This is a genomic window from Streptomyces achromogenes, assembly GCF_030816715.1.
GTDB classification, from domain to species: Bacteria; Actinomycetota; Actinomycetes; order Streptomycetales; family Streptomycetaceae; genus Streptomyces; species Streptomyces achromogenes_A.
The window spans coordinates 6,179,833-6,237,503 of sequence record NZ_JAUSYH010000001.1 but is presented as its reverse complement, the minus strand read 5'-3'; the positions used below and the strand labels follow the sequence as shown (position 1 = coordinate 6,237,503).

Sequence of the window (57,671 nt, the reverse complement as noted above, 5' to 3'; positions counted from 1 at the left end):
GAGCGCCTTCTTGTTGTAGGCGACGACCGTCGAGATGCCCTGCCAGGGGTAGGAGTAGGCGCGGCCCGGGTCCCAGTCGGGGCTGCGGAACTGGTCCGACAGGTTGGCGAAGGCGTGCGGCAGGTTCGACGCGTCGAGCTTCTGGACGTAGCCGAGCCTGATCATGCGGGCGGCCAGCCAGTCGGTGAGGACGATGAGGTCGCGGCCGGTGTCCTGGCCTGCGGCGAGCTGCGGCTGGATCTTGCCGAAGAACTCGTCGTTGTCGTTGATGTCCTCGGTGTACTTGACCGTGATGCCGGTCCGCTTGCGGAACGCGTCCAGCGTGGGATGGTGCTTCCCGCTGTCGTCCACGTCGATGTACTCCGGCCAGTTGGAGAAGTTGACGACCTTCTCCTTCGCCGAGTGGTCGTCGGCGGAGACGCCGCCCTGCGACTTGCCGGCGGCGGGGATCCCGCAGCCGGCCAGCGCTCCGAGGCCGCCCAGGGTGAGCGTGCCGCCGGCGGAGGCGCGCAACAGCGACCGGCGGGTCATGGCCGCCCTGCCGTTGGGGAAACTGCGCCGTACGGCGGCCAGTTCGGCCGGGCTCAGGCGGTCGGGCTCGTACTGCTCCATGCGCGTGGTGCCCTTTCGGGAGGTCCGGCCGTGGTCTGCGGCCGTTCGTCGTCGCTTATGAGTCCCCGAAGACCGTGCGGTGCCAGGGCTTGCGGGCCACCGCCGTGTTATCGAACATAACGTGCTTTACCTGCGTGTACTCCTCGAACGAGTACGCTGACATGTCCTTGCCGAAGCCGGAGGCCTTGTAACCGCCGTGCGGCATCTCGCTGATGATCGGGATGTGGTCGTTGATCCACACGCACCCGGCCTTGATCTCCCGTGTCGCACGGTTCGCCCGGAAGACGTCCCGGGTCCACGCCGAGGCCGCGAGCCCGTAGGGGGTGTCGTTGGCCAGCCGGACGCCCTCGTCGTCGGTGTCGAAGGGCAGGACGACCAGCACCGGCCCGAAGATCTCCGACTGGACGGCCTCGCTGTCCTGGGCCGCGTCCGCGATCAGGGTGGGCAGATAGTAGGCGCCGTTCTTGAGCTCGCCCTGGGGCGCCTCACCGCCCGTCACCACGCGCGCGTAGCCGCGCGCCCGGTCGACGAAGGCGGCGACCCGGTCGCGCTGCGCGTGCGACACGAGTGGGCCGAGGTCGGTGCCCGCGGCGAACGGGTCCCCGACCCGCACGGTCTCCATCAGGGCGGCCGTCCGCTCGACGAAGGCCTCGTAGAGCGGCCGTTGCACGTACGCGCGCGTGGCGGCCGTGCAGTCCTGCCCGGTGTTGATGAGCGAGCCGGCGACCGCGCCGTGGACGGCGGCCTCCAGATCGGCGTCCTCGAAGACGACGAAGGGCGCCTTGCCGCCGAGCTCCAGGTGGAGCCGCTTGACGGTCGCGGTGGCGATCTCGGCGACCCGCCTGCCGACGGCGGTGGAGCCGGTGAAGGAGGTCATGACGACGTCGGGGTGGCCGACGAGGTGCTCGCCCGCCTCCCGTCCGGTCCCGGTGACGATGTTGATCACACCGTCGGGGATCCCGGCCTCCGACGCCGCCCGGGCGAACAGCAGCGAGGTGAGCGGGGTGAGCTCGGCGGGCTTGAGCACGATCGTGTTGCCCGCGGCGATCGCCGGGAGGATCTTCCAGGCCGCCATCTGAAGGGGGTAGTTCCAGGGGGCGACGGAGCCGACGACACCGATGGGTTCCCGGCGGACGTACGAGGTGTGGTCGCCGGAGTACTCGCCGGCGGACTGGCCCGCGAGATGCCGGGCGGCGCCCGCGAAGAAGGCGGTGTTGTCGATCGTCCCCGGGACGTCGAACTCCCGGGTCAGCTTCAGCGGCTTGCCGCACTGCAGGGACTCGGCACGGGAGAAGTCCTCGGCGCGGTCGGCGAGGACCGCGGCGAAACGGTGCAGGGCGTCGGAACGCTCGCCCGGCGTGAGGCCCGCCCAGTCGGGAAAAGCGGCCCGGGCCGCGGCCACGGCCGCGTCGACGGTGTCCGTGCCCGCCAGGTCGTAGGTGTAGACCTCCTCACCGGTGGCGGGGTCGATCACGGCGTGGGCGCGCCCCGAGTCGCCACGGGCGAGGCGGCCGTCGATGTACTGGGCGCCTTCCGCGAACAACCGCTGCGCGGGAAACCGGTCCTGCATGTCGCTCTCCTCCGCCTTCGCCCCGCTGTGCGCGGGGGCGGGTGGCGTAGCTCCAGCCTGATTTGATTGCCGATCCTGACAGAGCAAGGGCACTCCAACAAGGGATTCCGTTGTTGCCTTTTGGTTACGCGACGGAATCTGTCGGCGAGGGGTCGACCAGGTGTCGAGTCCCGACGGATAAGGCAGGACGCTCTGTCAGTGGCGCGTGCCATCCTCTGGTGCATGGAGACGATTGACAGCCGGGAATCCCTGGTCAGGGCGGTCCGGTCGGGGGCGCGCGTCAAGTACCTGCACTTCTGGGGCCACCGTCCGCGGCCGGACGGGCGGATCGGCGTGAGCTGCCTCAGCCAGTGGTGGCCGTCACCGTTCGTGGTCGACGGCGTCGCCTATGCGACCGCGGAGCACTGGATGATGGCCGCGAAAGCGCGGCTCTTCGAGGACCCGGAGGCGGAGAAGCGGGCGCTGGCCGCCAGGTCGCCCGCCCAGGCGAAGAAGGAGGGGCGGCTGGTCCGCGGCTTCGACGACACGACCTGGGAGCGGGAGCGGTTCCGGATCGTCGTCGAGGGCAGCGTCCACAAGTTCGCCTCGGACCCCGCGCTGAGCTCGTTCCTGCTGGGCACCCACTCGAGGGTGCTGGTCGAGGCGAGCCCGATGGACCGCGTGTGGGGCATCGGCCTGGCAGCGGACGACGAGGCGGCGATGAACCCCGAGCGCTGGCGCGGCCTGAACCTGCTGGGCTTCGCCCTGATGCAGGCCCGAGAGCGGCTGCTGACACAGGCCTGAGGCAGGGGGCGGAGGCGCAGGGCAGGAGGCCCGGGGGCAGGGAGCGCGGGGCGGGCGATAGGGGCAGGGGCGGTGCTAGGGGGCCACGATCGTCAGGACGCCCACGCCGATCGCCAGCACCATGCCCACCGCGCCGCAGATGATCCCGGCCAGCGCCTGACCGGGGTTCGACGCCTCACCGCGGCGGGCCTTTCCACGCCCGATCGCGCCGAACACGACACCCAGGATGCCGAAGACGATGGCCAGCGGCCACAGACAGAAGACGACGGAGGCGAGGATCCCGAGCACCAGCCCGGCCACGCCCAGTCCGTTGTTGTCCCCGACCCCGCCGCCCCAGCCGTAGAGACCGGGCGCGCCGCCGTAGTGCGGGTGCGACGGATAGCCGTAGCCGCCGGGGTAGCCGTACGGGACCTGCCCGGGGCCGTCGGGAGCGATGGGCGGCGGAGGCACCGGCCCGCCGTGCGCCGGAGGGGCGAAGTGGCCGGGCGGCGGACCGCCCGCGGCCGTGGCGGGACCCGGCGGCGGGAAGCCGCCGAGCGTGCCGTTCGGCTGCGGTCCGCCGAACGGGTCGGCCCAAGGCTGCGGCGTCACGCCGGGCAACGAGGTCATCGTCCGCTGGTCGTGGACGGAGGGCGGCGCCTGGTCCTGCGCTGTGGGCCCGCCGGTGCCGGGCGCGAGCGGTTCGTTCGCGGCGACGGTGTGGCCGGGGCCGCTCCGCGCCTCGCCACCGGGCGCCGCCCATGGGTTCGGCGGGGGCGGGGAGGCCGCGTCCGGAGCACTGCCGGCCGGGGCGGCCTTGTCCAACGGCACCCGGGGCCTCCCGGGCTCCGCGTCCCGCGGTCCGTCCGTCGCGTCGGAGGCGGGTGCGGGCCACGGGTCGTGGGCGGCGTCACCGGCCGGAGTCGGCGCGTCGTCGGACATGCGTGGATCCCCTCTGTCGCCCCTCGACCGGACGGTCGCTCTGCGTTCCGTCATCCGTACACCGTCCCGCCCTGCGTACGTTCCGTCATGCTACGGCCCGTGGCCGCCGAGGCCGTCAGCGGGCCGCACCCCGCGCAAGGCCCACACGCACCCCTCCACCGCACTTCCGGGCCTCCAGACCTCCGGCGTCCGGGCGTCCGGGCGTCCGCGTCACCCGGGCGTCCGCCTACGATGATCGGGACTCATCGATCAGCCGATCACCCGCGTCCCGTCCGGCCCGCACGGCCCGGGGCGCCGTCCCGGGGAGGACCCCATGACCGACCGCCTCGACGCATCCTCGGCAGCCGCCGCCTCCGGCTCCCCCGTCTCCGGCGTGCCCGCAGGACCCACCGCCGCGGCGGCGGCCGGAGCCCGCGGTCTGCACGCCTTCGTCGCCGGGCTGCCCAAGGCCGAGCTGCACGTCCACCACGTCGGCTCCGCGTCCCCCCGCATCGTCTCCGAGCTGGCCGCCCGGCACCCCGACTCCAAGGTGCCCACCGACCCCGAGGCTCTCGCCGACTACTTCACGTTCACGGACTTCGCCCACTTCATCGAGGTCTACCTGTCCGTCGTCGATCTCATCCGCACCCCCGAGGACGTCCGGCTGCTCACCTACGAGGTCGCCCGGGACCTGGCCCGTCAGCAGGTGCGGTACGCCGAGCTGACCGTCACCCCCTTCTCCTCCACCCGGCGCGGCATCGACGAACGCGCCTTCATGGACGCCATCGAGGACGCCCGCAAGGCGGCCGAGGCGGAGTTCGGGACCGTGCTGCGCTGGTGCTTCGACATCCCCGGCGAGGCCGGTCTCGAGGCCGCCGAGGAGACGACCCGGCTCGCCACCGACGACCGGATCCGCCCGGAGGGACTGGTCTCCTTCGGGCTCGGCGGGCCCGAGGTCGGCGTGGAACGCCCACAGTTCAAGCCGTACTTCGACCGGGCGATCGCCGCCGGGCTGCGCTCGGCGCCGCACGCCGGCGAGACCACCGGCCCGCAGACGGTGTGGGACGCGCTCACGCATCTGCGCGCCGAGCGCATCGGACACGGCACCAGCTCCGCGCAGGACGAGAAGCTGCTCGCACACCTCGCCGAACACCGCATCGCCCTGGAGGTGTGCCCGACCTCGAACATCGCCACGCGTGCGGTCCGCACCCTCGACGAACACCCGATCAGGGAGTTCGTGAAGGCCGGCGTCCTGGTCACGGTCAACTCCGACGACCCGCCCATGTTCGGCACCGACCTGAACAACGAGTACGCGGTCGCCGCCCGGCTCCTCGACCTCGACGAGCGGGGCGTCGCCGGTCTCGCGAAGAACGCGGTCGAGGCGGCCTTCCTGGACGAGGCCGGCAAGGCCCGGCTGCGGACCGAGATCGACGCGTACGCCACCGGGTGGCTCGCCCCCTGACCGGAACCCCCGCTCCCGTGCCCACGCCGGGTCGGGTCGGGTCCGGGTCCGGGTCCGGCACCATGGGCTCATGCAGAACGTGACCGCCGTGGCCCATCGCGGCGACCCCTACCGCCTCCGTGAGAACACGATCGCCTCGCTGCGTTCCGCGCTCGACCTGGGCGCGGACGCCGTGGAGTGTGACGTACGGCTCACCAGGGACGGCGTGCCCGTGCTGCTGCACGACGCGACGTTGAAGCGGCTGTGGGGGCAGGACCGTCCGCTGGCCTCGTTGTCCGCGGCCGAGGTGCGCGGACTGACGGCCGGCGCGGTGCCGACGCTCGCGGAGGCGCTCGCGGCGACCGAGGGCAGCCGGCTGATGCTCGACCTGCCCGGCACCCGGGAGGCGGGCACGGCACGGCGGATCGTCGACGCCGTGCGCGAGGCAGGGGCGGCGGACCGGGTGTACTACTGCGCGGGCGCCGTCGCGATGCTCGCCGTGCGCGCCGCCGACCCGTCCGCCGAGATCGCGCTCACCTGCACGAGTCTGGCGCCCCCGCGCCCGGCGCTGCTCGCGGCGGTGAAGCCGCGCTGGCTCAACTACCGCTTCTCCCTGGTGGACCGGGATCTCGCCGCGCGCGTCCACCGGGACGGCCACCTGCTCTCCGTCTGGACCCCCGACACCCGGCGTTCCCTGCGGCGGCTCGTCGGCCTGGGCGTCGACTCGATCACCACGAACCGCATCGACCTCCTGACCGCGCTGCGCAAGGAGGGCTGAGCCCCGCCGTCACACGCGGGAGCGCTGCGGCACGGTCGCGGGGTCGGCCGGGGTCTCCCGGGTCGCGTACTGCGGGACCGGTGTGTCGTCCCCGCCGGTGTCGCGGACCAGCCCGTAGCGCCGCACGCCCCGGCCGGGGCCGCTCGTGACGTCCTTCTCCACGGCGTCCCAGGTCGTCGGGAAGACGTTGAGGCCGTAGTCGGCGCCCCGCTCGTTCACGGTGAGCGTGACGGTGCCGGTGAGATAGAAGTACTCGTTCTGCCACATCTGCTGGGCGCCCGGCGGCAGGACGGTGTAGCCGGTGACCCGGTCGCCCATGCCGGTGGCCGTGCCGTCCGTGCCGACGGGGTCGTCCATCCGGCGTCCGCCGCCGGAGGCCACATGGAAGAGCCTGCCCCTGAGGCCGGTCCAGCTCGGCATGACCAGGGCCCCGGACCGGTGCTGGGGCGATATCTGCCAGCGCACGAGGACATAGCCCTGTCCGCTGAGCGTCACGCTGTCCCCGCGGTGGTTCATGGTGGCGTGGGCGCCACCGCTGCTGGTGACGCCGGAGGCGGGCCGCTCCGGCAGGGCGGCCGGCGGGGTCTTCGGGTCGGGCGCGCGGTCGACGGCGTCGACGACGCTGCCGTACCGGGCCGCCCTCCGCACGCTCTTCGACGGCGAGGGCGACGGCGACGGCGAGGCCTCGGGGACGGCCCCGCCCGACGCGGAGGCGGCGGGCGCGGCGGGCGCCGTCGGCGCGACGGCCGCGCGTCCGGGCGGGTCGTCGGGGGGCTGCACGACGACGTACGCGCCGCCCGCGGCGAGCGTCGCGCCGGCCGTGACCACGACGGCCGGCTTGGTCAGCGCGGTCAGCACCTTCGCGGACCAGCCGACGGAGGCGGCGCCCGTGGCCGCGGCCGCCGTCTTGCCGCCGAGGACGAGCGAGATCGCGACTCCGGCCGGGACGGGCACCAGGGCGATCCCCACGAGCAGCCGTTCCGCCGGTACGACGGTCTCGCAGGCGCCGTCGCAGTAGCCGCAGCCGCGGATGTGCCGGGCCAGCCGCTTGCGCCAGACGGAGTCGGGGCGGCCGGTCCAGCGGGCGGTCAGTTCGCGCAGACCGGGGCAGGCGCCGGCGAGGGCGCGCACGATGCCCCGGGAGACCTCCAGACGTTCCTTGACCCGCTGCACGCGCACCGCCGCGTGCTGCCGGCTGATGCCGACGGCCGCGGCCAGCTCGCGCCGGGTGAGCTCGCCCGCGACCTCCAGCCACCACAGGGACAGCAGCTGCCGGTCCTCGTCGTCCAGCCAGCGCACCGCTTCCGCGACCTCCCGCCGCTGCCCCTCCAACTGCAGCCGCAGCACGGTGAGTTCGGCGAAGTCGGCGGTCCCGTCCGGGGTCGCGCTCTCGTCGAGGGGGGCGGCGGTCCTGCGGCGGGCCCGGTCACGTACCTGACGCATGGCGATGGCCACCAGCCAGGAGCGGAAGCTGTCGGGGTCGCGCAGCGAGCCGAGGTTGCCGACGGCCCGCAGCATGGTCTCCTGGACGACGTCGTCCACGTCCGCGTGGCCGTTGAGGGCCCGGCCGACGACGTTGTAGACGAGCGGCAGCCAGCCCGCCACCAGTTCGTCCAGCGCCTCCCGGTCACCTGCCTGCGCCGCCGTGATCGTGGCGCGCCAGCGCCGCCCGGTCTCGGCGTCGACGTGCGTCCTCATGCCCGCACCCTCTCAGCCGGGCCCCCGTGGTTGGCAATGTCGGAGATCACATCTGAGGGGACGGGCCGCGACGGCCGGGGATAACACTTTTCCCTCCCCTGCCCCTCGCGCCCCTCCCCCTCGCGTCCCTCCCCCTCACGCCCCTCCCCCTCGCCTCCCAGCCGCGGCGCTCACACCGCGGGCGCCGTCCAGGGGTTCGGGCCGCTCTGCGCCAGCCGCTGGATCTTCCCGCGCACGACGTACAACGGGACGATCCCGAACACGCCGAAGGAGATGTCGATCACGCTCCACCAGAGGGGAATGCCCCGGATCGGTCCGCAGATCAGCGCGAGCGGGACGATCCCGGCGCAGGCGATCATCGCGAACTCCACGACCCAGACGTTGCGGACCGGGTCACGGTAGGGGCCGTAGAACGCGACGGCGATCACGAGGTGGGCGAAGGCCAGCCAGTCCGTGCCGTAGAGCAGGAACGGGTGGTCGGCGTCGGCGGCGTCGAGGCCGCGCCGGACGCGCTCGATCCACTCCATCGCGCCGGGCAGCCGCTCCGGCACGGACAGCGCGCGCAGCAACTCCTCCGTCCAGCGCAGTTCATGGACGAGCGGGAAGGCCGTGACGCCGCTGAGCACCAGACAGACGACGAAGAGGGCCAGCCAGACACGAATGCCCTTCACCAGGGCGGCTCTGTCGCTCATGACGGCAGCGTACGCCGAAATTGAACACGTTCAAAACCTGTTTCGCGGGCAGCTCCGCGGAGCGCCGTCCACGACGGGCGTCAACGGCGCGTGGCCGCGGCGGACGGCATGACGGACCCCTCGCTCGTCTCCGCCGGAGCCGGACGGGTCCCGGTCTGCCTCGGCGGTGACGGCGACGGCGACGGGTCACGGCTGGGGCCACCGGTGGAGGCAGCGGTGTCGGTGGGAGCAGTCGAGGCCCGGGCGTCCGGCGGGGTCGCGGTCGCCCCCTCGGTAGGGTCCTCGGCGACCGGGGTCGGCGAGGCCGCCGGGGCGGGCACGGTCGCCGGGGCGGGCACGGTCGCCGGGCCGCTCGCCGGGGGCGGGGCGAGCGGGATCGCGGGCGGCGGCGTCCCTGAGGTGCTCGGGCGCAGCGGCAGCAGGACGGCGAGCGCGGCGACGGCGCAGGTGGCGCCGGCCGCGGCCGCGGCGCGCAGGGTCCGGCGGCGGCGCGCACCGCGGCGGACCCTCTCGTAGCTGCCGGGCGGCGGCGCGAGACGACCGGACGCGGGCCGCAGGACGACGGCGAGGGGGTCGTCCGGGGCGAGGTCCCGGCGGCCGTCGTCGAAGTCGTCAACGGGCGTGATCAAGGCTTCTCCTCAGGTGGGCGCGGAGCAGTTCACGGGCCGCGTGCAGATCGGCCTTGACGGTCCCTTCCTTGCGCCCGGTCAGCGCGGACACCTCCCGGATCGGCATGTCAGCGTAGTAGTGCAGCAGGATCGGGACGCGCAGCCGGTCGGGCAGGGACTGCACGAGCATCCGCACCGAGGGGTCGGCCGGTTCGGCGGGCGGGGCGATCGCGGCCTCGACGGTGGCGCGGCGCACGGCCCGGCGTTCCCGCTCGAGCTTGCGCCAGTGATCGCGGACGAGGTTGGCGGCGGTGACGAAGAGGAAGCCCTGGGGTTCCGCCACCGACGTCCAGCGGGCCCACAGCCGGGTGAACGCCTCCGACGCGATCTCGTGCGCCGTCTCGTCGTCGTCGACGAGACGGCGGCACCAGCCGGCCAGGCGTGGATAGAGGGCGGCGAACAGCTCGGACGCCGCCCTGTCGCGCGAGCGTGACCGTTTCAACGTTCTCCCGCAGAACTGCTCGAGCCGCTCGGCGCGACGCCCGGCCCGGTGTTCGATCCCGTGCTCGACCCGGCGCTCAGCACGGCGAAGACGATCACGTTGTCACGGTATCCGTCGCCGGTGCGGGGGCCGCCGCACGTGATGAGACGCAGTTCGGGGCGGTCCACGTTCCCGTAGACGTCCTGTGTGGGAAAGCGCGCCTTGTCGACGGTGCGCACCTCGGTGACGGCGAACTCGGCCGTCGTGCCGTTCTCCAGACGCGCCGCGATCCGGTCGCCGGCACGCAGCCGGCCCAGGCGGCGGAAGACTCCGTCGCCGTAGCGGCCGACCGTGACGTGACCGAGGATCACCGACGGCCCGGTCTGCCCGGGCGTCGGCGAGTGCTCGTACCACCCCGCCCGGTCGTGCTTCTCGACCGGAGGCACCTGGACGCTGCCGTCGGCGGCCAGCCCCAGCCGCATGACCGGGGTGTCGACCCCGATGGCCGCGATCCGCAGCCCGACCGGCGCCGACCGCGCGAGCGGACGCACCGGCCGCCCCGCGGTCACGGAGGGAGCCGAGGAGGCCGAGGAGGAGGCGGGGCCCGAGGCGGACGCGCCGGCGTCCGGTACGGCCGCCGGCGTCTCGCCGCCGCCACAGCTCGTGAGCAGCAGCACCGCCAGGGCCGTCAGGGCCGCGGCGCGCCTGGAGAGCGGGCTCATGCGCCGGACGCCCTCCGGCGGCGTACGACGTGGAAGACCACGCCGGCCGCAGCGGACGCCGCGGCCGCGCCGCCGATCAGTGCGCCGTGCCCCTCGGACGAAGGCTCGCCGACACCGGTCCCGGCCCCTCCCCTGGGCACCACGCCGACCTGGCTCGGCACCGTCGACGGCGTCCTGCCGGACTCGGCGGGAGCGGTGGTCGGCATGGCGGAGGCGTCGGAGGGGGCCTCGGAGGGGGCCGGGGTGGCGGCCCGCCCGGCGGTGGTGGGCACCGGGGCCGGCGTCCCCGAGTCGGCGAGTGCGGGCGTTGCGCCCGCCAGCAGGGCGGCGCCCACAACTGCCAGGCCGGCAAAGCCGGTTCGGGACATGAGTCGCATGAATCGCTCTCTTTCATCGGTCCGTTGACGGATCGGACGAAGAGACGAGACAGCCCGCACCCAGGTTGTAAAGAGATGGCAAAGCCGAAACCCGGGAGAGGAGAGGGCCGGGAGACGGGTGGGGCGGGAGAGCTGGGGAGGGGCGGGAGAGCGGGGAGGGGCGGGAGAGCGGGGAGGGGCGGGAGAGCCGGGGGGCGGGAAAGCCGGGGGGGGCGGGAGAGCCGGGGGGGGCGGGGGGCCTGGCGTCAGGGATCAGTGGCGAGCGTGCCCGCCACAACCCGACACCCTGCCGACCATCGACCCGTCAAGGGCACAGCGGACGGCCCCCGGTTCAGGCAACCGAGGGCCGAACTCCCCAAGGCGCGCGGGGAACTGCGCGACCACCACGACAACTCACCCGCACCCCACCACGAACGGCCGCCCGCGAGATCCCGGCCGGCCCGCGGAGCGCTACGCGTCCAGGGACGTCATGACGTGCTTGATGCGGGTGTAGTCGTCGAAGCCGTAGCCCGAGAGGTCCTTGCCGTAGCCGGACTTCTTGAAGCCGCCGTGCGGCATCTCGGCGACCAGCGGGATGTGGGTGTTGATCCACACGCAGCCGAAGTCGAGCTTCTTGGACATCCGCATGGCGCGGCCGTGGTCCTTGGTCCACACCGAGGAGGCGAGGGCGTAGTCGACGCCGTTGGCCCACTCCACCGCCTGCTCCTCGTCGGTGAAGGACTGGACGGTGATGACCGGTCCGAAGACCTCGTTCTGGATGATCTCGTCGTCCTGCTTCAGCCCGGACACCACGGTCGCGGCGTAGAAGTAGCCCTTGTCGCCGACCTGCTTGCCGCCCGCTTCGACCTTCGCGTGCGCGGGCAGCCGTTCGATGAAGCCGGACACCTGCTTGAGCTGGTTGGGGTTGTTCAGCGGGCCGTACAGCACGTCCTCGTCGTCCGGCTGCCCGGTCTTCGTCTCGGACGCGGCCTTCGCGAGCGCGGCCACGAACTCGTCGTGGATGGACTCCTGGACGAGGACGCGCGTGGCGGCCGTGCAGTCCTGGCCGGCGTTGAAGTAACCCGCCACGGAGATGTCCTCGACGGCCTTGGCGATGTCGGTGTCCTCGAAGACGACGACGGGCGCCTTGCCGCCCAGCTCCAGGTGGACCCGCTTGAGGTCCCTGGACGCCGACTCGGCGACCGACATGCCCGCGCGGACCGAGCCGGTGATGGAGGCCATCGCCGGGGTGGGGTGCTCCACCATCAGCCGGCCGGTGTCCCGGTCGCCGGTGACGACGTTGAAGACGCCCTTGGGCAGGATCGAGCCGACGATGTCGGCGATCAGGACGGTGGACGCCGGGGTGGTGTCCGAGGGCTTGAGGACGACCGTGTTGCCCGCCGCGATCGCCGGGGCGAACTTCCACACGGCCATCATCATCGGGTAGTTCCACGGCGCGACCTGCGCGCAGACGCCGACCGGCTCCCGGCGCACGATCGAGGTCATCCCGTCCATGTACTCGCCGGCCGAGCGCCCCTCGAGCATCCGGGCCGCGCCCGCGAAGAAGCGGATCTGGTCGACCATGGGCGGGATCTCCTCGGAGCGGGTGAGCCCGACGGGCTTGCCCGTGTTCTCCACCTCGGCCGCGATGAGCTCCTCGGCGCGCTCCTCGAAGGCGTCCGCGATCTTCAGCAGGGCCTTCTGACGCTCGGCGGGCGTGGTGTCGCGCCAGCCCGGGAACGCCTCGGCGGCGGCGGCCATCGCGGCGTCGACGTCCGCCCGGCCGGACAGCGGCGCCGTCGCGTACGCCTCGCCCGTCGCCGGGTTGACCACCTCGGTGGTCCGTCCGTCGGCGGCGTCCCGGAACTCACCGGCGATGTAATTCCGTAGTTTGCGCATCGGACGCAGCTCGGTGCTCACTGCCGGGCCTCCTGATCGGTTTCTGACTGCTGGGGGTGTCCATGTACTGAGACACCCACCCTAATCCGCCCGCCCGCGTTTTCAACACCCCCGATCACGCCGGGGCTGCGGAATCCGTAGATCTCACTCACGTAAACAACGAATTTCATCGCCTCGACCTTGCGGAACTGTCGAGCTGTCGTGCACAGTGACGTCGTGGCCAGTCGAAGCGCAGAGCACAGGGACTCCCGCGAGTCCAGGAGCGGCAGCACCCCTCACCTGGATGCCGTCAGCCTCGCCATCATCGAGCAGCTCCAGGAGGACGGCCGCCGGCCGTACGCCGCGATCGGCAAGGCCGTCGGCCTGTCGGAGGCGGCCGTACGCCAGCGCGTCCAGAAGCTGCTCGACCAGGGCGTGATGCAGATCGTCGCCGTCACCGACCCGCTCACCGTGGGCTTCCGGCGGCAGGCGATGGTCGGGATCAACGTCGAGGGCGACGTGGAGTCCGTGGCGGAAGCGCTCACCGACATGTCCGAGGTCGAGTACGTGGTGATGACCGCGGGCTCGTTCGACGTCCTCGCCGAGATCGTCTGCGAGGACGACGACCACCTGCTGGACGTCATCAACAAACGCATCCGGGCCCTGCCGGGCGTGCGCTCCACCGAGAGCTTCGTCTATCTGAAGCTGAAGAAGCAGACCTACATGTGGGGAACCCGATAACCGTGAGGACCCGATAACCGTGAGCACCAAGGACCTCAGCCGCACCGCGTACGACCACCTGTGGATGCACTTCACCCGCATGTCCTCGTACGAGAACTCGCCGGTCCCGACGATCGTCCGGGGCGAGGGCACCTACATCTACGACGACAAGGGCAAGCGCTACCTCGACGGCCTCGCCGGCCTGTTCGTGGTGCAGGCGGGCCACGGGCGCGTGGAACTCGCCGAGGCGGCCTTCAAGCAGGCCCAGGAGCTGGCGTTCTTCCCGGTGTGGTCCTACGCCCACCCGAAGGCCGTGGAACTCGCGGAGCGTCTGGCCGACCACGCGCCGGGCGACCTCAACAAGGTCTTCTTCACCACCGGCGGCGGTGAGGCCGTGGAGACCGCCTGGAAGCTCGCCAAGCAGTACTTCAAGCTGACCGGCAAGCCGACCAAGTACAAGGTCATCTCGCGGGCGGTCGCCTACCACGGCACCCCGCAGGGCGCCCTGTCCATCACCGGCCTGCCGGCCCTCAAGGCCCCCTTCGAGCCGCTCGTCCCGGGCGCGCACAAGGTGCCGAACACCAACATCTACCGCGCCCCGATCCACGGCGACGACCCCGAGGCCTTCGGCCGCTGGGCCGCCGACCAGATCGAGCAGCAGATCCTCTTCGAGGGCCCGGACACGGTCGCCGCGGTCTTCCTCGAGCCGGTCCAGAACGCCGGCGGCTGCTTCCCGCCGCCGCCCGGCTACTTCCGGCGGGTGCGGGAGATCTGCGACCAGTACGACGTGCTGCTCGTCTCGGACGAGGTCATCTGCGCCTTCGGCCGCCTCGGCACGATGTTCGCCTGCGACAAGTTCGGCTACGTCCCGGACATGATCACCTGCGCCAAGGGCATGACGTCGGGCTACTCCCCGATCGGCGCCTGCATCGTCAGCGACCGGCTGGCCGAGCCGTTCTACAAGGGCGACAACACCTTCCTGCACGGCTACACCTTCGGCGGCCACCCGGTCTCGGCCGCGGTGGGCCTGGCCAATCTGGACCTGTTCGAGCGCGAGGGCCTGAACCAGCACGTCCTCGACAACGAGGGCGCGTTCCTGTCCACGCTCCAGAAGCTGCACGACCTGCCGATCGTCGGCGACGTCCGCGGCAACGGCTTCTTCTACGGCATCGAACTCGTGAAGGACAAGGTCACGAAGGAATCGTTCAACGAGGAGGAGACCGAGCGCGTCCTCTACGGCTACCTCTCGAAGGCCCTCTTCGAGAACGGCCTGTACTGCCGTGCGGACGACCGCGGCGACCCGGTCGTCCAGCTGGCCCCGCCGCTGATCTCCAACCAGGAGACGTTCGACGAGATCGAGCAGATCCTGCGCGCCACGCTGACTCAGGCGTGGACGAAGCTGTGACGTCCGCGATGTCGACGATGCCCGTACTGTCGCCGATGTCCGTGACGTCAGCCTGATCAGCTGATCAACACCGGCCCCGGAGTCTGCCGTTCGAGTGAGAAACGGCGGCCCGGGGCCGTGTGCTGTCCGGCCTCCCGCCGTCGCCTGCCTAGCGTGCCAGTGACCGATCGGCCCTGCCTTCGTTCCCCCGCTCGGGGGATCGGCACGGGAACCACAGATCTGAACCGAGGTGTACGCCTATGGAGGCCCCGCCGGACGACGACGTGCTCTGGGCACGCTCCCTGCACTTCACGCACCCCGACGGCTCCCCCGGGCTGGCCGGCGTCTCGATGGGTGTGCGGGAGGGCGAGATCCTCGCCGTCAGCGGGCCCCGCGGCAGCGGCAAGACGACGCTGCTGCGCTGTCTGTCCGGCCTGGTCTCCGCCCACCGCGGCGAGGTCTGGTTCAACAGCGTCCCCGTGCACAAAATGGGCCCCTCGGCCCGCGAACGGCTGCGCCGGGACCGCTTCGGCTGGATCGACCCGGTCCCCCTCCTCGTCCCCGAGCTGAACGTCTGGGAGAACGCCGCCCTGCCCCTCATGCTCCGCGGCACCAGCCGCCGGCGGGCCAAGGTCGCCGCACTGGAATGGCTGGAACGCCTGGACATCGGCGACCGGTCCGGGCTGCGCCCGCACGAACTCACCCAGGCCGAGCGGCAACGGGTGTGCATCACCCGGGCCCTGGCCCCGGCCCCCTCGGTCCTCTTCGCGGACGAGCCCACCGCGCCGCTGCACCGGGCGGACCGCGGCCACGTCCTGCGCACGCTGACCTCGGCGGCCCGCTCGCACGGCATCACCGTGGTGCTCGCCACCCACGACACGCAGACCGCGGCCCTCGCCGACCGTACGGTCGCCCTGCTGGACGGGCGCCGGGTGAACACGGTCCATCTGCCGCCGGTCACGGAGCCGGAAGGCCGGGAAGCCGCGTGCTCGCTCTCCGTCTGACCCGCAGCGCCCACCCCGCCGTCCAGCTCCGCCGGCTCCTGGTGGCGGCGGCCTCGGCGGGCACCGGCTTCCTCCTGCTGAGCACCCTCGGCCACGCGCTCACCCACCCCGAGGCGCCGGCGTCCGCCGCGCTCCGGCTCGCCTGGTGTGCCGCGCCCCTGGCCGCCACGGTCTACCTCGCCCGGGCGGTCGCCCGCACCGACCCCGGGACCCGCCCGCGCCCCGGCCTCGCGGCGATCGGCCTGGGGCCGACCCGCCTCATGGTCGTCTCGGCGACGACGACGGCCCTGTCGACGCTGCTCGGGTCGATGCTGGCCCTGCTCCTCTTCCTCCACCTCCGCGGCGACCTCACGGGCATGCCGTTCGACGGGGCGGCGAGCGACTTCCTGGCGGCGAGCCGGCCGCTGCCCCTGCCGGCCGCGCTGACCCTTCTCTCGCTGGTCCCCGCCGCCTCGTCCGTGACGGTGGCGCTGATGCTGCGCCCGAGGGACGCGCGCGTGGCGGCCCGGGCGACGCCGAGACTGCTCGGCCGCTTCGGCGCATCCGGCACGAAGGGCCCGGGCGAGACGTTCGGCGCGTACGGCAGATACGGCGCCCACCGCACCACGACGTCCCGCGCATCCCGTCCGTCCCCCGACGGAGAACCCCAGGCCGACGACGCTCGCAACGCCGACGGCCGACGCCAGGACGACCGCGCCGACCGCTCACCCGTCGACCTGACCGCGGACGGTCCCGAGGGCCCCGACGACCCGGGTGCGCGCGAGCGGGCCGCTCGGAGCGCCGCCGGCCGCGAGCACGGGACGGCGGCCGCCGGGGACCGGACCGGCCGGGCAGAAGACGGCCGGACGCACCGCACGCCCGACGACCGCACCGAACCCGACGGCCGTACCGCTTCGGGCGCGGGCGACGAGGCCACGGCCGCCCGGGCCGCCCGATCGGCGGGCGGCGACGACTCCCGGGCCGCGGACCCGCGAGGCTCCCGGCGGCCGGCCGGCGGCGGTGACCGGGACGCGCTCCGCCGCACGGTTCCGGCCGCCGTCGGCCGCACCGCCCGGACCGCCCGGACCGTGACCGAACACCTCACCCGTCCCGACGGCCCGGACGCCCGCCCCGCGAACGGCACGGACGCACGGCCCGCCGCCGACCGAGGCGAGCAACACGAGCAGCCCACGGATGGTCGGCCCGCCAACGGAGGGCCCGGCCCGGCGGCCGAGGACCGCCCGGCGGCCGAGGGCCGCCCCACGGCTCCGCGCGCCGCTGCGGACGTCGCGCCGCAGGGATCGACCGGCGACGCTCTTCCCCCGGCGGACGGCGACCACGCGGGGGACCCGGCCGACTCCGTGTTCCACGCCTCGCAGAACCCCCCGGCCCCCGACCCCACCGCCCTCCCCTGGGGCGCCGCGCTCCTCGCCGCCGGGCTGGCGGTGGAGGGATACGCGAGCCGGACCGCCGACGGCGGCGGGCTCCCCCTGCCCGGCGGTCTGCCCGAGGGCCCCGCCGCCGTGTTCTTCGGCTGGTTCCTCACGGTCCTGGGCCTCGCCCTCGCCGGCCCGGGTCTCACCCACCTCTGCGGCCGCCTGCTGCAAGCGGCCCGTCCCGGCGCCCTGCGCCTCCTCGCGGGCCGCGGACTGATGCAGGAGGCGTCCAGGATCGGCCGTCCGCTCGGGGTGGTCTGCGCGGTGGCCTCGGGCGGGTACACGATGGCCGCGCTGTACGACCCCGCCGACCCGTCCTTCGGCCCGCTGTCCACACTGGGCGCCCTGGTCGTGGCGGGCTGCACCGTGGCGACGCTCCTGACGTCGGCCGTGGAGGCGCGGCAGGCCCGCGCCGACACCACCGCCGCCCTGCTGCGCCTCGGCGCCCCGACCAAGACGCTGCGCAGCGCCGCCGCCCTGCGCGCCGGCGCCCTGCTGGCGCTCTTCGTCCCGCTCACCCTGGTCGTGGCCGAACTGGCGGCCCTCCCGCTGGCCCGCTGAGACACCGTCCGAAAAAACTCCCGCACCCCCGATGAGTTCTCCGCGCCCCCCCGGTCTACCCCACCGAACAGCACATCTGAACGACACGAACCCCTTGGGAGAGCGCGATGACCACCCCGGCCTACCAGCAGATGATCTTCGTGAACCTGCCCGTCGAGAACCTCGACGCGTCGAAGAAGTTCTTCACTGAGCTCGGTTACGCCATCAACCCGCAGTTCAGCGACGACAACGCGGCCTCCGTGGTGATCAGCGACACGATCGTCGCGATGCTGCTCACCAAGCCGTTCTACTCGACCTTCACCAAGAAGGAGATCGCGGACGCCTCGAAGACCAGCGAGGTCCTGATCGCGCTGAGCGCGGAGAGCCGCGCGAAGGTCGACGAGCTGGTGGACCGCGCGCTCGCCCTCGGCGGCTCCCCCAGCGGCCAGACCCAGGACATGGGCTTCATGTACGGCCGTTCCTTCGACGACCTCGACGGCCACACCTGGGAGGTCGTGTGGATGGACCCGTCGGCCGTCCAGGGCTGACCACCCCCGCGGGGCGGTTGCCCGACGAAGCCCCGTATGACCCCCGTTGACCGGATCGAGGCCCGGTCGACCGGATCGAGGAGGTCTCAGAAGCGCTGAAACGTCTCAGCGGTTAATAAGAGGGCAAAGTCAACCGTGCGGAGGACTCCCCGGATTGACACTTCTTATGAAACGCTTATAGACCTGTGGGTCTGCTGGGGATGGTGACGCACTCGGCTCACCGGGGGCGCCATCTCCCCCTCCACCCCCCGCAGTTGCGCTTCCCGTAAAGGACAAACGTGTCCCTTTCCCGCCGTATCGCCGCCCGTTCGGTGCGCATGCTCGGTGTCACCGCCGCTTCCGCCGCCCTCGCGTTCAGCGCCTCGGGCACCGCGTTGGCCTGCGAGATAGGCGACTTCTCCGCCACCGCCGCCTGTGACGGCGCCAAGGGCGTCATCACCGTCACCGACAAGGACCCGTCGCACACCGCGGCCGAGATCAGCGTCTTCCTCGAGAACAACGGCGCCGACCTGCGGCAGGTCGGCGAGGCCGTGACGGTCAAGGGCTCCAAGAAGGGCGTCACCGTGTCCTTCGCCGAGGAGTGGGAGCCGGGCGCGATCTACAGGGTCCATGTGCGGGCCCTCGAGGGCAAGAAGCCGCTCAACACGGACATCAGCCCGAACCTGACCACCCCGGCCAAGGCGTGCGCGGCCGACACCTCCAAGCCGACCGGCACCCCGTCCTCGACGCCTTCCTCCACGCCGTCGGGCACCACCGCGCCGCCGGCCGAGACGGCCACCGCCCTGCCGTCGCCGTCCGACTCGGCCAGCGACGACGCCGCGCCCGGCGCGCCCTCCGCGAGCAACGCGCCCTCGGCCGCGGTCCAGGAGTCCAACCTCGCCGAGACCGGCGCCAGTTCCAACACCGGCCTGATCGTCGGCGTCGCGGCCGCGCTGGTCGTCGTCGGCGGGGGAGCGGTGTTCTTCGGCATGCGTCGCCGAGGGGCCAGCCACCGCTGACCCCACGACGCACACACGTGTGCGCGGCCCGTCCCTCACCGGGGCGGGCCGCCCGCATGTCCCGCCCGCGAACCGCGCCCCCGGCTCTCTCAGCCGAACGTGGTGTTCACCAGCCAGAACTCCGGCACCTCGCGCTCGCCGAGCGCTTCCAGCCCGGGGCTGCCCGGCGGCGGACGGCGGTACCGCCGCCCGGCCTCCCGCAGCGCGCCGACGACCGGCCGCCCGGTCTCGGCCGGCCACACGTCCAGGCGGTCGGATCGCCCTCGGCCGCCGGTCCGTTCGGTCCGCCGGTCAACGGGACGTCCTCCCGGGCGATCTCCTCCTGGGCCCCGCGCGCACCAGCGCGACCAGTTCACGGCCCAGGGGCATGGGGGGTTCACCGTAGGCGGCGGACGGTCAGTCGAGCACCACGGTTTCGGCCGAGTCGAAGAAAACTCCCACGGTGTCGCCGACCTCGGGCGCGTCCCGCAGCGCGCACGCCGCCTCGAGCGCCGGCGCGTCCTCCGGCTGCAGGCGGACGGCGACATGGGTGCCGCGGAAGGTGCGCGCGGCGACCGTGCAGCGCAGCCCCTCGTCCGCGCCGGCCAGGCGGACGCCGGCGGGCCGCACGAGCAGCGTGCGCGCCCCCTGACCGGACCCGGCCGGCACCGGCACCTTCCCCCAGGGCGTGACCGCCGCCTCGCCCGTGACGGTCGCCGCCACCACGTTGTCGAAGCCGAGGAAGCGGGCCACGAAAGCGTCCGCCGGCCGCTGCCACACCTCGAGGGGCGTGCCCGACTGGGCGATCCGGCCGTCCCGCATCACCACGACCCGGTCGGCGAGCGCGAACGCCTCGCCCTGGTCGTGCGTGACCGCGAGCACGGTCGTGCCCAACCGGCCGAACAGCTCCCGCAGTTCCACGACGAGACGCTCGCGCAGCGACCGGTCCAGCTGCCCCAGCGGCTCGTCCAGCATCAGCAGCCGGGGCCGTGGGGCCAGCGCCCGGGCCAGCGCCACCCGCTGCTGCTCACCGCCGGAGAGCGCGGCCACGGCGCGGTTCGCCGCCCCCGGCAGCCCGACCAGCTCGAGCAACTCCCGCACCCGGTCGCCCCGCCCGTCCTTCGGCATACCGCGCATCCGCAGCCCGAAGGCCACGTTGCCGCCGACGTCCCGCTGCGGGAACAGCTGGTGGTCCTGGAACATCAGCCCGAGCTCGCGCCGGTGCGCGGGCACCCCGGCCTGGTCGCGTCCGTCCAGCGACACCCGTCCGGAATCGAGCGGCTGGAGCCCGGCGACCGCCCGCAGCAGCGTCGACTTGCCGCTGCCGCTGGGCCCGAGCACACACACCACCTCGTGCTCGGCGACCGCGAGACCGACCTCGTCGAGGACGGCGCGCCCGCCGAACCGCACGGTCGCGCGTTCCAGCTCCAACAGCATCAGAACTCCCCCGTCCGGTCGGTCCGCAGTCGCTCCAGCACCAGCAAAGCCACCGCGCACACCACCATCAGAATCGTCGAAAGGGCCATCGCCTGGCCATAGTTGATCTCTCCGGCCCGGCCGAGCAGCCGCGCCACGGCGACCGGCAGGGTCGGGTTGTCGGGCCGCGCGATGAACACGGTCGCCCCGAACTCCCCCAGCGACACCGCGAAGGCGAACCCGGCTGCGACGAGCAGCGCCCGCCGCACCAGCGGCAGGTCCACCTCCCGCCAGACCCGCCACGGGGACGCGCCCAGTACGGCGGCCGCCTCGCGCAGCCGCTGGTCCACCGCCCTCAGCACCGGCAGCATGGTCCGCACCACGAAGGGGACGCCGACCAGCGCCTGCGCGAGCGGAACGAGGATCCAGCTGGTCCGCAGGTCCAGCGGAGGCTCGTCCAGGGCGATCAGGAAGCCGAATCCGACGGTCACCGCGGAGACGCCCAGCGGCAGCATCAGCAACGCGTCGAATCCGCGTACCAGCCGTCCGGCGTCCCGTCGGGTGAGCGCGGCCGCGGCGAGCCCGCCGACGAACACGGCGATGACGGTCGCGACGACGGCGTACTCCAGCGAGTTGCCGATCGCGTCGATCGGCGGGACGAGGAAGACATTGCCCTCGTCGCTGGTCAGCGCACGGTAATAGGCGAAGTCGGGCGCGTCGAAGGAACGTTGCACCAGCACCGTGAGCGGCAGCACCAGCAGCACGCCGATCGTGCCGAGCACCCCGGCCAGCAGCGCCCATTGCCCCGCCCCGCGCGGCCGGCGCGCCGTGCCTGCCGCGTCGACCAGCCGCAGCGCGGACTCCCGCCGGCGCACCGTCCAGGCGTGCACGGCGAGGATCGCGCCGACGGCCGCGAACTGGACGATCGTGAGGACGGCGGCCGTCGACAGGTCGAAGACCTCGGAGGTCTGCCGGTAGATCTCCACCTCGAGGGTGGAGAAGGTGGGGCCGCCGAGGATCTGCACCACGCCGAACGAGGTGAAGGTGAAGAGGAACACCATCAGCGCGGCAGCGGCGACGGCGGGGCCGAGCGCGGGCAGGGTGACCGTGCGCCAGGCCCGCAGGCGGGACGCGCCCAGCATCCGCGCCGCCTCTTCCTGCCGGGGGTCCAGCTGCGCCCACAGCCCGCCCACGGTCCGTACGACGACCGCATAGTTGAAGAACACGTGCGCCAGCAGGATCGCCCACACCGTGGTGTCCAGCCGTACGCCCCACAGCTCGTCGAGCAGCCCGCCCCGGCCGACCAGCGCCAGGAACGCCGTGCCGACGACGACCGTCGGCAGCACGAACGGCACGGTCACGACGGCCCGCAGCACCTGCTTGCCGGGGAAGTCGAACCGCGCGAAGACATACGCGGCGGGCAGGGCGACCAGCAGGGTGAGCGCGGTGGAGGCCAGCGCCTGCCAGAGGGTGAACCACAGGACCTGCCGGATGTCGGACTGCGCGAGCACGTCCCCCATCCGCCCGAACCGCCAGGAGCCGTCGACGTCCAGTCCCCGGGCGACGATCGCGGCGACCGGGTAGGCGAAGAAGAGCGCGAAGAACGCGACGGGCACGGCCATGAGACCGAGCCGCACCGCCGCGCTCCCCCGGGCGCCGCGGGGACCCTTGGCCCTCCCGGCTCCCCCGCCTTCCGGGGCTCCCTTGGTTCCCCCGGCTCCCCCCGTTCCCTCGGCCGGGGTTACTTCAGTACGAGCGAGGTCCATGACTTGACCCACTGGTCGCGACGGTCGGCGATCTTCGCCGGGTCCATGGTCTCGGGGTGCTCGGCCGCGGGCCCGTACTGCGTGAACTCGGCGGGCACGGCCGCGCCCTTCACCACCGGATAGACGAACATGTTGAGCGGCATGTCCTGCTGGAACGTCTTGCTGATCAGGAAGTCGATCAGCGCCTTGCCGCCCTTGGCGTCTGCCGCGTTGTCCAGCAGCCCGGCGAACTCGACCTGCCGGAAGCAGGTGCCGGTCGCCACGCCGGTGGGTGCGGTGGCCGGCTTGGGGTCGCCGAAGACCACCTCGGCGGGCGGCGAGGAGGCGTAGGAGACGACGAGCGGACGGTCGGCCTTCGCCTTCTTGCCGCCCGCCGACCCGGAGAACTCCTCGTTGTAGGCCTGGTCCCAGCCGTCGACCACCTTGACCCCGTTCGCCCTGAGCTTCTTCCAGTAGCCCTCCCAGCCGGCGTCGCCGTACTGCGCGGCGGTGCCGAGGACGAAGCCGAGGCCGGGCGAGGAGGTGGCGGCGTTCTCGGTGACGAGGAGATCCTTGTACGCGGGCTTCACCAGGTCGTCGAAGGTGGCCGGCGGGGCCAGCTTGTGCTCGGTGAAGTACGCCTTGTCGTAGTTGACGCAGATGTCGCCGAAGTCGACGGGCGTGACCCGGTGCTTGGCGGCGTCCAGCTGGTACCGGGCGTCGACCTGGTCCAGCCCCTTCGCCTCGTACGGCTGGAACAGCCCGTTGTCGAGGGCGCGGGAGAGGAGGGTGTTGTCGACGCCGAAGAAGACGTCGCCCTGCGGGTGGTCCTTGGTGAGGATCGCCTTGTTGACGGCCTGGCCGGCGTCGCCGTCCTTGAGGACCTTCACCCGGTAGCCGGACTGCTTCTCGAAGTCCGCGAGCACGCTCTTGGAGACGGCCCACGAGTCGTGGCTGACGAGGGTGACGGTCTTGGATTCCGCCGTCGTGCCCTTCTCGTCCGCCGACGACCCGCACGCGGAGAGCGCGACCAGGCCGAGCCCGACGGCCGCGGCGACGAAGGTCTTGTTCTGCACTGGTTTTCCTCCTGGGGTGGACCAGGAAGAGACGCGGCCCTGCCCGGTGTCCGCGCGGGACACCGGGCAGGGCGCAACAGCTCGAGTGATGACCGAACTTCCTACCCAGAATGACCTGGGCGAGGTTCAGAGGGTCTGCGGCCCGGTTGCCGCACTCTCAGCGCTGTGGCGCTCCCCTGTCGGAATATGAAGATGTCCGAATCTGATGATGTGATGTGGCCAGATTACCTCTCCGTGGCGGCGAGCTGACCACAGGCGCCGTCGATCTCCTGACCACGGGTGTCCCGGACGGTGACCGGCACCCCGTGCGCGGCGATCGCCTCGACGAACGCCTTCTCGTCCTCGGGCCGGGACGCCGTCCACTTCGAGCCCGGGGTCGGGTTCAGCGGGATCAGGTTGACGTGCACGGGCTTGCCGCGCAGCAGCCGGCCGAGCCGGTCACCACGCCAGGCCTGGTCGTTGATGTCCCGGATCAGCGCGTACTCGATGGACAGCCGGCGGCCGGAGCGCTCGGTGTACTCGAACCCGGCGTCCAGCACCTCGCGCACCTTCCACCGCGTGTTCACGGGGACGAGCGTGTCGCGCAGCTCGTCGTCGGGGGCGTGCAGGGAGATCGCGAGCCGGCACTTGAAGCCCTCGTCGGCGAACCGGTGGATGGCCGGCACCAGCCCGACCGTGGACACGGTGATGCCCCGCTGGGACAGCCCGAGGCCGTCGGGCGCGGGGTCGGTGAGAGCGCGCACGGCTCCCACGACCCGCTTGTAGTTGGCGAGCGGCTCGCCCATCCCCATGAACACGATGTTCGACAGCCGCGCGGGCCCGCCGGGGACCTCCCCGTCCCGCAGCGCCCGCATTCCGTCGACGATCTGGTGCACGATCTCGGCGGTGGACAGGTTCCGGTCGAGCCCGGCCTGCCCGGTCGCGCAGAACGGGCAGTTCATCCCGCACCCCGCCTGCGAGCTGATGCACATGGTCACCCGGTCCGGGTACCGCATCAGCACCGACTCCACGAGCGTGCCGTCGAACAGCCGCCACAGCGTCTTGCGGGTGGTCCCCTGGTCCGTCGACAGGTGCCGCACGACCGACATCAGGTCCGGCAGCAGCGCCTCGCGCAGCTTCTCGCGGGAACCGGCCGGGATGTCGGTCCACTCCGCCGGGTCGTGCGCGTAGCGCGCGAAGTAGTGCTGCGACAGCTGCTTGGCGCGAAACGGCTTCTCTCCGACCTCCGCCACGACCTCCTTCCGCTCGGCGGGCGAGAGATCGGCAAGATGCCGCGGCGGCTTCTGGGCTCCGCGGGGGGCGACGAATGTAAGTTCTCCGGGCTTCGGCATAACACGACCAGTGTCGCAGATCATCTCCGGGGCCCCAGGCCAGAGCGGGGTGGGGGTGGTCACCCACGGGCAGCGTCTGTCGGCGTCGGACGGCCCAGGATCTCGAAGACCACTCGGTCCAGCGTCACCACCGCGAGCATTCGGCACTGCGGATTCGGGTCGTCAGACGACTCACGCGGCTCAGAGCGCTCTCGGCAACACACCAGCCATATCTTCACAACTCCACTGTTCTCTACCCGCGATCGACTGCCACCGCTATCCTTCACGGGAAGTTCCTCTTGACTGGAGGTACGGGTGGACAGCCGTCTGACGGTGGGGATCGACGTGGGCGGCACAAAGACTGCCGCCGTTCTCATGTCCGGCTGTCGCACAGTTCTAGCCGATACCGTCGAGCCCACGGATCGCTCAGCCCCTCCGGAGCAATCCGCGAGCCAATGCCGGCGGCTGATCGATTCCTTATTGGAGATGACGCACTCCGCCCGCGATGCTCTGCATGCTGTCGGAGTGGGGCTGCCCGGACTCATTACGCCGGACAGAACTTTCCGGGATTCCATCATTCTGCCTGCCTGGCGTGACGTCGACTTCGAGTCTCTGCTGGGCTCGCGTCTCGGCGTCCCCGTCACCGTCGACAATGACACCACGATGGCCGCGTTAGGACATTTTGCGAGTTTGCGGCCGCACGGGCGTCCGCGTTGCCTTGTCTGCCTCACGCTGGGCACGGGAGTCGGCGGCGCAGTTCTCCTGGACGGGAAACCGCTGCGGGGAAGCGACGGCACCGCTGGGCAGATCGGCCACCTCGTCGTGGAGCCTTCCGGCAGACGGTGCGACTGCGGCAGCAAAGGTTGCCTCAATGCGTACGCCTCAGGAACTGCCATCAGTGCGCGTTATGCCGAGTTGAAAGCCGAGGAATCAAGACCGCATGACGCATCCGCAGTCGCCTCGAACATTGATTTACGGACTGCATTGCGCAACGGGGACGACGCCGCAGACAGAGCGCTGCGAGAAGCGGTGAATGCGCTCACCACAGCCGTATCGGGCATGGTGAACGTGCTGAATCCCGAGCTGGTCGTCCTCGGTGGCGGCGTAGCCGGCCTCGGGCGACGACTGACCGATCCCGTGCAAGCCGGCGTCTCCCGGCACTCATTCCCGGCCCCGGCCCGGCGAGTTCGCGTATGCGTGGCGGCGCACGGCCCGCTGACGGGTGCCGTCGGCGCGGCCGTCACCGCCGGCATGCTGAGCGGCACGGAACCCTCGGACTCCTTCCGCCTGTGCCACACCGTCGAAAGAGACACCCGATGAGACCGGAAGAAATCCCGGGATGGATCAGTCGCGCCCTCCCTGTGCCCGATCGAACCGTCGTATGGCTCCTCGACGTCGACGACACCCTCACCGACACTCAGTCGATGCATCACGACGCGGCCGAGTCTGTGGCCTCGGAACTGTCGGGGCGCATGACGACCTCCCTGGCCGCCTCGGTGGCCCGTCGCTTTCGTGAGGTGTTCGACGAACTCCTGGTGCTCCATCAACAGGTGTCAACCGCTGACAGGGCGGCGCTGAACTCCGTGAAGGAACTCGAGTCGCGGGTCCGCGGCCATCAGGTCGAAATCCAGGAGAAGTGGGGAATCACTCGCCTGTTCAGCCGTGAGATCCTCCTGCGTATCGCCGTCGAGGATTGCGGCGCAAGCCTCCCACCGAAAGAGCTGAACCGCTGCGTCGATCGTTACTGGGATCACATGCGCGAGCACCCGTTCGTGTTCCCCGACGCTGCCCGCTTCTCTCGAAGACTGGCGTCGCACAGTATGCCCGTTTACCTCATGACATCCAGCGACGCCCGATACCGTGAGTGCGATGATGGACAGTTCGCCTACGACCCTCGAGCGTCACGCAAAGACAAACGCAAACGGATGGTCAATCTTCGCAATCACGGCATCAACTATGCATCATCCTTCATCGGGGACCCGATCGACAAGCCCAGTAGAGAATTCTACGAGTTCGTCTTCTCAGGCATTTCCCGTGACCTGGACGCACCTCTGCAGTCGCTTTCCATCGTCGTCGCGGGCGATTCTTATCGATCCGATATCCAAACCCCTCTCGAAATCTGCGATTCCACCATCGGCGTCCTGTGCCGCCGAGAGCAGTCCGCCGTCCGGGTCGAAGCGGACCGCGTACTGTCCGTCGGAGACTTCGACATGCTCACAAGGATGCTCGACGTCATCGAAGGCGAGGACCGAGGATGAGGGTGGCCGTGATTGTGGACGACCTGGATCCCGCACGACGAAGAAAGTGTTTCTGGGATGAACAACTGACCTCCATCCCCGATCTCCAGGTCGAACTTGTCAGCCTTCAGGCGAACATGGAAGCACGCCTGTTCTTCAACATCTACGCCTACGACGTCGTCATATTCAACTGGTGCGTACTGGACGGGGCGGTCATGTACGCGGCGGACCGCGCCCAGGACATCCTCGCCTTCTACGACGATCACTTCATTCAATTCGTACGGCGGGGCGGTGTTGTGATCATGGAAAACCAGCCCAAGCGATGGCGCCCGGCTCAGCGAGCCTATGACATTCTCTTCCCGGGCCAGATGGCCGTCCTGTCGCGCGAAACCTACCCGTTCGGTTCGACCGTCCAAGTCAACGCTCGCCTCAGGGAGCACCCGATTGTTCAGGGGGTCGCCGCCCCCATTCACTCCGCCTACTCCCAGCCTCCCGGAACGTCATGGTTCCCCCCGGGATCGACGAGTGTGCGGTCGATCGAAGAGCTCAACCCGACCAAGATGTACACAGGGGCCTTTCAGAGTTGGTCGAAGGAATGGCTCCCACTCCTGTACACCGAAGACCGCCAGAACCCGGTGATGTTGGTGAAGTCCGAGGGTCTGGGCCTCTGGGTCGTGACGACGATGTACATAGCCTCGTCCAACGTTCACGACCTCGTCGAGTCGTTGGTGGTCGGGGCCCGCAATCACAGGACCGCTATTCGGAATTTCCATATGGCCGAGAAAAGCAAGCGGCGCGTTCGAGTGCTGACGAGCTCGGCCGTCATTTTCGTCGTGGCCGTCGGACTCTTCCTGCTCCTCCAGTCAGGACTTCTGAAATCCAAAGTTCCGTACGGCGACACCTGGGCCGGGAACATCTCCGTCAGCGTCCTCTTCGCAGCTCTCGCAAGTGGAGCCACCTTCCTTCGGGGATTCTTGATCCTGACCTGGCGAGCGGCACGCAACCGCTGACGCCGACCGGTCATGACGGTCCCAGCGACACGACCAGCTTGCGGTAGGGCGCGGTGTTCGGATCCCTGCGTTGCAGCACGATGTCCGAGACTGCTCGAGGAGCGTCTTCCACGGACACCACGTCAGTGATGACCCGACGGAAGACGTCAGGATGACGTAGCAGCATGTCCATGGCACAGCTCATGTGCTCCGGCGAGGTCCCGCGGTGTCCGGTGAGATGAATGATCTTCCCCTCGCGGGTCCGTGCTTCGACCCTCCGTCCGGACCGCGGGCTGCCGCACACGTTCCGGCGACGAATCAGATTCAGTTCGACATCCGGAATCTCACTGATCTTCTCTCCCGGCCTGAACCCCGTCGTCAGATCGATGCAAGCGCCGGCAGCTGCGACAGCGATGGCCTGACCGAGTGCTTCACGTCGTTGCCCTCTACCCACACACAGCGCCACTGCATCCGGACCGGACCCTCCGTACAGGGCGGCAGCGGCGGGGAAGCGACGTGACGACGGGCACGATGCGAGACCCTCTTCCACGAATCCGTTGTCCACCGCACTCTGCACTCTGCGCTCGGATCCGTCCACGAGTGTGACTTCCGGAACCCCCAGCAGGCGCGCCGCCACAGCGGTGACCACGCCCATCGGCCCCGCCCCCACCACCAGCAACCGCGTGACCGTTCCGGGAGCGCCGAGAAGTCCCAGACTGTAGACCGCGACAGCGAGAGGCTCCGAGACGACGGCGAGCAGCGGGGCCAGGCCGGCGCGCACCGGGATCAACCGCGCGGCCCACGACGTCGCCTCTGAGAGGCATACCGCCTCCTGGAGCATCCCCTCCTCGCTGTGCCCGACGATGCGGTCCTGATCGTGTGGATCCACCGGGTTGACCAGGTAGAGCCCTCCGTGCGCCTCTTCGCCGGCTGCGTTCCTCTGCCGACGCTCAGGAACGTGCACCACCGCCTCATGCCCCAGAATCCGAGCGGTGTCGTCCCGGCCGCCCGCGAGGATGTCGAGGTCCGTGCCACAGATGCCCACGAACAGGGGCCGCACGACGCGATGCGCGTCAACGTGTGGAGGGAGGTCGAACGCTTCGCAGGTGAGCGCGCCACGCCCGGGGGGCATGACGAGCCGTCTTGCACGTCGCCGCATCACGCCCGGCCCTTCACTCGCCATGACCAGAGAGCCTTGACCAGGCTTCTCCGACTTCGTTGCGCTCCACATCACTGACGAAAACGGGTGGGTGTCCGACCTGTTGGATCAGGGGGAATCGTTGACTCCCCCCACGATGAGCGGCTGTCTCACCGAGGCTCTCGAAGAGCTGATCGGCTGTCACAGAAGCGCTGTAGACAGGGAGTCCGACCGCTTTGATCAAGCATATGACTCGGTCCACGACATCGGGAGGGGTGATGCCGCGTTCTCGGCCGACCTCAAGGGTGAGTGCCATGTCGATGGCGACCGCTTCGCCGTGGGTCACCGAAAGACCGCTCATCTCGATCAGGGAACTCACACTGTGTCCGAAATCGACCGCACGATCGAGTCCCCTTTCCCATAGGTTGCCGGACAGCGACGACATCATGGCGTCGGCTGCTCGGCCTACCGCTTCGAGCCCCTTTTCCGTCTGATAGAAGGCTGGGTCAGAAAGTCGATGTGAATCGAATTCCAGCAGGCCGAAGAGCGTCTCGTCAGCGACGACGGATATCTTGATCGCCTCGGCTATGCCACTCACCATGAATCGGTGCGGCAGGGTCCTGAGGAACCTCACGTCCAGAATCGTGTTCACGGGTGGATAGAACAGCCCCAGACGGTTCTTGTGACCGAACTCGTTGACAGCGACCTTCGCCCCTACCCCTGCGTCGATGAGCCCGACCAGAGAAGTGGGCACGCGCACGTAGGGAACGCCTCTCCGGTACAACCCTGCCGCCAACCCCACTGCATCGAGAACCGCCCCGCCGCCCAGTGCGACTACGGGATGCAGCCGACGGGAGACCTCAGCGGACTCGAGCGTCTGAAGAATCAGTTCAAGCGCCTTCCAGTTCTTCGCCGACTCACCCGAGGGCACGGCGCGAAGAAGCGGACGCAACCCAGCCGCGTCGAGTTCGGCAACCAAATCGGGGCCGTATATCTCGGAAACTGCCGCATCAGCCAGGATGACCGGTCGGACAGCCCCCAGCGAAGCGAGGCTGCGGACGAGCGCCCTTGCCGCTCCACCCCTGGTCAGGACGGCGTCGTACGTCACCGACTGTTGCTCGTCCATGCGACGCGTCCGGTGAGACAGGAGATGTCCGACCGAGGGCCGCGCCAACGGCTTCGCCGCGAGCGCGGCGCCCAGCAGTCCGGCCGAGTCGTCCACGCCCGCGAACTCCACAGTGGTCCGGAAGTACCGCGGATCCGAGTCGATAATCATATACATGCCAAGTTTTTCCAAAGTGCGATGCACCGCGTCTTGGTATGCATGGCCGAGGGACTGCGGCACGCCCCCGGTGACGACGATCCGCGTCACTTCCGGGTCGACGGTCAGCAGCGAGACGATCGACTGGGCGACAGGCTTCACGACTGAGTGCAGAAGTTCGGTCGCAGCCGGATCCGATGTCGCGAGGCCCTCCAGGAGCAGGGCAGCCCAGAGCGACGGATCTTGCAGCAGGGCGGGGTCGAGCCACTGTGGTCGTTCCAACGCGGACGCCAGCCTGGCCATCACACGGGGTATGCCACGACCTGAGCAGTAGGCATTGAGGTGGGAAGGACCGCCGCAGTCACAGGGGAGGTCCAGCACACGTCCGGCGGCGTGGAAGTCGATCGGCATGTGCCCGATCTCCCCCTGCACCCCGAACAGCGGGTGCAGGGGCACTCTCCGGTTCGCCACTTCGATCGTCCGGCAGGCGATTCCCGTGCTGATCGTCAAGACACTGATCTTCTTTGCGTGGCGGTACGCAGACCTGCTCGCGAAGTAGGCGGCCAACGCGGTCACATCGTTGATCACGGACCACCGGACGTCAGCCCTCGCCGCGGAGAGTGCCTTTGCGAGATCGAACGATTCGGAGCCCGGGCCCCAGAGGGGCCCGGAGCCGAGTATGACGCCCGTGTGCCCATTGACTGCCGCACCGACAGAGATGCTGACCGGCAGGGGCGCGTTCGCGCTCCCACCCCCCAGCCTGTGGGACTCACCGAGAACGTAATCGACGAGTCGCTGGCGCAACTGTGCCTGTGACAGCCCTGGATGATTCAGATAATTGACCGCCGGCACACGCATCACGCCGGACAGGGAACCGTCCGCGTTCCGCACAGCACTGCGGAACCACGTTCCCCCGATGTCCAAGACCACCTGACGAGGGTGCTCCGTGAATCCGGCCGGGCTCGCTAAGGCAGCTGGTCCGTCCACTAGAACTCCGCCAGGGAGTCGAACGAGCCGATGGCGACCCCGGTCGCGGCGACGACCGACCTGATGTCTGCGTCGATGGCCTTGAGCAGAGCGCCGTCCTCATCGAACGTCTCTGCGATGATCACCAGGTTAGGAGAATTGGATGATGCCCGCACAAGCAACCAGCTTCCGTCCTCCAATTCCACCCGAATACCGTTGAGCCGGTTGATCCGCGCGATGGGTTGCCCCGCCAGCCGGTGGTTCTCCTCGAAGTATGCGGCGATCTCGTCGACCACGGCATACTTCGTCTCGTCCGAGACATAGGGTTGCCGATTGGGAGAGGCAAAGGACTTCGGCAGGAGCGAGAGCTTCGCCGAGAGATTCCAGTCCTTTTCAGTGGCCTTGGCACTGCAAAGTGCCCAGAGCAGCGCCAGGGCGGCGACACAGGCATCGTCGTACCCTCGACCGAGTGGCTCACCGAAGAAAAAGTGACCACTTCGCTCAAATCCCGCAACGGCACCGGATTCGGCAACGGCGGCCTTGACGTAGGAATGCCCTGTCTTCGCCCACACGATATCGCTGGCCAGCTCCGACTCGTACAGCGAAGTGGACTTGACGTCGATGACGAAGGGTCCGGCTACCTTGACCTGCTCCTCGAGGAACTTTGCGACCACCAGTCCGACACGGTCGGCGAAGACGAGGCGGCCCAGGTCGTCGACCACGCCGAGACGGTCACCGTCTCCATCGAAGCAGAGCCCCACATCGGCTCCGCTACCGGCCACCAGAGACTCCACCGCGCGGAGGAAGGGGACACTTTCCGGATTCGGGTTGAAGTTCGGAAAGGTCCAGTCGGGTTCCACATTGCCCGGAACGACCTCGAAGCCGAGCCGCTCCAGAAGCATCGGCGCGTAGAGGCCGGCTGTGCCGTTGCCCGTCTCCACTGCGACCTTGAGGCGTGGCAGGCCGTCGAACCGGTCTGCCCACTCCTCGACGAGTCCGTCGAGATAGGCTTCACGAGCACCCTCACTGAACGTGTAGGAGCCCGACCTGCCCTCCGTGCCGGCGGCCTGGGCGGTGAGGGTGTACGACTTGAATTTCTGCATCTCGTCCGGACCGAAGGTCGATGCCTTGCGGTGGCCGATCTTCACGCCGGTCCAGCCGTTCTCGTTGTGGCTTGCCGTCACCATGGCAACACAGTCGACATCCAAGGAGAACTGCGCGTAATAGGCGCCCGGTGTCGTCGTGAGGCCGATGTCCACAACGTCCATACCCGCTTGAAGCAGACCGACGACAAGCGCATTTTTCACGTTCTCCGAATAGCTCCGGAAGTCGTGACCCACGACGATGCGCCGACCGGCGTCGAGTTCCTCAGCGAGGAATCGACCCAGGTGCAGCCCGAGGACTCGGGCCCCCACGAAGTTCAGCCCGACAGGAGTACCGTCGCCGGTCGGCTGGATGACCCACCGTGCGTCATACTCCCGAAAACCCGTCTCAGCAAGAAGAATTTCTTCGACATAGCTTGCCGAGTTGTACGTCCCGCTCATTCAGACATCACTCCGAGTCGCCTTTTCTCCCAGAGTGTGCAAGTACTCGAGAGGAAATTCAAGCATCAAACGCTTAGGCATTGCACCCGCCCTGGAAAGGTCGAACAGGAATCGCTCACCCAGGCGCTCCAACGTGAGTCGGTCGTGCTCTAATTCAATGGTGTGCGGACCGGCCGTCGCGGTGGCATCGGCGATGACTCGGGCGAAATCCGCACGTCGAAAAGTACCGGTGATGTCCACCCATTCATCGGTCTCGAGGTCGAACGGCCAGTGAGCTTTGACGACCGCGACGTCCGCATCACTGAAGATATCGACACTGCCCTCTACGGGGTGAGGAAAGCTGAGGGTCATACTCACGGTGCTTCCGCCTCTCGGAGTTCAGGACTCACCCGCACGGACCCAGAGTCACAGCGACATGACGAAGGGTGACTGGATCGACGTCTTAATCACTATACTGCGTGCCCCCTGGGCAGAGTGACGTTCAGGAGTTGTCGTATCCGTGCATTCCCCGTCGGCATGCGACGCGAGGACAGACGCGCTCTTCACTGCGAGGCACGCTCCGAAATGGCAGGAGCCCCCGCCAGGGCGGGGGCTCCAGAGTGCGGCGTACCGGCCCGGCCTCAGCTCGAACCCGCGAACAGGACGAACAGGGCCCAGACCACCGGTGCCGTCGGCAGGAGGCTGTCCAGGCGGTCCATGATGCCGCCGTGGCCCGGGAGCAGGGTGCCCATGTCCTTGATGCCCAGGTCCCGCTTGATCATGGATTCGCCCAGGTCGCCGAGCGTGGCGCTGACCGCGACGGCGAAGCCGAGCAGCAGACCCTGCCACCAGGTGCCGTCGTCGATCAGGAACTGCATGCACAGCGCACCGGCGACCATCGCGAACGACACCGCGCCGAGCAGTCCCTCGCGGGTCTTGCCGGGGCTGATGCGCGGGGCGAGCTTGGTCTTGCCGAAGCGCCAGCCGACGGCGTACGCGCCCGTGTCGCTGACGACCGTCAGGAGCAGGAAGATCAGAACGCGGAAGGCGCCGTCGTCGGCGGTGAGCATCAGGGCGACGAACGTGGCCAGGAACGGAACGTAGAAGGCCGCGAAGACGCCGGCGGTGACGTCCTTGAGGTAGCCCTCGGGCGGTTCGGTCATCCGCCAGACCAGCACCGCGAGCGCGGTGAGGGCCATGGCGACCCAGGCGCCCTCGGGTCCCCGGACGTATCCGGCGACGACCATCGCGGCCCCGCCGACCGCGAGCGGCACGAGCGGCGCCTTGATGCCCTTGCGCTCCTGCAGCCTGCTGGTCAGCTCCCACAGCCCCACGACGACGGCGACCGCTATCACCCCGACGAACACGGCCTTGACGACGAACAGCGACGCGACGATCACGGCGCCGAGCCCGACGCCGACCCCTATGGCCGCGCCCAGGTCTCGGCCCGCGCTCTTCTTCTGCGGTGCGGGCGCAGGCTGAGGGGCGTCGGACATGGGCTCCGGATTCTGCGGCACCGCCGCAGGGGGCTGTGCCGACGGGGTGTCGTTGACGCGGGAGGCGTCGCCGTAGGGCTGGGTGCCGTAGGGCGCGCCGCCGTAGTTCTCGTCTCGGAACAAGGGGCCGCCCGGCCGAGCGGCCCCCCGGTCGTCATCCTGGTGACCGCCGTGTGCGGGTACGTCGGGGACGATGGGCATGGGGCGAGTCTGCTGCGCCTCAGGCGCATCGTACGCGGGACCCGCCGGGGCGGCCCCCTGGACAGGTCCCTGCCCCTGGTCGACGGGCCCCCAGTACCCGGCCCTCGGTCCGGCGTGCGGCGGTGAGCCCCAGGAAGAGTCGTTCATCAGACCTCGAGCAGCTCTGCTTCCTTGTGCTTCAGGAGCTCGTCCACCTGGGCGACGTACTTCGCGGTGGTGTCGTCGAGCTCCTTCTCCGCACGGCGGCCCTCGTCCTCGCCGACCTCGCCGTCCTTGATCAGCTTGTCGATCGCGTCCTTGGCCTTGCGGCGGACCGCGCGGATGGACACCTTGGCGTCCTCGCCCTTGCCCTTGGCGACCTTGATGTAGTCGCGGCGGCGCTCCTCGGTGAGCTCGGGGAACACCACGCGGATGATGTTGCCGTCGTTGCTCGGGTTGACGCCCAGGTCGGAGTCGCGGATCGCCTGCTCGATGTTGCGCAGCGCGGTCTTGTCGAACGGGGTCACCACCGCCATGCGCGGCTCCGGCACGGAGAACGAGGCCAGCTGGTTGATCGGCGTCGGCGCGCCGTAGTAGTCGGCGACGATCTTGTTGAACATCGCCGGGTGCGCACGGCCGGTGCGAATCGCGGCGAAGTCCTCCTTGGCGACGACGACGGCCTTCTCCATCTTCTCCTCGGCCTCGAGGAGGGTCTCTTCGATCACCACTTGCTCCTGCGTGTCTTGAGTAGGCCCGGCTGCGGATCCTTGCGGGGGCGGCGGCCGGCTGCGTCGCGTCTTCTTCCTGCACGGTTCCCGACCGGCAGGACATTGTCCATCCCCCGACCAGGGTCCGCCCCCCGGTCAGGTGTTGTCGTGCGAAACCGGGATTCCACCGGTCAGGCTCGGCCGCCTTGCTCGTCCACAAGCGTGCCGATCTTCTCACCCTTGACGGCGCGAGCGATATTGCCCTCCGCGAGGAGCTCGAAGACGAGGATCGGGAGTTTGTTGTCGCGGCACAGCGTGACCGCCGTGGCGTCGGCGACCTTCAGCTCGCGCGTGATGACCTCGCCGTAGCCGAGGGCGTCGAACTTGACGGCCGCCGGGTTGGTCTTGGGGTCGGAGTCGTAGACGCCGTCCACGCCGTTCTTGCCCATGAGCAGCGCCTCGGCGTCGATCTCCAGGGCGCGCTGCGCGGCGGTGGTGTCGGTGGAGAAGTAGGGCATGCCCATGCCGGCGCCGAAGATCACCACACGGCCCTTCTCCAGGTGCCGCACGGCGCGCAGCGGGATGTACGGCTCGGCGACCTGGCCCATGGTGATGGCGGTCTGCACCCGGCTGTCGATGCCCTCCTTCTCCAGGAAGTCCTGGAGGGCGAGGCAGTTCATGACGGTGCCGAGCATCCCCATGTAGTCCGAGCGTGCGCGGTCCATGCCGCGCTGCTGGAGTTCGGCGCCGCGGAAGAAGTTGCCGCCGCCGATGACGACCGCGATCTCGGCTCCGTCGCGCACGACCGCGGCGATCTCGCGGGCGATCTTGTGCACCACGTCGGGGTCCACGCCGAGGCCCCCGCCGCCGGAGAACGCCTCTCCGGAAAGCTTCAGCAGGAACCGGCCGTGTACCTTGCCGTCGTCGCTCTTCTGGGCCTTGGTGGTCATGGGAGTTCCCGCCTCTTTCGCGTGGTGCACAAACGAAGAAGGCCACTGCCGGTGGGGTGTCGTTCGCATCCCATGCGCGGCAATGGCCTCCTCGTCAGATCTGCTGTCGTCCGCCACGCGTGCGCGTGACGGCGTACCGGACGACTGCACCCGACCCTATCGGGCCGACGCGTCGATCGCGGTACGGACTCAGATGCCGACCTTGATGCGCGAGAAGCGCTTCAGGGTGACACCGGCCTCGTCCAGAACCTTCTGGACGGACTTCTTGTTGTCCAGCGCGTACGGCTGGCCGAGCAGCGTGGCGTCCTTGAAGAAGCCGTTGAGGCGACCCTCGACGATCTTCGGCAGGGCGGCCTCGGGCTTGCCCTCGGCGCGGGTGGTCTCCTCGGCGACGCGGCGCTCGGACTCGACGACCTCGGCCGGCACGTCCTCCTTGGAGAGGTACTTCGGCGCGAAGGCGGCGATGTGCTGGGCGACGCCCTTGGCGATCTCCGCGTTCGGCTTGTCCAGCTCGACGAGGACACCGATCTGCGGGGGCAGGTCGGGCATCGTGCGGTGCATGTACGCGGTGACGTAGCCGTCGGTGAACTGCGCGAAGCGGTCCAGCACGATCTTCTCGCCGAGGTTGGCGTTGGCCTCGTCCACGAACGCCTGGACGGTCTTGCCAGGCTCGATCTCGGAGCCGAGCAGCGCCGCGATGTCGGCCGGGGCGGTCTTCGCCACGTGCTCGGCGATCGCGTTGGCAACGGCCTGGAACTTGTCGCCCTTGGCGACGAAGTCGGTCTCGCACTTCAGCTCGACGATGACGCCGGAGGAGTTGTCGTCGGCGATGACGGAGACCACGGCGCCGTTCTCGGCGGAGCGGCCCTCGCGCTTGGCGACACCCTTCTGGCCCTTGATGCGGAGCGCCTCGACGGCCTTGTCGACGTTGCCCTCGGCCTCGTCCAGCGCCTTCTTGCAGTCCATCATGCCGGCGCCGGTGAGCTCACGGAGCTTCTTGACGTCGGCGGCGGTGTAGTTCGCCATGATTCTGTGAATCTCTCTCGGAGTTCGAAGTCTCGAAGATCTACGAAGATCAGCGGGCTGTGGGTGAACGGCGGGCGGCACTCCCGGTGCCTCCCGCCGTCACTTCGCCCTACGACCGTACGGACCGCGTGGCGACCGTACGGCTCACGGCCTGACTCAGGCCTGCTCGCCCTCGGCGGCCGGAGCGGCCTCGGCGGCGGGAGCGGCCTCGGCGGCGGGAGCCTCGTCGGCGGCAGCCTCGGCGGCGGGGGCCTCGGCGGCCGGAGCCTCGTCAGCAGCGGCCTCGGCCGGCTTCTCGGCAGCCTCGTCCGCCTTCTCGGCGTCGGCCTTCTTCTCGCCCTCGAGCAGGTCGCGCTCCCACGCGGCCAGCGGCTCGCCGGCGGCCTTGTCGCCCTTGTCGCCGGTGGCGACGCCGGAACGGGAGATGAGGCCCTCGGCGACGGCGTCGGCGATCACGCGGGTGAGCAGGGTGACGGAGCGGATCGCGTCGTCGTTGCCCGGGATCTTGTAGTCGACCTCGTCGGGGTCGCAGTTGGTGTCGAGGATGGCGACGACCGGAATGTTGAGCTTCCGGGCCTCACCGACCGCGATGTGCTCCTTCTTGGTGTCCACGATCCAGACGGCGCTGGGGACCTTGGACATCTCGCGGATACCACCGAGGGTCTTCTCGAGCTTGGCCTTCTCACGCGAGAGGACCAGGAGCTCCTTCTTCGTCAGACCCGAGGCGGCGACGTCCTCGAAGTCGATGAGCTCGAGCTCCTTGAGGCGCTGCAGGCGCTTGTAGACGGTCGAGAAGTTGGTGAGCATGCCGCCCAGCCAGCGCTGGTTGACGTAGGGCATGCCGACGCGGGTGGCCTGCTCGGCGATGGCCTCCTGCGCCTGCTTCTTCGTGCCGACGAACATGACCGTGCCGCCGTGGGCGACGGTCTCCTTGACGAACTCGTAGGCGCGGTCGATGTACGACAGCGACTGGAGCAGGTCGATGATGTAGATGCCGTTGCGCTCGGTGAAGATGAAGCGCTTCATCTTCGGGTTCCAGCGACGGGTCTGGTGACCGAAGTGGACGCCGCTTTCCAGCAGCTCCCGCATCGTGACGACGGCCATGGCCGTTCTCCTTGGGTTTCTCGGTTGTGCCGCGGGAACCGGACGGCTCCCGCGCCTGACGCCCGCGATGCGCCGAGCCACGAAGGACCGAGGGGCGCGGATACCGGAAGACCGACCGTGGCCGGGCCCCCGATATTGGGGCGTGCGAAGTCGACCCGGTGACCCGGATCGCCAGAAGAAGTGTACGGGACCCGCGGGGTGCCGGGTGACGCCGTTGTCCACAAGCGGCGCACCGTCCACAGGCCACAGCCGTGATCGGCGGGATGCGGGACGGTTCGGTCATGTATGCGAAGCGATGCCTCGGCGGCCCGGCGCTGCTCCTGTCGATCATGGCGCTGACGTCCACGGCGTGGGCAGGCCCACCCGCCCCACCCGGCTCGTCCGACCCACAGCGCCAGTCCGCCCTGCCGCACCCGTCCGCCCCACCAGACCCGCCGGCCTCGCCGGGCGCGTCTGTCCCCTCCACCCTGCCGACCCTGCCGAGTCCGCCGAGTCCGCCGAGCCCGCCGAGCCCGTCCGCCCCGACGGGTCCGCCTGTCTCAGCGGCCCCGCCGTCGGCGTCCCGGCCCCCTGGCCCCGACACGGCCGAGGCCGGTGATGAGGGCAAGCCCGCCGGTGAGGCCGAGCCCGGCGGTGAGGTGCCTCCCGTCCCGGCGATCGGCCGGACGTGGCCGGTGGGCACGCGTCCGCCGGTGGTGCGTGGCTGGGAACCCCCGGCGACGCCGTACGCCCGCGGCCATCGAGGCGTCGACCTGGCGGCCCCGCCGGGCGCACCGGTACGGGCGGTGGCGGCCGGACGGGTGTCCTTCGCCGGCCGGGTGGCGGGCCGGGGCGTCGTCTCGGTGGAGCTGACGGCCACCGGCCTGCCGCCGCTGCGCACGACGTACGAGCCCGTGCGGGCGTCGGTGCGCGAGGGTGACCAGGTGAGCCCCGGCCAGGTCGTCGGGACGGTGGAGCCGACGGGCCGGCACTGCGCGCGCAGCTGTCTGCACTGGGGGCTGCGGCGCGGCGAGACCTACCTCGACCCGTTGTCCCTGCTGCCGCCGTGGCTGCGGCGCACGGCCCCCTCCAGACTCCTGCCGGTCCTGGGCGTCCCCCTTCCATGACCCGGCGGGGATGCCCCGCCACCCCGCCACCCCCGCCCCGCCGAGGTCGGCGCCGGCCTTCGGACGCCGGGGCGGCTCGGCCGCAAGGCCGCAAGGCCGCAAGGCCGCAAGGCCGCAAGGCGAGGTTCAGCCGCGGACTCCTCGCAGGACCATGCCGACCGCGGCCTCCGTGATCGCCGAGGGGTCCTCCGCCGCGCCCAGCTCGATCCGCCGTACCGCCGCGTCCACGACGCCCTGCAGCAGCATCGCCGCCAGCCGGGGCTCCGCATGGCCCAGCTCGGCCAGCGCGTCTCCGATCATCGCCACGAGGCCGCCGTGCGCGGCCCGGATCTTCTCCCGGGCCCCGGCGTCCAGCTCGCTGGCCGAGATCGCCACGACGGCCCGGTGCCGCCGGTCTCCGACCAGGGCGAGCTGCCGTCGCACATACGCCTCGACCTTGGCCTCGGCGCCGTCGGCCGCGGTCATCGCCGCCTCGACCTCCGCCGTCCACACCGGGAAGTCGACCTCGCACAGTTCCTCGACCACCGCGGCGCGCGACCGGAAGTACTCGTACACGGACGAGCGCGCGAGACCCGTCCGCTCGGCGAGGGCCGGGAACGTCAGCGCTTCCGTCCCGCCCTCGGACAACAGGGAGCGTGCCGCGTCCAGCAGGGCGGCACGCTGCATCGACCGGTGCTCGGCCACGGAGGCCGCTCGAATCCTTGGCACGTCGTCCACTTTACGGACGCGCCACGCCCGACGGGAGTGACTGCGCCCGCAGCACCGGCTACGGGCAGGTCAGCGACCGAAGCTCGCCAGTTTGGCCCGCAACTGGAGCACCGACTTGGTGTGGATCTGACTGACCCTGCTCTCGGTCACCCCCAGCACGTTCCCGATCTCGGCGAGCGTCAGCCCCTCGTAGTAGTAGAGGGTGACGACCGTCTTCTCCCGGTCGGGCAGCGTGTTGATCGCCCGGGCGAGGAACCGCCTGAGCTCCCGGTCCTCGGCCACCTCCACCGGGTTGTCGGCGGCCGTGTCCTCGAGCGTGTCCATCAGGCTCAACCGGTCGCCGCCCTCGCCGCCGACGTGCAGCAGCTCCTCCAGCGCCACCACGTTCGCCAGCGACAACTGGCTGAAGACGGCGTGCAGTTCCTCGACGGCGATGCCCAGTTCGGCCGCGACCTCGCACTCCGAGGGGGTCCGCCGCAGTCGCGCCTCCAGCGTGGCGTAGGCCCGCTCCACGTTGCGCGCCTTCTGCCGGACCGACCTCGGGATCCAGTCCAGCGCCCGCAGCTCGTCGATCATCGCGCCGCGGATGCGGGTGATCGCGTACGTCTCGAACTTGATCTCCCGGTCGACGTCGAACTTCTCGATCGCGTCGATCAGCCCGAAGACCCCGGAGGACACGAAGTCGGCCTGCTCCACGTTGGGCGGCAGGCCGACGCTCACCCTTCCCGCCACGTACTTCACCAGCGGCGAGTAGTGCAGGATCAACTGCTCCCGCAGCCGCTCGTCGCCCGTCGCCTTGTACGAGCGCCACAGCTCGTCGAGCGTCGAGGGGGCGGGCGGCCGCACGCTGCCACCGTCACGGGCGGCTGGGGGGATCGCCGCCCGGTCGGACCCGGAGGTGTGCTGAGGCATTCGTCGCCTTGTGCCGTTCTGCCGTGAAGTGCGTCGGGGTGGGTGAAGGTGCTATCAGGTGGTGCAGTGGTGCCGGTCTGTGACGGAATCCTCGTGAGCGTAGCGTGACTGCGGCGTCGCGGTGCGCGAAGGTCGTGGCCGGACCGGTGCGCAGATACGTTCCGCTGAGCGCCCTCCCGGGGCAGGTCGATCGCGGTCGTCATCACGAGGTCGCGTCAACTACCGGATTCCGCAAGGCTTTCGGTGTTCCCCCGGACGGCCGAACCCCCGGGTCAACACGGAGGCCGATCCCCTCGAACGGAGACCATCGCCTGGCGTGTCAACTTCCAGCCGTCGCCGTGTCGTTCGACGTATCCGAGCGCTCTGAGCTCGTACAGCCTCGCGATCGCGTCGTCCGGCGTCGTCCGGGCCTCTCGGGCGATCTCGTCGACCGCCGCGGTCCGGCGCGCCGGGAGCGCGGCCAGCACCCGCCGGGCGCCCGGCTCGAGGAGGTCGCGCGGCAGCGCCGGCCCGCGCCGGGCGGGCGCCAGTTCGCCCATGTCACCGACCAGCTCGACGACTTCCGCGGCGTCGGTGACCAGCACGGCCTCCTCCCGCAGCAGTTCGTGCACCCCTGCGGAGAGGCCGCTGGTGGCCGGGCCCGGCACTCCTATGGTGTGCCGCCCCAACCGCTGTGCCGCCCGGGCGGTGACCAGCGAGCCACTGCGGTAGGCGGCCTCCACGACGACCGTGCCCCGGGTGAGCGCGGCGATCACCCGGTTGCGCAGGATGAACCGGCTCGGCGTCGGGTGCTCGCCCGGCGGCAACTCCCCGATCACCAGACCCTGTTCGGCGATCCTGCTGATCAACTGCGTGTGACCCCGCGGATAGGGCCGTTCGACCCCGCAGGCAAGGACGGCGACGGTGGCGCCGCCCGCGCCGAGGGCGCCCCGGTGGGCGGCGCCGTCGACCCCGTAGGCGCCGCCGGACACGACCACCCAGCCGCGTTCGGCGAGGCCGCAGGCGAGGGAGGCCGCCATGTGGGCGCCGTACTCGGTGCAGGCGCGGGCACCGACGACGGCCACCGAGCGCAGCGCCCACATCCGCAGGCTGGGCCGCCCGCGCACCCAGAGCCCCAGCGGCCGGGCGTCCCCGAGCTCCTCCAGCGTCCCGGGCCACTCCGCGTCGCCCGGGCACACGAACCGCACCCCGGCCTCCTCCGCGAGGGCCAGGTCCCGCTCCGGATCGGCCCGCTCGGCGCGTGCCTGGAGCCCGGCCCAGCGCCGTGCGGTCACTCCCGGCAGCGGCTCCCCGTCCGCGCACAGCCGCCGCACCACCTCCCTCGCACCGCGCTCGCGCACCCACTGACCGCCGACCTCGTCGCCGGGCTCGACGACCCGGCCGAGGAAGACCCGGGCCAGCCGGTCGTCGGCCCGGGCGCCGCCGTTCACGTGAGGGCCCCGATGGCCATCGGCACCCCGCGGGGCACCCCCGTGCGCAGTTGCAGGGCCAACGCCACGTCCGTCGCGTCCGGCCGGTCGTGGCCGACCAGGTCGGCGACGGTCCAGGCGACCCGCAGCACACGGTCGAGCCCGCGGGCGGTCAGCGTCCCCCGTTCCAGGTTCCGCTCCGCCTCGTCCATCGCGCCGACCGCCGCGTGCCAGCGATGGCGCAGCTCACGGCCCGGCACTTCGGAGTTGGTCCGCCACGGGGTGCCCGCCAGCCGGGCCGCCGCGCGCTCCCGGGCGGCCCGCACCCGGTCGGCGACGGTCCTCGTGGACTCGCCTCCGGGCCCGCGGTGCGCGAGCTCGGCCCGGCTGACCGGGTCGACCTCCACCCGCAGGTCGACCCGGTCGAGCAGCGGCCCGGAGAGCCGCGCCTGGTAGCGGCGCACCGCGGAGGGCGAACAGTCGCACAGGGCGTCGCGCAGCGAGAACCGCCCGCACGGGCACGGGTTGGCCGCGAGCACCATGAGGAACCTCGCCGGGAACCGCACGACGCCCGCGCTGCGCGCGATCACCACATACCCCGCCTCGAGCGGCTGCCGCAGGGCGTCGAGGACCCGGCTGCCGAACTCGGGGGTCTCGTCAGATTTAGCGACCGACGATGTGTCGGGGTGGGATCTGAACTGCGGGAACGCGTCGCGTACAGGTACGTGACGTCACGAGCTCGTCGGCGACCCACGCACCAAGGTCCAGCGCCGCGCACGCGGGGACGGAAGTGCCTTCCGGGGTGTCGGACAGCTCCGGCCTCGGTACTGGTGGGTTCTCCTATTCAACTGTCGCCAATTCACCGTCGTGTTCACTGCTGAATGACTGCGAGTGGCCGCCGGAGGCGTATCGGCTCCAGGTCCCGGCCTCAGACGCGAGGTGAGCCGTGGTGACCTGGTGGTAACCGAGGGCCTCGGCAACGGCGGGGACTGACATCTCCTGGACATGCTGGCGGAAGGTCGGCTGCGTGAGTGATCAGGACCAGGCCGAGAACGCCGACCCGATCCCTGCGGTCGGGCCAGCCGCACCCTGGCCGTCACCGCCTGGTGCCGCCCGGCAGTCGCCGAGTACATCGCTCCGACGCCCGACCCGGTTGTGGTGGGAGCCTCGTATGTTGCTGTGCGTACGCCAAGACCTTACCCACGCCGAAGCAATACGTAAGCGTAACTACGGGAAATCCCCGTTAGTTCACTTCGAAATTCTTCCTCATCCATGAACTTCTTAAGGAAAGCGGGATTCGCCATTGCCCAATCTTCAACCCCGGCCTGGAAGGCGCGATCGAAAACATCAGCAAAGTTTTCCAGGTCTGTACGGTGCGCAGCGGCCTTTATCTTCGCACTGGCCATTGGGAGGCGAATCAACGGGGCCAGATCGGCTTCGATCAGCACCGTCTCATGTTTCTGATTGAACGTCTCCAACTGGCTACCCAGATCTGGCAGCGGTTCCACTGGGAGAGATTGACCTCCCTCACGGGACGACTTCTCGGTTTGCTCCAAGAGCCCTTGGGCGATGGCGATTTTTCGAATCGACGCCATACTGACCCGTTCACCCTGAGCATCGATGATGTGCCAGAAATCCCAGCCCGCACAAGAACCCAGACCTTGCACTGCCGCCCCAGCGCCGGAGAGAGAGCCAAACTCCTCTCCACTCTCGACTCGAATCCGCCCCTTGGGCTGAACGGTGGCCCGGAATTTCTGGCCAGTACGCTTCAACTCTCCGTGCAAGGTCGTACCTTCAGTAACGAGACCCGACCGCATCAGGTCAGAAACCTGAATGCCGTAATGAGTCTTTCTCCGTTGAGCGGTCTTGCCCGCACCTTGCTGAAGGGTCTTGACCTTAAGAAATCCGAGACTCTCGGCATCCCAGATCAACTCACTGAGACGTTGATACAGCTCGGCCCTGGAATCAATAGCGTGGGTATCGAAGTTGCCGGGGAAGGGAGAAAAAAGCTCCTCGAGTCCATACTTCTCCCGAAACTTCCGAAACTTAGGCTTACGCTTATAGCATGCCGGGTTGAGTGACGCGGCAAGTAGGTTTTGACTGAAGTAGATGGGAAGCTTATCAACGTACCGATCAGCCCCGAAGCTGGCATTGTCTGATTTGTCGAGTAGAAGGAGAGCGCCAACTCGGTTCCTAGCGGCCTGGAAGTCGCGTTCATTGGCTACACCAGTCTGGATGTGCAGGCTGTATTTATTGGCCCAGATATGTTCAATTTCCCACGGGGTCTCAAGACCGTCGATGCCCCGACCGATGTACGCATCAGCGAGGTCGGGCCGGCCACACTCAGCCTCAACAAAAGCAGTGATTCGGGCCAGCAAATACCGGATCTGGCGCCGGTTGTTGTGAAGGCTAAGCTTCCTCACGGCAGAGAAGCTGGGCAAAGCAGCCGCCTCCCTCCCAAGAAGCTTGCGGAGTTCATCCACAGATGACGCTTCTCGGACAACAGGGAGCAGCCGGTATACCTCAGTTAGGAAGTCCTGCGACTGAACGGCACCGTCGTTGTTGACTGTCCGTACGATGAACACCAGATCGAGGTAGGATGCAAGGAGTTTGGCCTTCTGCTGGAAGTCATTCTGAGCGTCATCCTCCCGTACTGCAGCCATAATCAGGAGGTACTGCGCGTCAATTCCGTTGGCCGCATTGTAAAAAACCTCCTCCAGTCCTAGCTTCCGGGACTTAGCAGCTTTCAGAAGCTGGCAATATTGCCCAGAGCTCGGCACGACGACGTTGCGCACGAAGTCACAATAGTCTTGGCCTTGGAATTTTAGGCCGACACGATCAGGACTCTTCCTAACCCATTCATGGAAGGCTCGGGAGATCTCTTCGCTCTCGCTTCCGTCAGCAGCAGCGTAACGCGCGAGCAGCAGCGTCTCAAAGAAGTCCGTAGGAACCTGCCGGTCGTCGAACTCACTGAGATCGCTTAGCATCTTCCGCCAAACGACATCGAGCTGAGCCTGCTCTCGACCGGCTCTGGACAATAGAAAGCTTTTCAACAAGTCCAACGACGTGAGGCGGGCGCCTCGGTCGTTCATCGTCTCAAAGATTTCCCAGCCCAGATCACGGTCTGCTGCGGAAATCTCCACGAACGAGACTCGGTCAGCCAGCCAGTCTGCGAAAATAGGAAGACATTCGTCTCGCAATGCCTCCGGGAGAGCCCCGGCAATATCTTGAGCTCGATGCCAGAGGTTCTGAACCGAGACCGTGGTACCAGTTGGATCATAGTCGCGACCCGCCCTTAGAGCCTCAAGGCATTCTCGGCGCTCTTCAACATCAATAGTGTAATGATGTTGTCCACCAGCGTACCGGCGAATGAGACCGCCGACCATATTCGCGGTGTCGATATCACCCTGCTCGATTAGAAGTCTCTCGATATGGATAAGCAGCAGGTGGAGTGTAGTGAAGCGCTGCTGGCCATCTACGAGGTTCTTCTTCACTCCCGTGGGGTGGCAGACGAACGGACCAAGAAAATAGGGGCGGTAGTTCACGTACTGCAGACGATCATGGTCCGGCTGCCAGTCGCGCAGAAATGCGCTTGCGAGGTCATTGACAAGCTCAACAACGTGGCGGCGCTCCCACGTGTACTCACGCTGGTAGTACTCCAGGACGTACTGCTTGCCGAAAAGCTCACGGACCGTGTGGTCTCGCCCCTGTACACCCTGCTGGATGATGTCTGCCACCTGCTCCCCCTGTGTCCCCGCCCTGGTCTCGCCCCTCGAAGACCTCAGTCATGGTTATACCCCCCGCCACTGACAACGACCCCAAGATCGACCAGAGCAGCAGGTGGCAGCAGTGCCGCAGGCCGTGCAGGCGAGCCCGTTCGGGGCGCCCTTCGGCCAGCCCGACCCTTCGATCAGGGTTATACGCTCCGAACTGATGTCCGATGACGGCCAGCGGAGGACGGATCAATGTCGCCGTTCATAGCAGCACTAATCACTGCCTGCCGGCGTTCCTGGAGGAGCACCACTTGCTTCCGTAGCAGAGCCAGCAGCCTGCGATCACTATCGGCGGCTTCATCGAGTTCCTTGACAATCTGACTTTGAATAGACGCTTCCGGAAAAGGAAATCGCTGCGAGTTGAGCTGCTCACCAGTCAAATGGGAAATTGTCGTCGTGGTTCCCGCGGACGTGAACACATCCGCAGCGGCGGCGGCACGGAGGCAGTAGAAGAGCCACCTCGTCAGGCTTCTTCCGCGCGATCTGGCCCTATGCAGAGCTTTCTGATAATAGACTTCATCCAACCCGCCCGGCCAGATCGCTGCTCGCCCCGGTTCACCTCCTTCACAAATAAGGAGATCGCCTGGGCGCACCTCATAGCGGGCGCGCTCGTTCGGAGGGAAGTTCATGTACAGCAAGTCTTTTGTGTCAATGGCATCCCACTGCACGTTTACATTGCGAAGATAGGGCTTCAGGTGGCTTCCGTCGACGCGGCCGGGGTTCAACTGCTTACCGAGTTTGACGTCGAACTGAGAAGAAACCGGCGCAACGTTCCAAGAAGCAGGAACGTCTCCAAGCCAGTCAAGCCTGCTGTTCCCTCGTTTCCCCGGTATCCGCGCTCCACGGACCGCGGCCGAAACTCGAGACGCCTCTCTCTCGGCAAGAAGCTCCTGTTGATGACGGCGAAGCAAGATCATTCGGTCGATGCGCTGAGTTTCCCTATCGAGGAAGTCGGAAATCCTGACTTGTTCCTCGACGGCAGGGAATGAGAAGGGCAACGACCGCACGCGGTCGGCACTTAGGTGATTGATGCTCGCGCCTGATGCGATAGAGGCAAAGATCTTTGACGCAAAGGCAGCACGAGCCCACCAGCCGAGGAAGCGTCCATCTACTTCCCGGCGAGGACGCAACCGAAGGAGCGTGTTCTGAAAACACACGGTGCCTTCGATTTCGCCTTGCCATACAGCGGCAGCGCCTACGGAATTGATACTCCCACTTCCTTCTGTCACCAGCACATCGCCGGGACGAAGGGAGTACAACTTTTGTTCTGACCGCGTAAAGTTCATGCGTTTCACATCACGCAAGTCGAGATGGCCGTCCAAAACGTTAGCCGCCCGAAGGTACGGCACCAGATCCCGGCCCTCGGCATGCTCAGGTGCACGCTGACGCCCTAGGGAGATTTCGGCTACAGCTCGAAGTGAAGTAGTTCGCCAACTCACGGGGCGATCTCCTTCAGGAGCAGTTGGATCTCATCCTCCACTTGCCTCAAGTCGGCGTCGATCTCGTCCACGGAACGCATCGCCTTGAATTCAAAGAAATACCGTGTGAACGGAATTTCGTATCCAATCTTGGTCTTCTCGTGGTCGATCCAGGCGTCAGGGCTGAGGGGATGCACCTCGCGCTGTAGGTACTCATGAGCATCTGCACCGAGAGGAATATTGTCGAACTCGCGCAAATCCGGATCCGGGAGAATACTACCCATGCGGTCACGCTGTATCTCGCCCTTAGGGTCCGGGCGAGATACTGCACCCCACACGGCCTTCTCAACGCTCTTTGGCAACTTACCGAGGCCAGCGTTGTTAAGTGTCTCCGCCAGCACACCAGCAAATTCTACCTTTTTCCCAAAAGGACCCGACCCGATCAGCGCTCGAAGCGCATTGAATAGAGTTTTGGAAGGCTCATAGCCGGCCAACGATTTGACATGCGCAAGTTCATCTACGGAACTGTCTCGAACCTCGAAGATCAACCTTAGCGGACGTTCGATTGTGATGCGTTGATAACCGAACTCAGCGCGCCCGACCACTTTGATTTTGTCACGCATCGGATGTGCCGGGTCTACCGATACTTCAAGCGCTGACTCGTAGGCTTTAGTCAGCTCCTCAATCTGCTCTTCTGTGATGAGCTTGCGCTTTTCACCGAGCGATCTGCGCATTTTTACGGAGTGATCTCGGGCGTCAAATAGGATCACTCTGTCTTTCTTGGCATTCTCCTTGCGGTTTGTAAGGATCCAGAAATAGGTCGCAATCCCTGTATTGTAGAACAACTGGTCAGGCAGAGCGACCACAGCCTCCAGCCAGTCGTGCTCCAGAATCCACCGCCGGATATTCGACTCGCCAGATTCCGCTCCCCCGCTGAAGAGAGGAGAGCCGTTGAAAACGATGCCAATGCGGCTGCCGCCGTCCCGGACCGGTTTCATCTTATGCAGCATGTGCTGCAGAAAGAGAAGAGAACCGTCGTTGACTCGAGGTAGACCGGCTCCGAAACGGCCCTCGTATCCTTCTCTCTGCTCTTTCTCGACGAAGCTTTTCACTTTCTTCCATTCGACCCCGAATGGCGGGTTCGCGAGGATATAGTCAAAAGTCTTACCGAGATGCTCATCGTTACTGATGGAGTTGCCGAGCTTAATGTTGTCCGCCGTCTGGCCCTTCAAGATCATGTCAGACAGGCAGATTGCATACGACTCAGGATTCAATTCCTGCCCGTACACGGTAATGGTGGCATCGGGATTCATGCGCAAAATTTGGTCGTGCGCTTCGGCCAACATGCCACCGGTCCCGCAGGCGGGGTCGAAGATACGCTTTACGACTCCGTCTCGCTGATCTTCCCCTGTCAGAGATTCCTCGTCCGGAACGAGAAGAAGGTTGACCATCAGCCGAACGACTTCCCTTGGAGTGAAATGTTCTCCTGCGGTGTCGTTGGAAATCTCCGAGAAACGTCTAATCAAATCCTCGAAGATGTAGCCCATCTGGTGGTTGTCGACTGTCTTCGGGTGCAGGTCGATCTCAGCGAACTTATGCGCCACCTGATACAAGAGGCCGAGCTCATCAAGACGCGCGATCTGACTTAGAAAATCGTAACTTTCCAGGATCTCAACGGCCTTGGAGGAGAAGCTCTTCACATATTGTGGCAGCTTCTCTCCAATGGATTCAGCATCCTTTACAGCCTCTTGATACGTTGTTGTGGTCTTCTTGAAAAGCGGGTACCCCATCCTCTCTTCAAGGCGATGCTCGTAGCGCTGAATCCCCATCTCTTCGTACTCGTCTATCACGGCAAGGAGCTCGGGTTCGGGCTTGGGTGCCACGCAGTCCAGGCGTCTGAGAACGGTAAATGGCAAGATGACTTTGCCATATTCCGACTGCCGATAGTCGCCGCGGAGAAGGTCGGCAACTGACCAGATGAGTCCAACGAGTTCTTGGTGCTTGGCGCTCACCGTGATCCTCTCGACATCAGTAAGGACGTTAAAGTTAGAGCTTAACGCTACCAACGGGAGCGGCTACCAAACGGGTCGACTGGAGGAACCGCTCGTCGAGGAGCCCTGCCTAGAGGTGTCGAAGCGCAGCCTGGCGCTCAGCGTCCGCACCCTCGGGCATCTCTCAAGGCCCCGCGTCCGAGCTCCAGTGATCGAAGCACCAGGATCCGTCCTGCGCTCGCGTCCGTCCTGTCAGTTGGAACCCCACTGTCTCACGCAGGGCTGACAGTGCGTTCGAGAGGAACCGCAAGGACTTGGTAACTGGCGCGTGCCAGCGGCCGAGGTCCCCACCTGTGAGGTCGAGGGCCGAGTCCGGGCTCCCGGGGCCTGCTGGCCGGCAGGACGTGGCTTGCGCTGTTAGCTCCGTGACGGCGTGATGACGCCCCTCTCCCCGCAGCGCAGTCTCTACGCAGAAGGCTGCTTGCCGGTACGCGGCGAACGGCCGCGTACCGGATCAGGAATTGCTGCTTGGCATGGCATTGCCATGTTCAGGACTAGGTTCGAATTCCAGAAGGCGCCCAGGGGTGATACCGAGGCCGGCGGCAATCTGTAGGAGGGACAACAAAGACGGGTTCCTGCGCCCGTGCTCGATATAAGCGATGCCTCTGAAGCTCATGCCGCTTCTATCGGCAAGTTCCTCCATGCTCAATCCCCGAGACTCTCGGAGTCGGCGTATGTGCATCCCGAAGGCGTGCAGCTGCGGGTTCGGCGGAGAGCTCGGATTGGCCACTCCATGACTCGAACAGCGGATCCAGCTTGACCACCATGAACAGCTGTGCATAATCCGAGGTGCTACTAGCCGGGTGTACGGCTGCCGCTGTGTCGCGCTGCGCACTGAGGAAGGTGCCGTGACGACGACAAGGGAGACGGGGGTGTTCATGAGTGCCACAGGGGTGACCGCTCAAGCATCGGATGGCGTTCTGGAGGTGACCTGTCCGTGGAATCCATATTTTGTGACTGATGCAAGGAATCTTCGCGGTAGATGGGACCAAGGGAGGAGGCTATGGCGCTTCCCTTGCATGGAGACGCATGCGGCCGTACTTGATCTACTCGAGGAAATCTTCTTCGCGGACGGCTCAGGGCAGCCAGGTCTTGATGTTCTGGTCGACCTAGATAGATTCCAGCCGCTCGATGCGACTGGCTCGATGGTTGAGATGGCCGGAAGGCGCGTTATCTCCGTTAACCAAGACCGCTTTGAGCCTCAACTGGATGCGACCACAACCATTATCCACGGCAACGTGGGAATTAGTGGAGATGCTCTGACCTGGTCACCCGGGGCAATGCTTGAAGTTCGGTCTCTTCCCGAGGCATATTTGGACTTCCTGACTGAGTCTCAGCGCGACTCATTCATCGTGCTTATGAGGCATGGGGTAGATGTCGAGGATTTGCGGCGCCAAGAAGTCAAGCTTCAGGAAAGGATTGACCAACTTCGGCTCATCATTCAGCGCGAACGTCAGGCAGACGCAGGGTTGTTGTCAATCGGGAAAATTCCGGAAGGTTCTCTAAGGTGGCGGCTACGATGCCGCCCAGCCGACAACGGAGCGGAACGGCGGACGGTACATTTGGAAGGCTGCCTCACTTCTCTCACGCACAGAGTGCTCACTGATGCAGAAGTATCAGACCTTTTGGCCCAAGGAGCCTCCGCGTGCCGTACATGTGGCTCGTATAAGGCTGCAGTCGCTGCGGGTCTCATGTAGGGTCCCGCAGCGAATTTTCTGGAAGGACGGTGCTCCGCGGAAGATTCGGTTTCGACGTCTACTCCGGGCTCAGTATCGCATCGGGCTCTCAAGCCGGCGGCACAGGTCCCGCAATCCCAGAGCCGGGCAACAGGCCAACATGCGACAGTTGAGTTACGCGAGATCACCAAGATCACACCGTGTCTCGCTCTGGGTCACCCCCCTCCCGTCCTCGACCTTCGCTAGCGGGCGCAGGACCGCGCCGTCGTTGGAATCGCGTGGCAATTTTCCAGATGATGGCGGTAACGAAAAGAATGACCACCAGGCAGAGGAACCACAGCACCAAATGCAACGCGGCTACCAGCACGGTCACAACGATAAATATCAGGATGCCAGTCAGACCGATCTGTGCCGCTGCCCGTTTCGCCGCTTTGCCGAGTGATTCGGATTGCCTCCTGCGCCAGATAGCCCAGGTTCGGATCCACACGAGCATGGCCACTATTCGCCAGGGCCCACTGGTCACAAGCTTGAGCGCAGCCTTGCACGTCGTCTTGAGAGCGTCGACATCTGCCCTGTCGCGATCCAGCAAATCACGACCTCCCTTTGCGTCCCTCAGGACTTCGAGGCGCTCGCGCATCCGGTCGACGGATGCTTGAGGGTCGTTGGGATCGTCCTCTGCTGCGAGGATAGCTCTGTGAAATCGCTCCTCAGTCCTCTTGAGTAGCTCGTTGTCTGCTGGTGTATTTCGTGGCATCAGGATGGGTAGCAGGTGGTGAACCGCGTCGAGCCGTCCCCAAGTGAAGTCCGACTGGCGCCAGTGTGCATCGATGAAAGCACCAAAGTGGACGAAGCGGGTCCCATATAGCTTCCGGTTACCCAGTGCGCCGTCGAGATTGGTGAACAGGGGACCGACTGAGTCGGGGCCCAGGCGCAAGAACTGAAATTTTGGCGTCAGCTGTCCGACCATTTTCTCTGGTGGAGCGAACGTCTCGGTGAGGATCTCCACTGTGAGAAAGGCTGATACAACGTCGTAGGCCTTCCATTGGCTGCCCGTTATCGGTGCTACTGCGGCGCTGAACGTGGTGACGGCCGTTCGGACGATCTCGCCAAGTGCGGTGGGGATGTTGAGGGCGGCGAACTTCGCCTCGACCCTGGCTGCGGCCCGGCAGGCATCCTCACCTGGCGCAACTTCGTCCCTTTCCAAGTCGGCCAGGGCGATTTCCGTGATCTTTACTGCACGGCGCAGTTGGTCACTGATACATCCGGCTGCTTGTACGAGCCGCCCTTGGACAACGGGTTTTGGCGGCTGCCCCTCATATAGGTCAGGCGGAGGCAGTAGCCGGTTGTGCAGGTACTCACCGAGGGCCTGCAAAAGCCTCTGAGCTGGTGTAAGACCAAAGAGCCACTCAGTCATATCCGGGGCTTGGAGATCGTAACCTCGGGGCGGCAACCAACTGCGGGCGCGATCCAGTATGTCAGGGATGGTTCGCGTGTCTATGTGTGATGGTGTTATGAGAACAGTAGGGACATTTGGGCCCGGCCTCTTGTTGAGCACGTCAAGGAGGACGGCCGTGGCCCGGCTTTTCCGGTATTCCTCTAGAAGGCTTGATGCCGCGTTGTGCAGACTCTCGTTGTAAGCAGGGGTCCCGTCGACGAGTTGCCTGAATAGCTCGTCGCGGCTGCTTCTAATGCTGGTTTGCAGCCTCAGCTGGAGCTCTTCGATACCAGACCGGAGGTCTGATTCCTGTGGGTGCTTTACTGCTTGCGCGACCACGGTCGCGAGGGGTATTTCAGAGCACTCCTGGTTGGAATGACCTTCCGTGTCCTCACTGCCGACAGTGGGGACGACGAACGCGAGGACACGTTCCACAGGCCGTTTGTGGACCCGCCGCTTGGTGATCTCTTCTAGGACAGGTCCGAAAGGCGCGTTGTTGAGCACTCCGCCGTCGGTGAGGCAGCGTGCATCGTCGCGAAGCGTGTTTTCGGGTCGGCACCGATGAGACACCAGTTCCTTCTCGAAGACCGGGTCGAACGCGACTGGGTAGCTGGCTGTGGCTCGTCCAGCCAGCAGAAGCTTCGCCTCATTGCTCGGGGCGAAGTCATGGCGCGGCGACTCGGGCTTGAAGCCCCACCTGCCTTCCGCCGCGATCTGTTCGTATGTGTCCCACTGCTGCTGATTCTTGAAGCGGTAGACCCGACGGTGGTCTCGTACGTCGAAGGCTTGGCCAAATCCGTCTTCGTGGTTTCGTAGCCCACCGTCGAGGGCTGTGGCCGTGATGAACAGGGTGACCGTCGGATCATGATGACCACGAACCGGCTTCTCCTTAATAGTGGTCAGCGCATCCTGGAGGTGCTTTTCAAGCTGGTCGCCGTTAAGCACGCTTCTCGCGCCGCTTGGTTGGAGCAAGCTCTTGAATGAGGCTGAGTCGCGCCACATGTCCCGGAGGTTAGGCAAGGAGGTGTTGCGGCCGATGGCGGTAGCGAGAAGCAAGCCGTTGAGACCGCCGGCCGATGTTCCTGCGATAACATCAACCCGAACCGTCTTCCTGTGCTGCTCGGCTATTTTTTTCCACAGCCTGAAAATCGGCTTGTCATTCTCGCAGACAGCGCTGAGGTCGTCGCCACGCGACGCCCGACGCAGGAGATCAATCTCGTGGGTCACACCGCCCATCCACACTGCCAGGCTCACCCCACCATTCATCACCAGAGCAAGCCGGACCTCGGTTTCCTGTGCCAGCTCGACATCTCGCTCGGTTAGGCACTCGTCGCCGGTCGAGGTGTTCCTAGTTTGCTCGGGATCGCGTTCCGCCATGGTGCCTGCTCCAAAGTCGCCCAGTCTCCGAGCCTCCCCTGACGAAGTCGGCCTTTCCACCGGAGAGCGTCCGTATGGGCGACGCAGCACCGGCCTAGGCCGCTCAGGCGAATAGCATTTAGCAGACGCGGCACGGAGCACTCGTCAGGACCAAACACGCGACCTTGCTTCCTGTCTGTCCGTGAGGTCGACGCTCATGCGCGCTCTTTTCCTGGGCACGAATGACAAGTGGACGTAGACGGATCAACGGCGCAGGAGACTGTGATGACCTTCGAGACGAGCGGTCTCCGTCCGTGGCCGCCTGACCCGGGACGACGAGGTCGCCGCACAGGTCGCCACAGACCTGCTGAAGCGGCCGGCGGTCACCGAGCACGTCACCCCAGCCGAAAAGGTCCGGGTCGTCACGGAGCTGACCAGGGACGACACCGTCGCCCAACAAATAACCACCGACCTGCTGCGCCGCCCGGCCGTTGCCCGGAAGACGATGTGGGACGACACCACCCGGATGCTCGTCAACCGCGCCCAGTTCGACAACTCCAACGAGACCCGTGACCGAATCTGGGAACGCACCCCGGCTGTCCGAGCCATCGAGCACACCATCGAATACCTCGACCTGGTCGGCTCCTGCCACGGCTTCGTGGCCACCCTCGGTCGCCTGGTCCCACCGCTGCGCGGGCAGGAGTTCACCGAGGACGAGCGCGAGACCGTCAGGCGGCAGATCGGCCGGGTCCGCGCCGCGGCGGACTGGCTCGAAGAGCCGTCGACAACGGCGGGTTCACCCTGGACGAGCAGCTGGTCCAGCTGCTCAAAGGCGAGTAGGCCATGCCGCGACGCCGGGAGGCCCGGCCCCTGGCCGAGCACTACGGCGGCCTCGTCCGCGTCGCCCTGATGGGGACATGCCCCGCCGGCCTGCACACCTATCAACTCATGGCCGCCACCCGCCTGACCCGCTCACAGGTCGGCCGCGGGATCCAACACGTGCGCGACGTCGTCGCCGCGGAGAACCTGACGCCGATCGCATGGACACGACGGGACGGTTTCATGTTCTCCGACGACCCGGCGGACTGGATCGAGTACGACAAGCGCCAGTTGCGGCAGATCCTTGGCCGCCTTACCCGGGTGATCACGGGCACGCTCGATCCGCACCTGGTCCGCTGCCCCGACGACGAAGGGGCTCAGCTCGCCACCGCCCGGCTCACCGGCGTGCGCGCCACCCTCGCGCAGCTCTCCAAATAGTCCCCGTCCTGCCGATCACCGCTGCCGATCCCGCCATGCCCGCTGCCTCCCGTCGCCGTCGCTACCCGTCCGACACCTCCGTCGCCGAATGGGCCCTTCTGGAGCCCCTGCTGCCCATCCTCGCCTGCCAGACCGAGACCGGCGGTCATCCGGAGAAGTGGCCCCGGCGGGAGATCGTCGACGGCATCCGCTACATCGTCGACAACGGCGCGAGATCGGCGGCGAAGGAGGTACTGGCAGGTTTCGCGCTAGTAGCGCGCGGCCGGTCGCTGGCACGGGCCGAGCCCCATCTCACTCCCCGTCGAACGACTCATCGTCCTGCTGGTAGTGCTGGTACGACACTAGGTCCATACCCACCTCATCGTTCGGCTTTGGCGGTTGGAGCGCCATGACCAAGCTCGTCAGTATCTCGACGAGGGTCGGCTTGCGCCCTTCCGCCTCCGCGATCTTGAGGACGCGTTGCGGGACATCCCAGTTCACCAGTTTTGACCAGTCGACGACCGACGCGTCCTCGACGGGTACCGCCCGGTAGGCCTTGATAATCCGTGGAGCGCGCTCGTCTCCGGACCGCGCAGGGAAGAGGATGCGGGTCTCCCAGACACACGCGCCCATCTCTACCGTGCCCGGTGCAACTGCCAGGCCGGCGAATTGCCAGCGAGCTGTCGCCACGACCCAGCTGTTCGTACCGAGCCGGTAGGCCTTTATGTCGCTGACGTCGAAGAGCTCCGCCTCAACGTTGTCCGGGAACACCCACCTCTTGGCCGACAACACCTCGCCTTCCTGGGTTCGGATGTCGAAGGGTGTGACGGCTCTGCTGGACTTCCAGGTACCCCGAGCGCGCTCGGTGACGTACTCGGTGTGCAGCCCGAGGAGGCCGTGCACGTCCGCCGCGTCGACGTCGACCTGGGGGGCGACGGTCTCCAGCAGATCGTCGAGGTTCGTCAGGTGCACGAATCGGTCGCCTAGCCCCGCGACGTCGCTATCCATGGGCGAGGGATAGCCGCCATGCCGCGTGGGGAAGTCCCGGTCGTTACTGACGAAGTAGACCGTCTCGTCCAGGTTCGCCCGGGCGTACTCGATGGCCGTGAGCCAAATGGCGACGTCCCGGGCGCCGACCTTCACCCTCTTGTTGCCGCCGGCCTGCTTCGTGCCAGCAGGCGGCAAAATGTTGGCCTCCCGGTACATGCCTTCTCGGATGGCGCTGTCGCTCGTCGGGAGCATCTCGAGGAAACTGGCGTACTCCTTGCGCCACTTCTCTCGCACAGCCTCCGCATCCGGGCCGTCGAGCTTCGGCTCCGTCTGGTAGCTCTTGCCTTCCAACGTTTCGAGGGCCTTCGCCGCGACCTTGTGAGCCTCGAGGTACTCCAGGGCCTTGTGGGCCGCGAGTTCCTCGATGGCCATCCACGGCGCGCCGACGCGCTCGGTCTTCGTTCGCACGATGGCGCGGAGCACGTCCGCCTCGCTGCTGTCTAGCTTCACGCTGCGTATGACGCAACTGTCCAGAATGATCATGCCGTGGCCTTAGTTCTCGCGATGTGTCGAGCAACGAGTAGCACCCGGCCCCTGCTGCTCGCAGCCGAGTTGAACAGATCAATCAGCCGTACCGGCGGCGAACGCCCACGGGCGCACCATTGGCGGAACGTCTGCGGTGCGCGGCCGGTGTATCGCCACCTCGGTCCCTCAGCGCCCTTCTGCGGTGCTCATGGTGTGGCGTCATCCGGTGAGGGTGGCGTCGCCGGGCGGCGGCCCGCCCCACAAACTGGCACTGCAGTGGCTCCCACTCCTGCTCAGTGCGTTATGCCTTCAACAGGGGGCAACAGTCATGCCGGGCCCGGAGGCCGGCGCAGGACCGCGAAAAAGATGACGGGGGAAGAGGAACGGGCCCTCAGCTGTTCTGGAGGACCCGTCCTAGTGCACATGACTGGTCAGATCTGCAGGATCAGTGCCTCCACCTGCCCGAGCGTGGTCACGCTGGCCTGTGCGGCCTCCCGGGCCTTCGTCAGCTTCTCCATCCACTCAATCCGCTGCTCAGCCGGCAGTGCTTCCTCATCGAGCTGGGCGCGCAGTCGGCGTGCTTCCTCGAAGTCCGTCATCAGGGTGTGGGCGGAGTCGACCGCACGCTGGTAGCTGCCCCCTACCAGCTCGACACGGGCAGGCAGCTCCCGACGCAAGGTGCTCAGCCGCTCGCGAGGGTCGGGCGGCGCCTCTCCGTGAGATGTGGTGTTGCTGACCGAATCGCTCTCCGGGACCGGCATACCGGTGCCCGCACCGCTGCTCCCAGCGGGATTGTGTACCGGACGGCCGAGTTCCACCGGGAACGTCTCGTCGAACCACTCCTT

The 57,671-nt window shown here is 67.9% G+C and carries 48 protein-coding genes and 3 pseudogenes (2 of these 51 only partly in view); 16 read left to right on the top strand and 35 right to left on the bottom strand.

Annotation, left to right across the window (positions count from 1 at the left end):
* Both QF032_RS28120 and QF032_RS28115 read right to left on the bottom strand, forming a co-directional pair.
* On the bottom strand, positions 1-612 hold the beginning of the coding sequence (locus QF032_RS28120; protein ID WP_307057929.1) for an ABC transporter substrate-binding protein. The gene continues 636 nt to the left of window position 1, outside the view; the window shows 612 of its 1,248 coding nt (coding positions 1-612); the start codon lies at positions 610-612; its stop codon lies off the left edge, out of view.
* 55 nt (positions 613-667) lie between these two features.
* Positions 668-2,182 carry a gamma-aminobutyraldehyde dehydrogenase gene (locus QF032_RS28115; protein ID WP_307057928.1) on the bottom strand — a complete coding sequence of 505 codons (1,515 nt, stop codon included), beginning with the start codon at positions 2,180-2,182 and terminating at the stop codon, positions 668-670.
* 222 nt (positions 2,183-2,404) lie between these two features.
* Between QF032_RS28115 and QF032_RS28110 the strand changes: the two genes are divergently transcribed.
* Complete coding sequence (locus QF032_RS28110) at positions 2,405-2,965, top strand: NADAR family protein (protein WP_307046271.1); 561 nt, start codon at positions 2,405-2,407, stop codon at positions 2,963-2,965.
* Between the two features lie 75 nt (positions 2,966-3,040).
* On the opposite strand, the gene QF032_RS28105 is transcribed toward QF032_RS28110, so the two are convergent.
* The gene (locus QF032_RS28105; protein ID WP_307057926.1) at positions 3,041-3,886 is read right to left on the bottom strand and encodes a DUF4190 domain-containing protein; all 846 of its coding nucleotides are present in this window, start codon (positions 3,884-3,886) and stop codon (positions 3,041-3,043) included.
* Positions 3,887-4,199: 313 nt separating this feature from the next.
* Here QF032_RS28105 and QF032_RS28100 point away from each other — a divergent pair, with 313 nt between their 5' ends.
* On the top strand, positions 4,200-5,327 hold the full coding sequence (locus tag QF032_RS28100; protein ID WP_307046270.1) for an adenosine deaminase: 1,128 nt from the start codon (positions 4,200-4,202) through the stop codon (positions 5,325-5,327).
* Positions 5,328-5,397: 70 nt separating this feature from the next.
* Positions 5,398-6,084: a glycerophosphodiester phosphodiesterase gene (locus tag QF032_RS28095; RefSeq protein WP_307046268.1), complete on the top strand. Its 687-nt coding sequence runs from the start codon at positions 5,398-5,400 to the stop codon at positions 6,082-6,084.
* Between the two features lie 9 nt (positions 6,085-6,093).
* Here the strand turns inward: QF032_RS28095 and QF032_RS28090 are convergent, their stop codons facing one another.
* The 7 genes from QF032_RS28090 to QF032_RS28060 all read right to left on the bottom strand — a co-directional run bounded on the left by QF032_RS28090 (position 6,094) and on the right by QF032_RS28060 (position 12,561).
* Complete coding sequence (locus tag QF032_RS28090; protein WP_307046266.1) at positions 6,094-7,782, bottom strand: RNA polymerase sigma factor; 1,689 nt, start codon at positions 7,780-7,782, stop codon at positions 6,094-6,096.
* 170 nt (positions 7,783-7,952) lie between these two features.
* The gene (locus QF032_RS28085; protein ID WP_307046264.1) at positions 7,953-8,474 is read right to left on the bottom strand and encodes a hypothetical protein; all 522 of its coding nucleotides are present in this window, start codon (positions 8,472-8,474) and stop codon (positions 7,953-7,955) included.
* 80 nt (positions 8,475-8,554) lie between these two features.
* Positions 8,555-9,103 carry a hypothetical protein gene (locus QF032_RS28080; protein ID WP_307057924.1) on the bottom strand — a complete coding sequence of 183 codons (549 nt, stop codon included), beginning with the start codon at positions 9,101-9,103 and terminating at the stop codon, positions 8,555-8,557.
* Positions 9,087-9,584 (bottom strand): RNA polymerase sigma factor, encoded by a 498-nt coding sequence (locus tag QF032_RS28075; RefSeq protein ID WP_306949055.1) that lies wholly within the window; start codon positions 9,582-9,584, stop codon positions 9,087-9,089. The genes QF032_RS28080 and QF032_RS28075 overlap by 17 nt, the downstream gene beginning before the upstream one ends.
* The gene (locus tag QF032_RS28070; protein ID WP_307057922.1) at positions 9,581-10,285 is read right to left on the bottom strand and encodes a class F sortase; all 705 of its coding nucleotides are present in this window, start codon (positions 10,283-10,285) and stop codon (positions 9,581-9,583) included. Before QF032_RS28070 ends, QF032_RS28075 begins: the two co-directional genes overlap by 4 nt.
* Positions 10,282-10,653 (bottom strand): sortase-dependent protein, encoded by a 372-nt coding sequence (locus QF032_RS28065; protein WP_307060401.1) that lies wholly within the window; start codon positions 10,651-10,653, stop codon positions 10,282-10,284. Before QF032_RS28065 ends, QF032_RS28070 begins: the two co-directional genes overlap by 4 nt.
* Before the next feature lie 459 nt (positions 10,654-11,112).
* Complete coding sequence (locus QF032_RS28060) at positions 11,113-12,561, bottom strand: gamma-aminobutyraldehyde dehydrogenase (RefSeq protein ID WP_107441689.1); 1,449 nt, start codon at positions 12,559-12,561, stop codon at positions 11,113-11,115.
* A 180-nt stretch (positions 12,562-12,741) separates the two neighbouring features.
* Here QF032_RS28060 and QF032_RS28055 point away from each other — a divergent pair, with 180 nt between their 5' ends.
* From QF032_RS28055 to QF032_RS28025, 7 genes and pseudogenes are all read left to right on the top strand, one after another.
* Complete coding sequence (locus tag QF032_RS28055) at positions 12,742-13,260, top strand: Lrp/AsnC family transcriptional regulator (protein WP_306949058.1); 519 nt, start codon at positions 12,742-12,744, stop codon at positions 13,258-13,260.
* Between the two features lie 19 nt (positions 13,261-13,279).
* Positions 13,280-14,644 (top strand): aspartate aminotransferase family protein, encoded by a 1,365-nt coding sequence (locus tag QF032_RS28050; RefSeq protein WP_306949059.1) that lies wholly within the window; start codon positions 13,280-13,282, stop codon positions 14,642-14,644.
* Positions 14,645-14,883: 239 nt separating this feature from the next.
* A complete protein-coding gene (locus QF032_RS28045; RefSeq protein WP_306949060.1) occupies positions 14,884-15,627 on the top strand; it encodes an ABC transporter ATP-binding protein in 744 nt (247 codons plus the stop codon).
* Positions 15,609-16,224: pseudogene (locus tag QF032_RS28040) on the top strand (hypothetical protein); the annotation flags it as partial. The gene QF032_RS28045 and the pseudogene QF032_RS28040, both read left to right, overlap by 19 nt.
* A 578-nt stretch (positions 16,225-16,802) precedes the next feature.
* Positions 16,803-17,603, top strand: a pseudogene (locus QF032_RS28035) (hypothetical protein); the annotation flags it as partial.
* 107 nt (positions 17,604-17,710) lie between these two features.
* Complete coding sequence (locus QF032_RS28030; RefSeq protein ID WP_307057919.1) at positions 17,711-18,130, top strand: VOC family protein; 420 nt, start codon at positions 17,711-17,713, stop codon at positions 18,128-18,130.
* A gap of 278 nt (positions 18,131-18,408) precedes the next feature.
* On the top strand, positions 18,409-19,128 hold the full coding sequence (locus tag QF032_RS28025; protein WP_307046256.1) for an LAETG motif-containing sortase-dependent surface protein: 720 nt from the start codon (positions 18,409-18,411) through the stop codon (positions 19,126-19,128).
* Positions 19,129-19,217: 89 nt separating this feature from the next.
* Here the strand turns inward: QF032_RS28025 and QF032_RS28020 are convergent, their stop codons facing one another.
* The 5 genes from QF032_RS28020 to rlmN form a co-directional block, all read right to left on the bottom strand.
* On the bottom strand, positions 19,218-19,370 hold the full coding sequence (locus QF032_RS28020; protein WP_307057917.1) for a hypothetical protein: 153 nt from the start codon (positions 19,368-19,370) through the stop codon (positions 19,218-19,220).
* A gap of 154 nt (positions 19,371-19,524) precedes the next feature.
* Positions 19,525-20,544, bottom strand: a complete 1,020-nt coding sequence (locus tag QF032_RS28015) for an ABC transporter ATP-binding protein (RefSeq protein WP_306949064.1) — start codon at positions 20,542-20,544, stop codon at positions 19,525-19,527.
* Entirely contained in the window at positions 20,544-22,145 is a 1,602-nt protein-coding gene (locus QF032_RS28010) for an ABC transporter permease (RefSeq protein WP_307060400.1), read from the bottom strand. The genes QF032_RS28015 and QF032_RS28010 overlap by 1 nt, the downstream gene beginning before the upstream one ends.
* A gap of 119 nt (positions 22,146-22,264) precedes the next feature.
* Positions 22,265-23,344 carry a thiamine ABC transporter substrate-binding protein gene (locus tag QF032_RS28005; RefSeq protein ID WP_307046252.1) on the bottom strand — a complete coding sequence of 360 codons (1,080 nt, stop codon included), beginning with the start codon at positions 23,342-23,344 and terminating at the stop codon, positions 22,265-22,267.
* Between the two features lie 224 nt (positions 23,345-23,568).
* Entirely contained in the window at positions 23,569-24,675 is a 1,107-nt protein-coding gene (gene rlmN, locus QF032_RS28000) for a 23S rRNA (adenine(2503)-C(2))-methyltransferase RlmN (RefSeq protein WP_057580538.1), read from the bottom strand.
* Between the two features lie 294 nt (positions 24,676-24,969).
* On the opposite strand from rlmN, the gene QF032_RS27995 reads away from it, so the two are divergent.
* From QF032_RS27995 to QF032_RS27985, 3 genes are read left to right on the top strand one after another with little or no spacing between them, the layout of a single operon-like run.
* A complete protein-coding gene (locus QF032_RS27995) occupies positions 24,970-25,974 on the top strand; it encodes an ROK family protein (protein ID WP_307057916.1) in 1,005 nt (334 codons plus the stop codon).
* Complete coding sequence (locus QF032_RS27990; RefSeq protein ID WP_307057914.1) at positions 25,971-26,912, top strand: hypothetical protein; 942 nt, start codon at positions 25,971-25,973, stop codon at positions 26,910-26,912. The genes QF032_RS27995 and QF032_RS27990 overlap by 4 nt, the downstream gene beginning before the upstream one ends.
* Positions 26,913-26,920: 8 nt before the next feature.
* Positions 26,921-27,901 (top strand): hypothetical protein, encoded by a 981-nt coding sequence (locus QF032_RS27985; protein ID WP_307046246.1) that lies wholly within the window; start codon positions 26,921-26,923, stop codon positions 27,899-27,901.
* Positions 27,902-27,911: 10 nt separating this feature from the next.
* On the opposite strand, the gene QF032_RS27980 is transcribed toward QF032_RS27985, so the two are convergent.
* The 9 genes from QF032_RS27980 to rpsB all read right to left on the bottom strand — a co-directional run bounded on the left by QF032_RS27980 (position 27,912) and on the right by rpsB (position 38,231).
* The gene (locus QF032_RS27980) at positions 27,912-29,063 is read right to left on the bottom strand and encodes a hypothetical protein (RefSeq protein ID WP_307057912.1); all 1,152 of its coding nucleotides are present in this window, start codon (positions 29,061-29,063) and stop codon (positions 27,912-27,914) included.
* Positions 29,053-31,209: an ROK family protein gene (locus QF032_RS27975; RefSeq protein WP_307057911.1), complete on the bottom strand. Its 2,157-nt coding sequence runs from the start codon at positions 31,207-31,209 to the stop codon at positions 29,053-29,055. The genes QF032_RS27980 and QF032_RS27975 overlap by 11 nt, the downstream gene beginning before the upstream one ends.
* Before the next feature lie 56 nt (positions 31,210-31,265).
* The gene (locus QF032_RS27970; RefSeq protein ID WP_307057908.1) at positions 31,266-32,789 is read right to left on the bottom strand and encodes a hypothetical protein; all 1,524 of its coding nucleotides are present in this window, start codon (positions 32,787-32,789) and stop codon (positions 31,266-31,268) included.
* Entirely contained in the window at positions 32,790-33,146 is a 357-nt protein-coding gene (locus QF032_RS27965) for a hypothetical protein (RefSeq protein ID WP_307046238.1), read from the bottom strand.
* Between the two features lie 263 nt (positions 33,147-33,409).
* On the bottom strand, positions 33,410-34,612 hold the full coding sequence (locus tag QF032_RS27960) for a phosphatidate cytidylyltransferase (protein ID WP_306949073.1): 1,203 nt from the start codon (positions 34,610-34,612) through the stop codon (positions 33,410-33,412).
* Positions 34,612-35,169, bottom strand: coding sequence for a ribosome recycling factor (gene frr / locus QF032_RS27955; protein ID WP_020128692.1), 558 nt, complete (start codon positions 35,167-35,169; stop codon positions 34,612-34,614). Before frr ends, QF032_RS27960 begins: the two co-directional genes overlap by 1 nt.
* 173 nt (positions 35,170-35,342) lie before the next feature.
* Positions 35,343-36,101 (bottom strand): UMP kinase, encoded by a 759-nt coding sequence (gene pyrH / locus QF032_RS27950; RefSeq protein ID WP_107441700.1) that lies wholly within the window; start codon positions 36,099-36,101, stop codon positions 35,343-35,345.
* A 189-nt stretch (positions 36,102-36,290) separates the two neighbouring features.
* Entirely contained in the window at positions 36,291-37,127 is an 837-nt protein-coding gene (gene tsf, locus QF032_RS27945; protein ID WP_306949074.1) for a translation elongation factor Ts, read from the bottom strand.
* A 156-nt stretch (positions 37,128-37,283) separates the two neighbouring features.
* The gene (gene rpsB / locus QF032_RS27940; protein WP_307046236.1) at positions 37,284-38,231 is read right to left on the bottom strand and encodes a 30S ribosomal protein S2; all 948 of its coding nucleotides are present in this window, start codon (positions 38,229-38,231) and stop codon (positions 37,284-37,286) included.
* Positions 38,232-38,707: 476 nt separating this feature from the next.
* On the opposite strand from rpsB, the gene QF032_RS27935 reads away from it, so the two are divergent.
* On the top strand, positions 38,708-39,337 hold the full coding sequence (locus QF032_RS27935; protein ID WP_373430495.1) for a M23 family metallopeptidase: 630 nt from the start codon (positions 38,708-38,710) through the stop codon (positions 39,335-39,337).
* A 126-nt stretch (positions 39,338-39,463) separates the two neighbouring features.
* Here the strand turns inward: QF032_RS27935 and QF032_RS27930 are convergent, their stop codons facing one another.
* From QF032_RS27930 to QF032_RS27890, 9 genes and pseudogenes are all read right to left on the bottom strand, one after another.
* Positions 39,464-40,021, bottom strand: a complete 558-nt coding sequence (locus tag QF032_RS27930; RefSeq protein ID WP_307050342.1) for a TetR/AcrR family transcriptional regulator — start codon at positions 40,019-40,021, stop codon at positions 39,464-39,466.
* Positions 40,022-40,114: 93 nt separating this feature from the next.
* Positions 40,115-40,957, bottom strand: coding sequence for an RNA polymerase sigma factor WhiG (gene whiG, locus QF032_RS27925; RefSeq protein WP_306949076.1), 843 nt, complete (start codon positions 40,955-40,957; stop codon positions 40,115-40,117).
* Between the two features lie 272 nt (positions 40,958-41,229).
* Positions 41,230-42,387: a DNA-processing protein DprA gene (gene dprA, locus QF032_RS27920; protein ID WP_307046232.1), complete on the bottom strand. Its 1,158-nt coding sequence runs from the start codon at positions 42,385-42,387 to the stop codon at positions 41,230-41,232.
* A pseudogene (locus QF032_RS27915) lies at positions 42,384-43,025 on the bottom strand (ATP-binding protein); the annotation flags it as partial. The pseudogene QF032_RS27915 and the gene dprA, both read right to left, overlap by 4 nt.
* 537 nt (positions 43,026-43,562) lie before the next feature.
* On the bottom strand, positions 43,563-46,103 hold the full coding sequence (locus tag QF032_RS27910) for a GmrSD restriction endonuclease domain-containing protein (protein WP_307057904.1): 2,541 nt from the start codon (positions 46,101-46,103) through the stop codon (positions 43,563-43,565).
* A gap of 179 nt (positions 46,104-46,282) precedes the next feature.
* A complete protein-coding gene (locus tag QF032_RS27905; RefSeq protein WP_307057902.1) occupies positions 46,283-47,578 on the bottom strand; it encodes a restriction endonuclease subunit S in 1,296 nt (431 codons plus the stop codon).
* Positions 47,575-49,569 carry a type I restriction-modification system subunit M gene (locus tag QF032_RS27900; RefSeq protein ID WP_307057900.1) on the bottom strand — a complete coding sequence of 665 codons (1,995 nt, stop codon included), beginning with the start codon at positions 49,567-49,569 and terminating at the stop codon, positions 47,575-47,577. Before QF032_RS27900 ends, QF032_RS27905 begins: the two co-directional genes overlap by 4 nt.
* Before the next feature lie 493 nt (positions 49,570-50,062).
* Positions 50,063-50,290, bottom strand: coding sequence for a helix-turn-helix domain-containing protein (locus tag QF032_RS27895; protein ID WP_307060398.1), 228 nt, complete (start codon positions 50,288-50,290; stop codon positions 50,063-50,065).
* A gap of 1,187 nt (positions 50,291-51,477) precedes the next feature.
* Positions 51,478-54,096: a patatin-like protein gene (locus QF032_RS27890; protein WP_307057898.1), complete on the bottom strand. Its 2,619-nt coding sequence runs from the start codon at positions 54,094-54,096 to the stop codon at positions 51,478-51,480.
* 301 nt (positions 54,097-54,397) lie between these two features.
* Between QF032_RS27890 and QF032_RS27885 the strand changes: the two genes are divergently transcribed.
* The gene (locus tag QF032_RS27885) at positions 54,398-54,985 is read left to right on the top strand and encodes a DUF6192 family protein (protein WP_307060397.1); all 588 of its coding nucleotides are present in this window, start codon (positions 54,398-54,400) and stop codon (positions 54,983-54,985) included.
* Positions 54,919-55,332, top strand: a complete 414-nt coding sequence (locus QF032_RS27880) for a hypothetical protein (RefSeq protein WP_307057897.1) — start codon at positions 54,919-54,921, stop codon at positions 55,330-55,332. The genes QF032_RS27885 and QF032_RS27880 overlap by 67 nt, the downstream gene beginning before the upstream one ends.
* A 291-nt stretch (positions 55,333-55,623) precedes the next feature.
* Here QF032_RS27880 and QF032_RS27875 read toward each other — a convergent pair whose 3' ends face one another.
* Both QF032_RS27875 and QF032_RS27870 read right to left on the bottom strand, forming a co-directional pair.
* Complete coding sequence (locus tag QF032_RS27875; protein ID WP_307057895.1) at positions 55,624-56,844, bottom strand: PIN domain-containing protein; 1,221 nt, start codon at positions 56,842-56,844, stop codon at positions 55,624-55,626.
* Positions 56,845-57,257: 413 nt separating this feature from the next.
* Positions 57,258-57,671: the 3' end of a hypothetical protein gene (locus QF032_RS27870; RefSeq protein WP_307057893.1), read on the bottom strand. The gene runs 2,112 nt beyond the window's last position; the window shows 414 of its 2,526 coding nt (coding positions 2,113-2,526); its start codon lies off the right edge, out of view — the gene reads right to left on this strand; its stop codon occupies positions 57,258-57,260.

Coding starts and splice junctions, on each gene's coding strand:
- QF032_RS28100 (WP_307046270.1), top strand. CDS start 4,200: ATGACCGACCGCCTCGACGCATCCTCGGCAGCCGCCGCCTCCGGCTCC.
- tsf (WP_306949074.1), bottom strand. CDS start 37,127: ATGGCGAACTACACCGCCGCCGACGTCAAGAAGCTCCGTGAGCTCACC.
- QF032_RS28085 (WP_307046264.1), bottom strand. CDS start 8,474: ATGAGCGACAGAGCCGCCCTGGTGAAGGGCATTCGTGTCTGGCTGGCC.
- QF032_RS28105 (WP_307057926.1), bottom strand. CDS start 3,886: ATGTCCGACGACGCGCCGACTCCGGCCGGTGACGCCGCCCACGACCCG.
- QF032_RS28045 (WP_306949060.1), top strand. CDS start 14,884: ATGGAGGCCCCGCCGGACGACGACGTGCTCTGGGCACGCTCCCTGCAC.
- QF032_RS28110 (WP_307046271.1), top strand. CDS start 2,405: ATGGAGACGATTGACAGCCGGGAATCCCTGGTCAGGGCGGTCCGGTCG.
- QF032_RS27875 (WP_307057895.1), bottom strand. CDS start 56,844: ATGATCATTCTGGACAGTTGCGTCATACGCAGCGTGAAGCTAGACAGC.
- QF032_RS28095 (WP_307046268.1), top strand. CDS start 5,398: ATGCAGAACGTGACCGCCGTGGCCCATCGCGGCGACCCCTACCGCCTC.
- whiG (WP_306949076.1), bottom strand. CDS start 40,957: ATGCCTCAGCACACCTCCGGGTCCGACCGGGCGGCGATCCCCCCAGCC.
- QF032_RS27960 (WP_306949073.1), bottom strand. CDS start 34,612: ATGAACGACTCTTCCTGGGGCTCACCGCCGCACGCCGGACCGAGGGCC.
- QF032_RS27970 (WP_307057908.1), bottom strand. CDS start 32,789: ATGAGCGGGACGTACAACTCGGCAAGCTATGTCGAAGAAATTCTTCTT.
- QF032_RS28015 (WP_306949064.1), bottom strand. CDS start 20,544: ATGCTGTTGGAGCTGGAACGCGCGACCGTGCGGTTCGGCGGGCGCGCC.
- QF032_RS27980 (WP_307057912.1), bottom strand. CDS start 29,063: ATGGCGAGTGAAGGGCCGGGCGTGATGCGGCGACGTGCAAGACGGCTC.
- QF032_RS27990 (WP_307057914.1), top strand. CDS start 25,971: ATGAGACCGGAAGAAATCCCGGGATGGATCAGTCGCGCCCTCCCTGTG.
- QF032_RS28115 (WP_307057928.1), bottom strand. CDS start 2,182: ATGCAGGACCGGTTTCCCGCGCAGCGGTTGTTCGCGGAAGGCGCCCAG.
- rpsB (WP_307046236.1), bottom strand. CDS start 38,231: ATGGCCGTCGTCACGATGCGGGAGCTGCTGGAAAGCGGCGTCCACTTC.
- QF032_RS28070 (WP_307057922.1), bottom strand. CDS start 10,285: ATGAGCCCGCTCTCCAGGCGCGCCGCGGCCCTGACGGCCCTGGCGGTG.
- QF032_RS28065 (WP_307060401.1), bottom strand. CDS start 10,653: ATGTCCCGAACCGGCTTTGCCGGCCTGGCAGTTGTGGGCGCCGCCCTG.
- pyrH (WP_107441700.1), bottom strand. CDS start 36,101: ATGACCACCAAGGCCCAGAAGAGCGACGACGGCAAGGTACACGGCCGG.
- QF032_RS27880 (WP_307057897.1), top strand. CDS start 54,919: ATGCCGCGACGCCGGGAGGCCCGGCCCCTGGCCGAGCACTACGGCGGC.
- QF032_RS27890 (WP_307057898.1), bottom strand. CDS start 54,096: ATGGCGGAACGCGATCCCGAGCAAACTAGGAACACCTCGACCGGCGAC.
- QF032_RS28090 (WP_307046266.1), bottom strand. CDS start 7,782: ATGAGGACGCACGTCGACGCCGAGACCGGGCGGCGCTGGCGCGCCACG.
- QF032_RS27895 (WP_307060398.1), bottom strand. CDS start 50,290: ATGCACATACGCCGACTCCGAGAGTCTCGGGGATTGAGCATGGAGGAA.
- QF032_RS28010 (WP_307060400.1), bottom strand. CDS start 22,145: ATGGCCGTGCCCGTCGCGTTCTTCGCGCTCTTCTTCGCCTACCCGGTC.
- rlmN (WP_057580538.1), bottom strand. CDS start 24,675: ATGCCGAAGCCCGGAGAACTTACATTCGTCGCCCCCCGCGGAGCCCAG.
- QF032_RS28030 (WP_307057919.1), top strand. CDS start 17,711: ATGACCACCCCGGCCTACCAGCAGATGATCTTCGTGAACCTGCCCGTC.